This is a genomic window from Dyadobacter sp. CY323, from assembly GCF_021390245.1.
Classification (GTDB): Bacteria; Bacteroidota; Bacteroidia; order Cytophagales; family Spirosomataceae; genus Dyadobacter.
The window spans coordinates 57,672-115,342 of the sequence record NZ_JAJUXH010000011.1 but is presented as its reverse complement, the minus strand read 5'-3'; the positions used below and the strand labels follow the sequence as shown (position 1 = coordinate 115,342).

Sequence of the window (57,671 nt, the reverse complement as noted above, 5' to 3'; positions counted from 1 at the left end):
CTTTATCACATTTCACATTCCCCAAAGTTGAACACAATGAAAAAGCCTGAGAAACGGACCTGACCGAAGTTTAGAATTGGGTGGTTGAAGCGTAAAAGTACGGGGATGAAGTGTAGAAGGATTTTGTCGTTTTATAACTTTTTGAGAATGAAATGAAAATTTTATAAAATTTGCTCAAACTCCTTGTATTCAAATATTTACTTGGTTATTTTCAGTAAAAAGTTAAACCTGGAAGCTATCAGAATCTCTTGTACATCTGAAAGTTTCGCTGATCTGGCACATTTATTTATTGAGTGAGTGAAAAGCAATTCTAAAACAGACTAACCTCAACCAAAATATCAATATGGTAGCTTCATTAGGAAACAACGCAATCAATACTCTTAAGCCAGGCGCAGTCTTGACCGTAACGGGTGCTAAATCTGAAACGGATGCGCAAAGAGAGGTGGCAGCATTTCTACAATCAAGTAACAGGGATGACCTCGGTTATTTCCTGATCTCTAAAGATTATTTTTTATTGTATTTGAAGTCGGGAAGTTCGGTAAGTGGGGTTGCATAACGCTTTAATTTTTTTATAAACAATCATGGTACAGTCAGGTACTTTCAAATTACTTGGGCAAAAGCTCATCAACATAATCATTCACAGAGAGGACGTAGTGAAAATAGCGCCGATTAAGAAGGGACGTGGATGCATTATTTATCTTAAAAACAAAGTCCCATACGCGGTTAGTGAAACCGAAAGAGAAGTTTATAGCAAATTGGATTGGGTCGCATAGGCTGGGTCGCATAGACGATCACACGAAATTATCTGTTTCCGTGGAAAATGGAAGAAGGCGTCGGCGAAACCGGCGCCTTGTTTGTTTTATAGCTACATCAAATAATCGTGAATATTGCGGCTCGGCCGAACCCGGCCGGATATATCCACGTTATCCGGTTTCCACACCATAAATATTCAATGTCCAGAAAAACGTATTTCTTTTTAATCCTGATCTTAGGAAGTCTCACCGCACTCGGCCCTTTTTCAATTGATATGTACCTGCCGGGTTTTCCTGCGATCGCAAAAGACCTTCACACCACAGCTGCCAAAGTCTCACTTTCATTGTCCGGATTCTTTATCGGAATTTCGTTCGGCCAGCTTCTGTATGGTCCGTTACTCGACCGGTTTGGGCGTAAAAAGCCATTGTTTATCGGACTTAGTGTATATATCATCGCGTCAATCGGTTGCGCCGTCACTACAAGTATTGAAGGTTTGATCGTAATGCGGGTTATCCAGGCGATCGGAAGTTGTGCAGCTACGGTCGCCTCGGTGGCGATGGTGCGTGACCTGTTTCCGGTGAGCGAAAGCGCGAAAGTATTTTCACTCCTTCTCTTGGTAGTTGGCGTTTCCCCCATGATCGCGCCGACCGTTGGTGGATATGTTACTGCGGCATTTGGCTGGCATACTGTGTTTTGGATCCTGGCTGCAATGGGGGTAGCAATATTGGCTGCAACCGTGCTTTGGCTGCCGGACAGTTATAAGCCGGACAAAACCATGTCTTTGAAGCCCAAACCGATCATTGAGAATTTCATCGCAGTGGTGCGAAACCCGCAGTTTTTTACCTATTCATTAACCGGAGCCGTCGCGTTTTCCGGATTGTTTGCTTACGTTTCAGGGTCACCGCTGGTATTCATGGAAGTTTTTCACACGGATGAAAAAGTATATGGCTGGATTTTCGCTTTTCTATCGATCGGATTTATTGGTTCAAGTCAGCTTAATACCTTGTTTTTGAGGAAATACACAAGCGAGCAGGTGGTCAATATCGCATTGATCTGCCAGGTGATCATTGCGTTTACCTTTCTGGCCGCCGCGCTGAATGGACTGCTTACATTACCGACCACCATTGCTTTTCTGTTCTTTTTTCTTTGCTGCGTCGGCTACACGTTCCCGAATGCGGCTGCACTATCGCTGGCGCCATTTACGAAAAATGCAGGGAGTGCGTCGGCATTAATGGGCGCATTTCAAATGGGCGCGGGGACATTGATCTCGATCGCGATCAGTTTGTTTGAAGTCCCATCGGTTGTGCCCATGGTCGGTTCAATGGCGATTTCGGCTTCTGTTGCGCTGACGATCCTTTTGGTCGGCCGGCGGTTTATTACAGAAAAAGTGGAAGTGCAGGAAGGCGCAGACGCCGGAATGATACATTGATTTTAAGGTTTTATAATGAGTGATTATTTTAAAAAACTACTTGATTTACTGAAAGTTGAGCGGGAAGAAGACCGGCAGTCTTACATTCGGTTAACCGAAATGTCTTCCGTTTCCGAGCGACGCGCGAATGGATTGTCGTGGTACCCGATCGCGATCCGCGGGAATGAAATGACGCGTGGCGAATACCTGGCGGTGGAAGTGGAGCGGACGACGCATCAGGATATTCCCCACCAGCTCCGCTTTGGCGTACCCGCAGTTTTATTTAGTAATCACGATGCAAAAAATGACCGGGTCGAAGGGATCATTTCGCATCAAAGTGGTAACCGGCTGAAAATTACATTACGTACCGACGAACTTCCCGAATGGTCGCGTGATGGAAAACTTGGCATTGATCTGCTTTTCGACGACAACAGTTACGACGAAATGCAGAATGCATTGAAAGCTGCCTCTGCATTGTCGGACAATGAGAAAGACGGACTCTTGGTAAGTGTATTAACAGGTGAAAAAGCACCGACTTTTCATGAGCGTTTAGCACAACAGGAAAATCCAAAACTGAATGCTTCTCAAAACGAGGCACTCCATAAAATTTTGTCAGCCAACGAACTAGCCATTGTCCATGGCCCACCCGGGACCGGAAAAACAACCACAGTCGTTCAGGCGATCAAAGCATTAGCTCAAAGAGATCATAAGCCCATTCTCGTTGTTGCTCCGAGTAACACGGCGGTGGATCTGTTGAGTGAGAAGTTGAGTGAAGAAGGCTTAAATGTGGTCCGCGTGGGTAATCCGGTGCGGGTTTCGGAACGATTGATGTCGCTGACTCTCGATAGCAAAATGTCTGCACATCCAGGTATCAAAGAAGTGAAAGCTTTGAAAAAACAGGCATCGGAATACAAAAACATGGCGCATAAGTATAAACGCCAGTTTGGAAAAGCCGAGCGCGACCAGCGAAAAGCACTTTTCGACGAGGCGCACCGCATTATGAAGGATGTGGGACAAATGGAGCAATACGTGAGTGAAGACGTGCTCGGAAAAGCGCAGGTAATCACCGCGACGCTGGTGGGGTCCAATCATTATACCGTCAGAAACCTCAGTTACGGCACCGTTTTCATCGACGAGGCGGGCCAGGCGCTGGAGCCGGCTTGCTGGATCCCTATTTTGAAAGCTGAAAAAGTGGTACTTGCCGGCGATCATTTTCAACTCGCACCGACCATCAAATCCACCGAAGCTGCGAGGAGCGGGTTAAGTAAAACACTGCTCGAAAAATGCGCGGAGCTGCACCCCGAATCCGTTGTTTTGCTGGAAGAACAATACCGGATGAATGAGGCGATCATGGGTTTTTCTTCCAAAGAGTTTTATCAGAACAAACTAAAAGCGCATGCTTCGGTGGCAAACCGTACCTTATTCGAAGGAGATATGCCACTGACTTTTATAGACACGGCGGGTTGCGGATTTGATGAAAAACTGGAAGGTACCAGTTCCACAAACCCGGAGGAAGCGGCATTTTTGTTCAAGCATTTGACCCAATTGGTTACGGCATACACAGAGGCAAATCCCACAATCCCGAACAACCCGAACAATTTCCCAACCATCGCGGTCATTTCCCCATACAAACAGCAGATCGGCGTTCTGAAAGACCAGTTGCAGCATTCGCCGGTATTACAACCTTTTTTGGGTAAAATATCGGTCAATACCATCGACAGTTTTCAGGGCCAGGAACGCGACGTGGTTTACATTAGTATGACGCGCAGCAACCCGGAAGGCGAGATCGGGTTTTTATCCGACATCCGCAGAATGAACGTGGCGATGACCCGGGCGAAGAAAAAACTGGTCGTGATCGGCGACAGCGCCACACTTTCACAACTTCAGTTTTACTCGGATTTTATCACTTACGCCGAAAATCTGAATGCGTATCAGAGTGCCTGGGAGTTTGTGGAGAGTTAGTTTTTGCCCGAAGGTTTTGTTTTCAATGCAACCGCTTTATATTTAAATGCATCTTGAAGACAACTCACCTGACATTTATGCGCAAACGCTACGTTCTGTTCCTGCTTTTTTCTCTGATTTTTACCAGTCAGGCTTTTTCTCAAACCGGCGTAAAAGGGACCATTAAAACCACAAAAGGCGAGCCGCTACCATTTGCCGCGATCGTTGTAAAAGGCACGGAAATCAGTACTATTTCCAATGAGGAGGGGAAATATCAGCTCGATCTGAAGCCCGGTTATCATGAGGTGATCTTCCAATATCTGGGTTTTAAAACCGGGATGAAGGCTTTTACCATCGAGAACAAAATGGAAACGTTCGACCTCACAATGGAAGAGCAGGCGCTGAACCTGGGAGAGGTACGCATTGGCAGCAAAGACGAAGATCCGGCTTATACCATTATGCGGCGCGCGATCGCCAAGAGTCGCTACCATTTGTTGCAGGTAGATAGTTATGTAGCGAAAGCGTATTCCAAATCCTCCGTGGTGATTACCGACCTGCCGATGGAGTTTTTGTATAAAAAACAATTGAAGGAAGTTGAGCAGGAGACGAACTTCAAAAAAGGCGTTCCGATCTTGAATGAAAGTGTTACTGAAGTGACTTTTCGGCAGCCTAATTTTTACAAACAAAAGGTAATCGCCGCCCGGAACAGTCAGGATAAAGATTTTGCGAACCCGAATGCATATTTGCTCACCAGCTTTTATCAGCCCGAAGTGGTGAAAGCCGTTTCTCCATTGTCCCCGCGCGCATTTGCTTATTATAAGTTTGAGTATCAGGGAGCTTTTCGGGAGAATGGGATTGAGGTAAACAAAATAAAAGTGACGCCGAGATCTTATGGCGAGGGCGTTTACCGTGGTACTATTCACATTATCGAGGGAGAATGGAGCATTTACAGTCTGGATCTGCAGACGGTGAATACCGGTTTTACGATTGATATCAAACAGGTTTACAGCCCGGTTCAGGGAGTTTGGATGCCCATTAATCAGCAATTTCACGTCGCGGGAGGCATTTATGGGTTGAAAGGAAAAGGGGATTTTGTGATCTCACAGTCGTTTTCCAGCATTAAAATCAACCCGACATTCGCACCGGATATCGTGGTTGTGGATGGTAAACGGGAAAAAGAAGAGGCTAAGAAAGTGAAGCTTTCAAGCAGAGAAATCAAAACGCAGAAACTGGAAGAAGTCGTCAGCAAGCAAAAGGAGTTTTCGGCGAAGAACCTGCGTAAACTGATGAAAGAGTACGAAAAGCAGGATCTGAAAGCCAAAGAAGAAAAGGGAGAAGACATTGATCTGAACTTCACCAGGAACGATTCGACGGTTGTGGATACCATGGCGAGCAAACGCACGATGGCATTTTGGGATTCCATTCGAACCGTTCCGCTCACGACCGCCGAGGTGAAAAGTTATACCCGGCTCGACAGCATTATTGTTGTTCAGGAAAATAAGCCGCAAAATGAAGGCAGGCAGGCCAGCAAGTCGGATACTACCAAAAAGAATGGAAAGAGTGGGGGAGGTTTCTTCGGATTTTTCGGGGATGTATTCACCGGTCATAGTTTTGGGTTTGGTAAAAAAAGTCCGTGGCGCCTGGATTATGTAAGTCCGATTTACGGCGCCCAGGTGAACACGGTAGAAGGGATTGTACTGAATGGCGGCGGGTTGAAATTGCATTATGGTGGCGGTGGTAAAAAGGAAAATGGCGAGACAAGAAAACGTCAGGATCTGTCAATCAATGCGTTGACGCGATATTCATTCGCCAGGCAAAAGCTGCTCGGCACAGGCGGAATTGATTATGGCTGGAAACGGAACAAATTAAATCTGATCGGCGGAAGTACCGTTTCCCAATTCAACAGTGAAAATCCGATGCATCCATTATTGAATTCGTTCACCACATTATTTCTTGAACAAAACTTTGTTAAGGTTTACGAAAAGGATTTCATCCGTCTGGACTTTAAAACCGATCGTGAGAACGAGCATTTCGAGTTTAAAGCCAACATAGAATATGCCGACCGGCGTGCATTGCGCAATGTGCGTGACACAGAGCCATATAGCCTGATTGACTGGGACCGGCGGGTATACACGTCCAACATTCCATTAAATGCAGAGTTAACGGACGAAAGCGGGGCAGTTTCTTATGAAATGCAGCCTCACAACGCATTCACACTGGGCTTGGCTGGTTCATATAAACCTTGGCAGAAGTACAAGATCAAAAGCGGCAAAACGACCTTTTACGAGGACGATTCTCCCGAACTCTCTGTTAATTACCGAAAAGGCATCAACAAGGCGTTTGGGAGTAATGTCGATTATGATTTTGTTCAAATTGGCATTCAGCATGGTTTTGAAACCGGCGTGCGGAGCAAGTTGCGGTACAAACTGGCGGCCGGGAAATTCCTGAATGACCGTAACGTTCGTTTTCCGGACTTCCAGCATTTCGCGGGCAACCAGTTCTTCTTCCAGTTCGGCGACCCGGTTAGTACATTTCGGATGCTGGATTACTATAAATACAGTACATCCCAGGAGTTTTTCGAGGCGCACGTCCTGAGTGAGTTCCGCAAATTTTTATTAACCCAAATCACCTGGTTCCGGATCATGGGGATCAAGGAAAACTTTTTCCTGCATTACCTGGCAACGCCGGCCTCAGACAACTACACCGAGCTCGGCTACGGCCTCGACGTAGGAATCCGCTTCCCATTCCGCATTGAAGTTGTGAACAGCTTTGAAGGTTACAAGTACAAGCAAACCGCTTTCCGGATCGGGACTACGATGAATATTAATATTGGGAGGAATTGAGATTAGGTATAGATTAATAAAAAATCAACTTCTCAATGATCTCTTTTTTCGTTGCGGTTTCCGGAAGCTGGCTCGTGAGTCTACTAATTCGCAAGAATGCATTTTTTGCGAGGTATTTATAAATGCGTTTGAAATATTTATCTTTATCTCATTCAAATCTCTTACTAAAATATCCGATCCAAATGCAGACGAATCAGTCTGCATACTCCTTGTCAAACGTCACGGTTAATTAATCGTATCCAATATTTAACAGAGAGAAATGAAACAAATCCAAAAAATAGCCGTCATCGGTGGCGGTGGCCGCACGGGTCAATATATTGTAGATCAGTTGCTTGAAAAAGGATATCATATCCGATTACTCCTCCGGCACCCCGAATCTTTTCCATTTTCAAATCCACTTATTGAGATTATCAAAGGCGATGTACTGGATACAGAAGTGGTGACCATTTTACTGAATGGTTGCGACGCAGTAGTCAGTACAGTTGGACAGCGAAAAGGTGAGCCGCTTGTAGCCAGCGTTGCGACGGAAAACATACTTCATGGCATTGAAAATCAGTCCGGTAGTTCTACGTCTATTCGCTATATTCTTTTGGCTGGACTTAATATCGATACGCCGTTTGATCGGAAAAGTCCGGAAACGCAGAAAGCTACGCCCTTTATATCAACGCATCCCAAATAATTTCCGCCGGATGCATTGCCTTACGTCCCGTACCGTCGTGGATCTGATGGCGGCAGCTGGTCCCCGGGGCTGCGATGATCACTTCTTCGGGTTGCTGGCGAACCGCGGGGAAAAGTACCAGCTCGCCAATTTGCATCGAAATGTCATAATGCTCCTTTTCATATCCAAACGAACCGGCCATGCCGCAGCATCCCGACGGGATGAGCTGTACCGTATAGTTCTCGGGAAGCGAAAGCATTTTTTTAGTAGGTATCATGCTGGAAATGGCCTTTTGCTGGCAATGTCCATGCAATTTGATCAATCGTTTCTCTTTGGTAAACTGATCTTTCGAAATATTTTTCAATTCGATTTCCCGGGAGATGAATTCATCAAATTGCAAGGCATTCTGTGCCAGCTTTTTCGCTTCTTCCACCAGTTCATCACTCACCAGGTCCGGATATTCGTCACGGAAAGTGAGGATAGCCGAAGGTTCGATGCCTACCAGCGGCGAGTGGTGTGAAACGATATCTTTCAGCAAACGGATATTTTCTTCCGCGATTTTTTTTGCATCCTTCAAAAGACCCTTCGAAAGCTGGGGGCGACCAGACGGTGCGTGATCTGGAATAATGACTTCATAACCAAGTTTTTCAAGTGTCAAAACAGACTTTTTACCGATTTCAACATCATTGTAATTGGTAAATTCATCACAAAACAGATATACTTTCCGCTCGGACTTCAATGCTCCTTTCTTTCGCTGATCATACCACTTTTTCAATGTGGTGGTATGCAAAAGCGGCATCGTGCGATCCGGGTGAAATCCGACTACCGAGTTCGCAAGTCTGCGGAGTGGCGCATTTTTGAAGATCAGATTATAAGCCCAGGGAACGTAACTCGCAATCCCTGTCATTCTGGAAAAATTCCCAACCAGCCATGACCGCAGCGGGACGCCATGAACATCGTGATATTGCTGCAAGAACTCCATTTTAAGTTTCGCGACATCGACGTTGGACGGGCACTCACCTTTGCAGCCCTTGCAAGCCAGGCACAAATCGTACACTTCCTTTATTTCATGATTATCAAACCTGTTTTCCTTTGTCGAACGGGTCAGCATTTCACGCAGAATGTTGGCGCGGGCACGCGTGGTATCCTTTTCATTCCGCGTCGCCATGAAGCTCGGGCACATGGTACCCCCGCTCATTTGCGTCTTCCGGCAATCGCCCGACCCATTGCATTGCTCCGCGTGTTGGAGAATATCCTGGTCGTGGAAACGGAAATAAGTTTTAAACTCGGGCGTTTTCTGATCGGCTTCGTAGCGAAGAAATGTATCCATCGGCGCCGTATCCACGATTTTCCCCGGATTAAAGATGTTATGCGGGTCCCAGGTTTTCTTGATTTCTTTAAACAACCGGTAGTTGTGCTCGCCCACCATTTTGGGGATGAACTCGCCCCGCAACCTGCCGTCGCCATGTTCCCCGGAAAGCGAACCATCGTATTTTTTTACCAGATCGGCGATCTCTTCCGCAATCATCCTGAATTGGCGGTGGCCTTCTACGGTTTTAAGATTAATAATGGGCCTCAAATGCAGCTCGCCTGATCCGGCATGCGCATAATGTACCGCCGACATTCCGTGTTTTTTCAGGATCTCATTGAAATCGCGGATGTATTCCGGTTGGTCGTAAACGTCGATTGCCGTGTCTTCAATTACTGCTACCGCTTTTTCATCGCCGGGAATATTGGCCAGCAATCCCAGGCCCGCCTTTCTGAGGGTCCAGATTTTCTTGGTATCATCTCCAAAAAGCAAGGGATAATGGAAGCCGATCCCCGCCTCTTTTAATTCATTTTCAAGTGTGGCGGCCAGTGACTCAACTTCTTCTTTTGTTTCCCGCGAAAGGTCTACCACCAGGATCGCCGGGAACGTTCCGTCGGGTTTATTTTTTACAAAAAATGCATTTTTCTTTTGTTCTGCATTGGTTGTGGCGCATTCCAGAACGTATTCGTCGATCAGCTCCACTGCTTGCGGGCCGTATTTTAATGTTAGTACCGTTGCCCGTAATGCCTCGTCGATCGTGTCACAATGCACACAAACCAATCCCTGCGTTTTAGGAGGAAGCGGGACGAGATTTAATTTTATTTCGGTCAGAAAACAAAGTGTACCTTCCGAGCCGGCAATGAGGCTGCACATATTGAATGGCTTTCCTCCTTCATTTTCAGCATTAAAAGGCGCCGAATTGAGCAACATATCCAGCGCATAGCCGGTATTACGTCTTTCGACGGATGGTTTCGGGAAATTTCTTCTTATTTCCTTCTGATTTTCAGGAGAGTGCAGGATTTCATTCGTTTTCAAATAAATCCTGTCAAGCAAAGTAGCGCTGCCATTCAGCTTTGCCGCCCGGGATAGCAGATCTTGAAAATTTGACTCGTCCAGACTTTTAAATTCCGCGTCAGATCCATCGGCAAGAATGGCTTTTACTTCAAGAGTATGTTCTCTTGTGCTTCCGTAAACAATGGAGTTTGAGCCGCAGGAGTTGTTCCCAACCATTCCCCCGATCATCGCGCGGTTTGCAGTCGAAGTCTCGGGCCCGAAATATAATCCGTACGGTTTCAAAGCCATATTCAGCTCATCGCGCACGACGCCGGGCTGCACCCTCACCCATTTTTCCTCCGCATTGATTTCGAGGATCCTGGTGAAGTTTTTTGAAACGTCTACTACTATACCGTTACCTACCACCTGACCCGCCAGCGATGTTCCTGCTGTCCTCGGAATAAGTGAAATATGTTTTTCGGTCGCGTAAGAAATGAGGGTTTTGAGATCTTTTTCGGACTTCGGGATTGCCACGGCCAAAGGCATTTCGCGGTAAGCGGATGCATCCGTAGCATATAACGTCCTCATGGTGTTATCGTAAAACAAGTCACCTTCCAGATTTTTTGCGAGTGAATGGAGGTCGGTTTCTGATACTGGGGACAGCGATGTCATAATATAATTAACTGGAGAATTTCGAGATTCAAAGTTACAGACAACGCGAAAGGATTGCCAATAAAAAAGTGAGATAACTATGACTTGTTTTGACTGTCAGGGATTTGCATACGTGAATTGCACCATATAAGTATCCGCTTTTGTACTTCTCAAATATCCAATTTGAACTCTACCCTGAAACCTGGAAACAATATGAAATTAAATTGATTTTAATGTACCAATTTTAGTAACCTCATATTGCATTATATGGTTATTTTATATTATTTTGCGTAAGTCATCATGTTAAATTTCAACTTAATCTGTCATAAATTCAGTATAAAGCGCATTTGAACAGTTTTAGTGCCGTTTTTAGCCGAATTTTTTCAGAATGTTAAAATGATACAAAAATGGCGAGCATTGACCTAATAATATTATCTAACCTATGATGAATTTATCCAATCGTTCACTTCGTCAACATCATTTTCCGGACGCGCCGGTTGCCCGCGCGGGGAAAAGTCCGTCTATTCGCAAAATGGGACTGTTAACAGTTCTCTTTGCGATGCTTCAAGTCACATTTGTATTCGCGCAGGAAGTTAACGTCGCCGGAAAGGTGACAGACTCCAAATCGGAAGGCCTTCCCGGCGTAACGGTAACCGTAAAAGGAAGTACCCGTGGAACCAATACCGATGTCCAGGGAAACTACCAGATCACTGTTCCCGCTAATACCACATTGAGTTTCAGTGCCATTGGTTATGTTACTAAAGACATGCCTGTTGGAAACAATACAGTTTTGGATGTATCCCTTTCCGAGGATGTGAAAGCCCTGGAAGAAGTGGTGGTGGTGGGATATGGAACCGTAAAAAAGAAAGATGCAACCGGTGCGGTTTCGGCGCTGGGTTCCAAAGACTTCCAGAAAGGTATCGTAACGTCTCCCGAACAGCTGATGCAGGGCCGTGTGGCCGGTGTCCAGATCACCCAGCAAAGTGGTGAGCCTGGCGGTGGAATTAACGTGCGTATCCGTGGTACATCGTCCGTTCTTGGTGGAAACAACCCGTTATTTGTAATTGACGGTGTTCCTTTGAGCGGGGATAATACTTCATCAGGCGGTGATAACCAGGGTGTAGGTCGCCAGCCGGCCAAAAACCCGCTCAACTTCCTGAACCCGGATGATATTCAAAGCATGGACATACTGAAAGATGCTTCTGCAACCGCTATCTATGGTTCGAGGGGTGCCAATGGTGTTGTTCTGATCACTACCAAAAGAGGTAGAGGAAAAGGGACATTGGATTATGGCTATTCTTTCGGTATCAGCAACATTACCAAAAAGTATGATTTGTTGAATGCTCAGGAGTACAAGGCGGCAGGTGGACAAGATCAGGGCGCTGATACAGACTGGCAGGACGTTTTGTTCAGAACAGCTAAGACGCAACAGCATAACCTTTCCTATGGCGGCGGTGACGCTTCTGGTAACTATCGTTTCTCTTTGGGTTATTTGAATCAGGATGGTATTGTGCAGACGTCCAATGTAAAACGTTATAGTGTTGGTTTCTCCGGACAGAAAAAGTTCATCGGGGATAAACTGACAATCGGAAGCAACCTGAACTTTGCCAATACTCAAGATACAGGCGTTCCTATCTCTGAAAATATTGGTTTTGAAGGTGATTTGATGGGTAGTATCCTGAAAGCTAATCCAACCAGAGCCGTATTCTCTGCGCCGGGCGTGTACAATCAGGTTACCAATTCGGAGCCAAACCCGGCTGCGTTTGTCAATTTGTCCAGAGACAAAAACAATACACTTCGCGCACTGGGTAACATCAATGCTGAGCTTGAAATTATCAAAGGGTTGAAATTCAAAACTGTCCTTGGTTTTGATAAATCGATGTCTTCCAGAAAACAAGCTTATTCAAGAGATCTTTATGTAACTGGTATCCGTGACCTTGGCCGCGTTTACATCCGTGATGTAGAAACCAACAACCAACTTTGGGAAAACTACTTTACCTATGATAAAGAAATCGGCAACGTGTCATTAAATGCTTTACTGGGTTATTCTTACCAAAGCTTTGAGTACGGCACTAAAAACGTAACTGCTACCCGTTTTAGAACAAGTGATCTGGATCTAATGGTCAACAACCTGGGCGTTGCCGGGACAGTAACTCCGAAAGATGAAACCGCCGTCGCAACAGTAGGTTCTGTAATCCAGAATTCGAGCTATACCAAAGATGAGCTGCAATCCTATTTCGGTCGGGTTAATTTAGGTTTTGGTAGCAAGTATTTGTTTACCGGTACATTGCGTGTGGATGGATCTTCTAAATTCGGGGGGAACAACAAATACGGTTACTTCCCATCGGGAGCATTCAAATGGAAATTGGTTGAAGAAGAATTTATTCCCAAAACTGTATTTACCGATCTTTCGCTGCGTGTTGGTTATGGTGTTACAGGAAACCAGGCAATTCCTCACAATCTCTACGATAGGAGGGATCGCTACGGAGATTATACTATTAATGATACTGGTACAAACATATCCGGCGGTGGTTCAGGCGCAGTCGCGTATAATAATGCAGACCTTAAGTGGGAATCGACAGCAGCCTTTAATTTAGGATTGGATTTTTCAATTTTGAAGGGACGACTTGGCGGTACTATCGACGTTTACAGTAAAAGCACCAAGGATCTGTTATTCAAAGTTGTTTCTGCTCAGCCAGCGCCAAACCCGTTTACATACCGTAACCTGGATACCGATATTCAAAACCGAGGCATTGAGCTTGCTCTAAATGCTATAGTAGTGGATGGAAAGAAATTTTCGTGGGAAGTATTGGTAAATGCATCCTACAATAAAAATATGGTTAAGAATCTAACGGGTAGTTATCAAACTGGCGAAATTAACGGACAAGGGTTATCGGGTGCCTTCGCGCAACAATTGGAAGCGGGTCAGCCTTTATTTGCTTATTTTGTGCGGGAATTCGCTGGATTTGACGATAGCGGAAAACCTATATATCCGAATGGGGACATCCAGCAATTTGTAGGAAAAAGTCCATTGCCTAAGGTTAACGCGGGTTTAACAAATAACCTTAAATACGGAAATTTCGATTTAAGCGTTTTCTTCAACGGTGTATTTGGCAATTATATTTACTCCAACACGGCGAATGCTTTCTTTACCCAGGGGTCTTTTCAAAATGGCAGGAATGTTACTAAAAATGTTATTGGTAATGGCGAGGATCCGCTATTTGCTCCTGACGTCTCTACGCGGTTTTTGGAAAAAGGTGATTTTGTTAGATTGCAAAATTTTTCTCTGGGATATCGTGTCCCCATGAAGAGTAATAAAGTTCTGAGCAATGCCCGAGTTTTTGTTTCAGGACAAAATTTACTTACAATAACAAAATATAGTGGACAGGATCCGGAAGTAAGTACTAACAAGCAAATGAATGACATTCCATCTTTTGGAATTGATTACACTTCTTACCCACGGGCAAGAACTTGGACAGTCGGCTTTAATGTCTCATTTTAATAGTCTAAAATTGGTAAAATGAAAACTTACAAACTTTATAAGATATTTATTCTCTGTATAAGCATTTCGGTTTTGTCCGCTTGTACAGACCTTGTCAATGAGGAAAAGGATTCGGAGCTTAGTAAGGACGCGGATGGTGGCTTTGCTCCTATTAATGTCAAAGAAGCGTTAGCCTCTGCTTACAAGGATCTGTCGACGTACTCTGATCAGGCAGGTATTTATGCCCTGGGGGAGCATACTACTGCTGAAATGATCCCTCCGACGCGAGGTGTTGACTGGGGTGACAATGGGGTGTGGCGTACATTGGACGCCCATACATGGGATGCTTCCCACTCTTACATTCTGAGTGCATGGAATGCGTTGAACCAGAGAGCCTACCGTTCGACAGAGATTATTGCTTCCAATCCTACTGCGGCGCAGAAAGCGGAAGCTCAATTTCTTCGTGCTTACAATATGTATTGGGTAATGGATTATTGGGGTGCTGTACCTTTCAGGGAAGTAACCCAAACCGCTATCGAACTACCACGAGTCTTGACACGCTCAGAAGCATTCGACTATATCGTAAAAGATTTGGAAGAAGCACTTCCTGCATTACCAAAAGCAGGTCCTTCCGTAACAAATGGAACTGCCAGCAAAGCGGCTGCTAACTTCCTGCTTGCCAAACTGTATCTTAACAAAGCTGTTTACAAAAGTGCTGCTGCGGAAGGGCCTTATACTTTCGACAAGGCAGATATGGATAAAGTGGTGGCTTATGTAGATGCGATCACTGCCGATGGGTATGCGCTTGAAAAAGACTACTTCACTGCTTTCTCAGCCGCTGCTAAAACAGAACCTATCTTCGTAGTATTGGAAGGTACAGCTCAAAACCGCTGGTTCATGACACTTCACTACGATCAGAACCCATCGGGATGGAACGGCTTCGCTACCCTAGCTGATTTTTATGACACATTCGAGGCAAAAGATACACGTATCGGAGCTCCCGCGAAGAAAGACGGATCGCAATATTCAGGTATCGGAACCGGGTTTCTTATCGGACAACAGTTCAACGATAAAGGTGCTCAGATCGTAGATACCAGGACACAAAGACCGCTACAATTTACAAAAGATGTGCCTTTGGCTGGTGCCGCTACCGACAAAGGTATCCGCGTAATTAAATACCACCCGGCGAATTCAGGGAAGTACATTCTGATGCGTTATGCAGAAGCTTATTTGATGAAAGCTGAGGCATTGCTGAGAGGCGGAAATGCTGCCGGTGCACTTGCTCAGATAAATGGCCTCAGAACTGTGCGTGGTGCATCTGCCCTGGCTACTCTGAATGAAGAGAGCTTGTTCGCTGAAAACGGACGTGAACTTTACTGGGAAGGTGGAAAAAGAACTACCGAGGTGCGTTTTGGCAAATTTACGACGGGTGCCGGAACGGCTGTGAAAGATCCTCACACGGTACTTTATCCAATTCCTTCTGCCGCATTGGTTTCCAATGCAAACCTTGTTCAGAATCCCGGTTATTAATAAAATTAGTTGTATACTTTTTCAAAGATGTCCGATGTTTCGGGCATCTTTGTTTTTTATAGTATCTGAAATGATGTTGTTGCGGTTTAGTGTTTATTTATTGGTTTTAATGGCTTTTCTGGATTTCGGTTGTACCGGGAATAAAGGCTCGGAAGAGAACATAAAACAGATCCTCAGTGAACTTAAAGAAAACCAGACAAAGGTGATCATGCGCATTGACGGAAAGGAATTTTATCCGGCTCAAAGCCTATTCACGGGGCAAATGACCTTTACCGATCAGATGTTAAGCCTTGTTCTGGTGGATCAGTTTGAAGGAAGGACCATGCTGAATCTGGGTGGAGAAAAATGGTACCAGCAGCCGATCGTTAAGGAAGTTTCGACAAGCAATATGTTCAATGCAAGTCTGAAACTTGGCAAACTCATTGATAAAGAAAATCTGATCGGGGAAGGTTATATGATGACGGATGGGAAGATCGAGGCCGTTTCTTTTGCCAGGGACAGAATTGTTTTCAAAATCACAGGTAAGGTTGGGAAATACAGTGATTTTCAACAACCTGAAAAGTATCTTACCGCAGACGGATTAATCGTTTGCAAAATGCCTGCAATTACGTGGACAAGTATCACCGAGGACGAGATTTTCGGTTCCAATAAGCTAGATAAATGACAATCAGATTTACTTTTTTTGCCAGGGTTATCTTCAGTGTTATAACTGTTCTTTCGCTTTTTTCCTGCAATAAAGCCGACAACGAAGCTACTTTATTTGAAGAACTGGATGCCTCGGAAACCGGAATTGACTTTGTTAACAAGGTTGAAGACCGGGAAGACGTCAATATTTTTAATTACCGAAATTTCTACAATGGCGGCGGCGTGGCGATCGGCGACATTAATAATGACGGATTGCAGGATATTTTCTTCACTGCCAACATGGGCGACAGTAAGTTATACCTGAACAAAGGCAACTGGAAGTTTGAAGATATCACCTCAAAAGCCGGCGTCGCGGAATCTTCGAGATGGAGTACCGGAGTGGTAATGGTCGATGTGAATGGTGATAATCTGCTGGATATTTATGTGTGTAATGCGGGTTATCAGAAGTTTGTCAAAAAACAAGGTAATACGCTTTATATCAATAATGGCGACCTTACTTTTACCGAATCCGCTAAAAAATACGGTCTCGATGAGAGTGGATATACTACCCACGCCGCATTTCTGGACTACGATCTGGATGGAGATCTGGATTGCTACGTGCTGAACAACAGCTTTATTCCCGTTAACACCCTGAATTACGCAAATGACCGGAATTTGCGTGCAAAAGACTGGCCGGTTAAAGATTTTCTGAAAGGCGGAGGCGCCAAGCTGCTGCGCAACGATGGCGGGAAGTTTACCGATGTCAGTGAAGAGGCCGGTATTTATGGGAGTCTGATCGGGTTTGGGCTCGGGATTACAGTGGGGGATATCAACGGCGACCAGTATCCCGACATCTACATCAGCAACGATTTTTACGAAAAGGATTATTTATACATCAACCAAAAGGATGGGACCTTCTCGGAGGAACTGGAGAAGCGCATAAAACACACCAGTTTGGCGTCAATGGGCGCAGATATGGCCGACATTAACAATGATGGTTTTCCCGAACTTTTCGTCACTGACATGCTTCCCCGGGACGAATACCGCTACAAAACCACGACTTCTTTTGAAAACCATTATCTATTTAATCTCAAAAAAGAAAAAGGTTTTTACAACCAATACATGCAGAATAGTCTGCAGCTGAATAATCAGGATGGTACTTTCAGTGAGATTGCCAATTATTCCGGTGTTTCGGCGAGCGACTGGAGTTGGGGCGCATTGATGTTCGATGCGGACAATGATGGCAAAACGGATATTTATGTGAGCAACGGGATTTTTCACGACATTCTGGATCAGGACTTTATCGACTTTTTTGCTAATGAGGTCACCCAGAAAATGGTGATGTCGGGCGAAAAGCAAAACATGCAGAACATCATTGACCGGATGCCATCGACACCAATTGCCAACAATTTCTTTCATAATGAAGGTGATCTGCATTTTAAGGAACGTGCGCAGGAATTTGGTTTTGGTACAAAATCCTTTTCAAACGGTGCTGCCTACGCCGATCTTGACAATGATGGTGATCTGGATTTAGTAGTAAATAATGTCAATCAGCCTTGTTTTGTTTATAAGAATAAGTCTGATTTACAGAAGGATAAAAACCATTACATTAAATTCAAGCTGGTCGGGGAAGGTATGAATACCTATGCAATTGGCTCGAAAATAGAAGTTTATGCGGGTAATGAGGTTTTTAGCAAGCAACTCAATCCGGCTCGGGGCTTTCAGTCCAGTACGGAATACCCGATTACGATTGGTCTGGGAAAAATTAACGAAATCGACTCGATACACATTACCTGGCCAAACCGTAAAGTAACAAGTCAGCCACGCATTAAAGCAGATACCACGCTGAGCTTTTCCGCAAAGAATGCGACCAGGGAATTTGCTCCTGCTTTGCCAAAAAGCAACTTTCTGCTTTCCACGGCCACAGTTGGAGGTTTTGAGGCACATAAGGAAAACAAATACGAGGATTTTTATAATGAGCGCAACATCCCGGTTATGCTGTCCCGGGAAGGGCCGAAAGCAGCGATCGGGGATGTGAATGGGGATGGGAAAGACGATGTATTTATCTGCGGTGCCAAAGATCAGGGAAGTCAACTGTACCTGCAAAAAGGAAATGGGTTTGTGAAACCGGCGCAAAAGGCATTCTCGGATCTGGCTGGCTTTGAGGATACCGCGGCAACTTTTATCGATGCAGACGGTGACGGAGATCTGGATCTGGTAGTAGGCAGCGGTGGTAATGAAACATTGAAATCAAGTCCGGATTTGCCGACCAGACTTTACTTAAATGATGGAAAGGGGAATTTTGAGTTGAACCGGAAAGCGTTGCCGCCAAATGGGATGAACACCGCCGTAATCGTTGCCAATGATTACGATGGCGATGGCGATCTGGATTTGTTTGTAGGAAGCAGAAGTGTTCCAAAAGAATATGGTTCAAGTCCGAGAAGCTATTTATATCAAAACGACGGCGCCGGGACCTTTAAAGAAGTCGGCAAAAGCATTGCGCCACAGCTGACCGGATTGGGAATGGTAAGAGATGCTTTTTGGGCTGACGTGAATGGAGATAAAAGCAAAGAACTGATCGTTACGGGCGACTGGATGGCACCTTGTATTTTTAAATATAATGCAGGGAAATTTGAAAAAATGACATCCGGATTAGAAGCGTACCAAGGATTTTGGGGCTGTATGAAAGTGGCCGATATGGACGGTGACGGCGACCAGGACATTGTTTTAGGGAATATCGGAGAGAATTTCGCATTGAAAGCATCTGCGGATGCACCGTTAAAACTTTGGATCAACGATTTTAATAAGAATGGGACCATTGAAAAAGTGATCTCCAAAACAGTCGATACCAAAGATCTGCCGGTTTTGCTGAAACGGGAGCTGACAACACAGTTCCCATTTTTAAAGAAAAAGAGCATTAAGCATTCGGAATATGCGAAACTGAGCGTCCAGGATCTTTTCCCGGAGGATTTATTGAAAAATGCAGTTCATAAAACCGTTACTTACATCCGATCGGCGATTGCGGTGAATGATGGAAAAGGTCATTTTACAATAAAACCTTTGCCTGAAATGGCCCAGATTTCTTGTTTGAATGCAATTGAAAGCATTGATGTAAATAAAGACGGAAAGCCGGACCTGGTCGTGGGAGGGAATTTTTCATACTACATTCCGCAGTTCGGAAGTTTGGATGCTTGCCAGGGTAATGTGCTGATTAACAAAGGGAACCTGCAATTTGATGTATTACTGAGCAATCAAAGCGGGTATGCCGTCGATGGCGAGGTGAAGCAGATCAGCCCGATCGCCATTCAGGGAACGCCTTACCTCATTAATCTCATCAACAATGCGGCTCCAACATTGTTTAAAATCAATAAGTTATAAAAAGTCATATTATTTTGCCTGCAACTATTTCATTATTCTCCGATAAACTGATCCGGCTTTCTTTGCTTCTGATCCTTTGCTACGCCGGTTCTTCCTGTTCCCGGGAAAAGGATTTGCAGGAGTACCAGTTTGATTTGCTGACTTCCGAAAAAACGGGCATTGATTTCTCCAATACGTTGAAACCGACCAAAGATTTCAACATTTTCTACTACATGTATTTTTATAATGGGGGAGGTGTGGGAGCCGGGGATCTGAATAATGACGGATTGGTAGACCTTGTATTTTCGGCCAATCAGGAACCGAACAAGGTTTATCTGAATAAATCCGGAATGAAGTTCGAAGACATTACTGAAAAGTCACATTTCACGGGTGCAAAAGGCTGGTCAACCGGTATTTCGGTTGTGGATATCAATCAGGATGGGATGCTGGACATTTACATTAGTCAGGTTGGTAATTTCGACGCGATGAAAGGTCATAACCTGCTTTTTATTTGTCAGGAAATCACAAAAGACGGGATCCCGGTTTATGCTGAAAAATCGAAAGAATATGGTTTAGACCTGGTCGTTTTCGGTACGCAGGCGCTGTTTTTTGATTTTGACCTGGATGGTGATCTCGATATGTTCCAGCTCAATCACTCGGTGCACCAAAACGGTACTTTTGGCCGCAGATCGTTGTTCGACAATACGTTTCACCCGCTGGCAGGCGACAAGCTTTTCAGAAACGAGGCTGGTAAATACGAGGAAATCACGAAAACAGCGGGCATTCACAGTTCTGCAATTGGTTACGGATTGGGACTTGGAGTGGGCGACATCAATTTCGATGGCTACCCGGATATGTATATCGGAAATGACTTTCATGAAAATGATTACCTCTATATCAATCAAAAAAATGGCACATTCAGCGATCAGACGGATTCGTCGTTGATGCATACCAGCCAGTTTTCGATGGGTGTGGACATCGGCGATCTCAACAATGATATTTTCCCGGAAATCGTCTCGCTGGATATGTTGCCGTCGGATTATGAAATCCTCAAAAAATCGGAAGGGGAGGATGTTTACAGCATTTTTAAGTATAAGATCCGGCAAGGTTATAACTATCAGTTTGCCCGGAATAATCTTCAGTATAATAACGGGAATGGGACTTTTAGCGAGATCGGAATGTATTCGGGCGTGCACGCAACGGACTGGTCCTGGGCGGCGCTTTTTACCGATTTTGACAACGACGGTTTGAAGGATCTTTTCATTTCAAACGGCATCCCAAAAAGGATGAATGATACGGATTACATCAAGTTTGTGTCCGACGATGTGGTGCAGGAAAAGATCAAGAATAAGAATTTTGACGAAAACGATCCCGGCCTCGCAGATAAACTGCCGGAAATTAAACTACTCAACAAATTCTTCTCAAATCAGGGAGATCTGGCATTTAAAGATTTAAATGGAGGTATACATAATGATCAGGTTTCGTATTCAAATGGCTCGGTGTATGCGGATCTGGATAATGATGGCGATCTGGATATTGTGACAAATAATATCAATGAGAAAGCATTTGTATATGAAAACCTGAGTGAGAAAAAAGCTGCCAAAAGTGATTTTTCTAAACTCTATCTCAAAGGTGAAAAAGGGAATCTGAATGCAATCGGTACTAAATGCCTGGTTTTCAAAAAGGATAAGGTGCTGAGTTTTGAGAAATTTCCGGTCCGGGGTTTTCAGTCGAGTATGGAGATTCCGTTGCACCTAGGTTTGGGGCATAAGTCCGAGGTGGATTCAATGGTTGTAATCTGGCCGGACAATCGCTATCAGGTCCTGAAATCTTCGGAGCTAATAGATTCATTAGCATTAACATACACAGAAAATCTGCCTCTTTTTGATTACAATGCATTCAGGCAAAAACGGGAAGATAAAGGATATAAGTTTGAAGATATTGCTGCAAAACTGGGCTTGAATGTTCGCCACGAAGAGAATAATTTCATCGAATTCGACCGTAACTCGTTGATCCCGTTTGAAGTTACTGCCGACGGGCCGGCTCTCGCGATTGCGGATATTAACGGCGACGGACTGGAAGATGTGTTCGTAGGTTCTTCCAAGAAAATGCGGAATCACTTGTTTTTGCAAACGACGGCCGGAACGTTCCGGGAATCCATTCAACCGGCACTGGTTACAGACAGTACGTATGAGGAAATTGATGCGGAATGGGTGGATGTCAACAAAGATGGCTATCCGGACCTGGTGGTGGCGACGGGCGGAAATGAGTACAGCAACAACTCGGAGTACCAAATGCCGCGGATTTACCTCAACGATGGAAAAGGGAATCTGACTGCCAAAACGGATGCATTTTCAAACATTTATATGACTGCATCCTGCGTGGTACCTTTGGATTTTACCGGCGACGGCAATCCCGATCTTTTCATCGGCGGAAGAGCAGTTCCGCTCAATTATGGCGAAGTTCCGAAGTCTTATTTGTTGAAGAATGACGGGACGGGCAAGTTCACGGATGTGACGGAGCAATATGCAAAAGAAATCTCGTCGATTGGATATGTAAAAAGCGCGGAACTGACTGATCTGGATAGGGATGGCGACAATGATCTGTTGCTTGCATTGGAATGGGACGGCATTTGTATGTTGCAGAATAATGGGAAGTCGTTCACGAAAAAAATGCTGACCGATCAAAAAGGCTGGTGGAATTTTGCGATGCCTTATGATTTTGATGGCGACGGAGATCTCGATATTCTTGCCGGGAATCTCGGATTAAATAGCCGGCTGAAAGCAAATGCGGAGCAGCCGGTCAACATGTATATCAATGATTATGATGGGAATGGACGAAAAGAGCCACTGCTAACCTACTTTCTGAATGGGGAAGAAGTGCTTTTTCCAACCAAATTGGAAATGGAAAAACAGATTCCGGCGATCCGGAAGAGATACATTTATGCGACGCAATTTGCCCAAGCGAGTACCGCTGATATTGTTGGCGAAGATAAATTGAAGGATGCGCAAATACTGTCGGCGGACTATTTCCAAAACGCCATGCTGGTGAATGACGGCAAAGGTAATTTTAACCTGAAACCGCTCGGGTTCAAAGCACAATGGACTTCATTTTATGACGCGCAAATCATCGACGCAAATGGCGATAAGCTGCCTGACGTACTGATTATGGGCAATTTTTACAACTGTAACATTCAAATGGGAAGGTATGACGCGGATTTCGGTACAGTTCTGATCAATCAGGGAAACTGTAATTTCCTGCCGACTTCTATGAACGGATTGCAGGTAAAAGGCGAAGTGAAAAAGCTGAAAAAGATCAAGCTAAAAAGCGGCGAGGCCATTATCGCCGCCCGGAACGACGATAAGCTTGTCGTGATCAGCCGGCAGAAATAAGTTACAGTACGAAACTACATACTGTCCGTTTTCCCGCCATCCACGGGCAGATTTACTCCATTAATACTTCCGGCGGCGGGGCTGCAAAGAAACGCGACTGCGGCGCCGGTTTCATCAGCGGTTGTAAATCGCCTGATCGGAATGCTTTCTTTCATTTGCGCCGAAACTTCTTCGGGTGATTTGCCGGACATTTTGCTGCGCATATCCAGAACAGCATCCAGCCGGGACGTTTCGGTGAAGCCAGGCAGTACATTGTTACAGGTAATGCCATATTGCCCCAGTTCCAGCGACAGTGTTTTGGACCAGCTCGCCACAGCCCCGCGGATGGTATTTGAAACACCCAGATTAACGATCGGCTGCTTTACGGAAGTGCTGATGATGTTCACGATGCGGCCATATCCCGCTTTTTTCATGGATGGCACCACAGCCTGCGCAAGGATCTGATAGTTGATCACATGCATTTGAAAGGTTTTGAGAAACTGTTCGGTTTCCGCCTCGATAATAGGTCCGCCGCTCGGTCCGCCGGTGTTGTTGACGAGGATATGCACATCAGGGCAAAGCCGCAGGTAATTTTCGATCTCGTTTTTGACTTGCTGCGTGTCCGCAAAGTCGGCGACTACGTAGCGATGGAGCTGGCCGGCGGAAGTATCCAGTGTTTCCACTGCTTCGCGCAATTTTTCTTCATTTCGTGCCATTAGTGTGACGTTAGCCCCGAGCAATGCGAGTTCTACTGCGGATGCGAGGCCGATACCCTGCGTGCTGCCGCACACGAGGGCTGTTTTTCCGGTCAGGTTAAGGTTCATGAGTTTAACTTTTTATAATCAATGTAGGCTTATTATTTCGATATATCTTATTCAAACTTCGCTCATTTTTCGGCTATCTTTGCGATTTATTTTTCGGGGGTGACGCTAGTCGGGTGCCTAGCGGGCGTGCCGAGCAACGACTCCATTATCAATCCAAAGTCAAGATTCCAAATGTCTAAAAAAATCCAATCCGCGCTTATTTCAGTTTATTATAAGGACGGACTTGAACCACTGGTTCGCCTGTTGCACAATGAAGGTGTTAAACTTTATTCAACGGGCGGTACTCAGACTTTCATCGAAAATCTCAACATTCCGGTAACTGCTGCCGAAGAACTTACGGGTTACCCATCCATATTCGGTGGTCGCGTAAAAACCTTGCATCCTGCTATCATGGGCGGTATTTTGTACCGTCGCGATGATGAAGGCGATGTAGCCCAGGCTCAGCAATACAATATCCCTGCCATTGATATGGTGGTGGTTGATTTGTATCCTTTCGAGGAAACGGTTGCTTCAGGAGCCGGAGACGAAGATATTATTGAAAAAATAGACATTGGCGGTATTTCCCTGATCCGGGCCACTGCGAAGAATTTCAAGGATACATTCATTGTTTCGTCAAGAAGTCAATATGCCGAGGTAGTGGAATTGTTAACTGCAAAAGCGGGCGCCACAGACCTGGAAGACAGACGTTATTATGCGGGGCAGGCATTTTCCGTTTCTTCGCATTACGATGGCGCTATCAACCGGTTTTTTGCCGCAGGAAAGGAAAAAATGGAAAAAGATCTTTTCGATTTCACTGCGCTTGAATCACAAACGCTTCGTTATGGCGAAAATCCACATCAGAATGCGACTTACTACGGCGATCTGGAAGGTATTTTTGAAAAATTGCACGGAAAAGAATTGTCATATAACAACCTCGTGGACGTGGATGCGTGCGTAAACCTGATCGATGAGTTTGTCGGTGCCGACCCGACTTTCGCCATTATCAAACATACGAACGCGTGCGGGATCGCTACTGCGCCCACTGCAAAAGAAGCTTATGACAACGCATTGGCCTGTGATCCTGTTTCTGCTTTTGGCGGTGTGGTGATTACCAATGCAAAAGTGGATCTGGCCACGGCTGCTGAGCTGAATAAGCTTTTTATGGAAATTTTGATCGCTCCGGAATATGAGGAGGAAGCCTTACAGCTTTTGAAATCGAAGAAAAACCGGATCTTATTGAAACGCAATACAGTTGATCTTCCTCAAATCATGTTCAAAACGATCCTGAATGGCGTACTTGTTCAGGATAAGGATTTGTCAACAGAAGTTGCGTCCCAATTCACGACTGTGACCGAAAAAGCACCAACTGAAAGTGAGCTTACAGCATTGGAATTCGCATTGAAAGTTTGCAAACATACCAAGTCAAATACCATTGTACTGGCAAAAGAAAACCAGCTTCTGGCCAGTGGTACCGGACAGACTTCGCGCGTAGATGCATTGCGTCAGGCGATCGAGAAAGCAAATGCATTTGGTTTTGACCTGAAAGGCTCCGTAATGGCATCCGACGCATTTTTCCCCTTCCCCGATTGTGTAGAAATTGCCAAAGAAGCCGGCATCACAGCCGTAGTGCAGCCAGGAGGTTCCATTCGTGACAAAGATTCGATCGAATATTGCAATGCAAATGGCGTTTCGATGGTGACGACTGGCATTCGGCATTTTAAGCATTGATTTTTTAGGCCACGGATGCACGAATGTTCACGAAATCGAATCTGTGTGCATTCGTGCATCCGTGGCTATAACAGGCGTCCTATATTTTGAAAAACATCACCCCAGTCAAAAAGCAAATCTCCCAAACCGGGAGATTTCTTCTGATTGGGTTTTTTGTTTTAATAGCCAGCCTATTTTTCCTCTATCCCCAGATTTTCTATTGCGAGCTCGTCGCATTATCATCATTCCGATCTCCAAACGGGCAGGTATATTACAGTCCGGGGATCCCGAATGCGGGTCAGAATAAGATCAGAAAGACGATAGGCACCGCCGAAATGCGTGTGGATTCCTTTTATCAGGGTACAAAAGCGACTCCAACCTTCATCATTTGCAGCACTCAGGAACAGTACAAAAAATATTGCAGCAGTACGGAAGGTGCAGGATGTAGCATTGGTACCCCATGGGGAAGTTCGTATGTGATCCTGAATGCGCAGGGATTGAATGCGGATGTGATCAGTCACGAAATGAGCCACACCGAATTGCTGGCGAGACTAGGCTGGTGGAAAACGACGACTGAAATCCCGCAATGGTTCAACGAAGGCCTCGCATTGATGCTGGATCGCCGTTTTGTGAGCAACCGCGATCCGGTCGGCCGCTACCTGGACTACATGGACGAGTGGTCGTACTATACCGGCGGTGGCGAGCAGGTTCTCGAATTAAAAGATATTACATCGATCAAAGGATTTTTTAATGGCGGTCAGCGACATGTGATGCGGGCCTACATGTCGGCTGGAATGGAAGTTTCGTACTGGGCGGTGCTTTCGGGAAAAGAAGGGATAAACCAGCTGATTTCGGAAATGAAAACCGGCAAATCATTTGAAGAATCGTATCATAATTCAGAGCGTATCCGGGCGAGGCGATATTTTAAAAAACTGCCGACAAACCCGCTCCGCTTTCAGGATTCAAAGAAAATGGCCGAGTAAAACATCATCCCTATCTTCTTTCGGCTATATTTATGAACTACAACCTCCAAAAAACTGAAAGTAATCGCATTATAGCCAATCTGCTTTTGTACTATTTTCTGAAAATAATGTACCTTTCGATTTAAACAACAAACCTCATTCACTCATTTATTTCTAACTTGAAATGCAGCAGTTACAAACCCTGGATTACATTGTTTTCTTCTTCTATTTCATTCTCGTTTCCGGTTATGGCTATTGGATTTACCAGCGTAAAAGATCAAAAGTAGAATCTACAAAAGACTTTTTCCTGGCGGAAGGTTCACTCACCTGGTGGGCGATCGGGGCGTCGTTGATCGCTTCCAATATTTCTGCCGAGCAGTTTATCGGAATGTCGGGAAACGGGTTTTCAATGGGTTTGGGGATCTCGACCTATGAGTGGATGGCGGCCGCAACGCTCATAATCGTGGCGGTTTTTTTTATGCCTATTTATCTCAAGAACAAGATTTATACGATGCCCCAGTTTTTGAGTCAGCGTTATAATCCGACGGTGAGTCTGATCATGGCGGTTTTCTGGCTGGCACTATATATTTTGGTTAACCTTACTTCGATCCTTTATCTGGGAGCATTGGCGGTTTCAGGGATATCCGGCCTGGGTTTTCAGTTTTGTATGATCGCGCTCGCGGTTTTTGCCATCATCATTACCATTGGTGGAATGAAGGTGATTGGATTTACAGATGTCATCCAGGTTTTCTTCCTCGTGATCGGAGGTTTGGCTACCACTTATCTGGCAATCAATCTGGTATCCGACAGTGCCGGAATGCAGGGAATTGTGGATGGTTTTAAATTAATGCGGGACAATCACGACGATCACTTTCACATGATCTTTCCTAAAACCAGCCCATTTTACATGCAACTCCCCGGTTTGACGGTCTTGCTGGGAGGTATGTGGATTGTGAATCTTAACTATTGGGGCTGTAACCAATACATCACGCAACGTGCACTGGGAGCCGATCTGAAAACGGCGCGAAATGGGATCCTATTCGCCGCTTTTCTGAAACTTCTGATGCCGGTAATCGTGGTTTTGCCAGGTATCGCCGCATATGCATTGTACAGCAAAGGGATGTTCCAGGCGGAAATGCTGGGTGACGATGGCATGATCAATGCCGACAAAGCATATCCAGTGTTGTTAAACCTGCTTCCTGCCGGGTTGAAAGGTCTTTCATTTGCGGCACTCACAGCAGCGGTGGTAGCATCTCTGGCTGGTAAAGCAAACAGTATTTCGACCATTTTTACCCTCGATATTTTCAAAAATTACATTGGTAAAGACGCGGATGAAAAGACACTTGTACGGATTGGCCGGCTTGTAGTGGTTGTTTCAATGATCCTTGCGATTGTTGTTTCACCTTATATGGGGATCGATAAAAAAGGAGGGTTTCAGTTTATCCAGGAAATGACGGGCTTGCTTTCTCCGGGTATCTTCGCTTCATTTATCATGGGCTTCTTCTGGAAAAAAACCAACTCCGCAGGTGCGTTGTTCGCGATTGTGGGTGGTTTCCTGATCGCACTGGCGATGCATAACAACTATTTCCCATTCGCAGACTGGACGCAGGTGCCATTCCTGGATCGTATGGGAATTGTATTCCTGATCTGTGTGGCGGTAATGCTTGTATTAGGATTAGTTATGCCGGATGAAAAGAAAGGTCTGGAGATCGACTCATCCATGTTTATTCCTCATCGCACTTTTGTGATCGGTGCAGTGGTTGTGATTGCGATGATCACGTTTTTGTACGCGCATTTCTGGTAAGAATAAAAAAGGGTTAAAAAGGGCTCTATGGAGTGCTTTTTAACCCTTTTTTGTGTCTAATGCCGTTCTTTTATTAAGGTGCCCCGGGACGACGCAGGCCGCGTGCGATAATCAAAAAATATTTTTCTTATAGAGTGACTTTTGTTGAGGTGCGACGTCAAAAGTATAAACGCTATGTTTATGCAACTCTCTCATCTCGTCCGTATCCTGCGGTCACTCGTGCTTTTCAATTTTCTGTTTACATGGTTTTCTTGCTTCGGGCAGACTACTTACTTTCATCAAAATTTCAGCAAAACGACTTCGCTGATCAATCCGCAACCTGATACCAGCCAGTTCAGCCATATCATTCTGACCTCGCCGGTATTATCCTACCACAAGTTTCACAAAGGGTATATGGAGCTTGTGCGGACGCAGCAAGATTCTGCGTCGGGCGGGATCATCAGAATCCTGCGTGCCACCCCGTTTTTACCTAATCCCAAAACGCTCATTATCCGTATCAAACTGAGTGCGGAAGCGATACAATCCAACTCGGTCAATGCGATTTATTTATACGTCGGGGAAAACTTTGATCCGGTCAATAATTCGTTTCCGGGGAATGGGAACATGTTCGGCAGGTGTTCCATTAATTTTTTAGGGAATGCATTTAATGTCAAGGATTTAGAGAACCAGCTCGCAGGTGACTCCATTAAGCTCAAAAAAGTCGTCACACTTACCTGGGCGCTCAACAATTCAGACAAAGCATTCACTTATGACGTTTCAAATGGCACAACAGGCGAAACGGTGGAGCCCGGCAAGTACGACTTATGGATCGATGATAAACCCATAAATAAAGGAAGCAATGCATATCCGGGAAGCTCACCATACTCCGAAACAAAGCTTTCTAATTTCGAAATCAGGTTCCGAAATGGGCTGGGCAGGATCCGAATGTATGACATACTGATTACAGACGGTATTTCCGGGGAGGAATTATCCGGATCAATGGTCATGCCGAATCCTGTTACGATGAACTCATTTATTATTAACGACAAAAATATTGATCCGGCCACCCTGAAACTGGCTCACATCAGTGGAAAACAATTGCCATTCGAGTCCACATTGTTAGCCAATGATCGGGTCAAAATTGTTGTCCCGCAGACTTTGTCCCCGGGCATTTATCTCTTGTATTTCACCGACAGGTACAAAAAACGAAAATCAGTAAAGTTCTTAGTTCAGTAAAGCAAGGTATCGGAATGCCGATAAGTCAAATGTCATACCGATAAGTCGAAACCATTTCCCTGACACTGCTAATGGCAATAGTTTTGGGATTATTAACTTATAAAATTTTTAAAGACCATGAAGAAGTCACCCATGAAAAATGTAGCAAGTTATTTATTGTTTTTCTGCCTGATTGCAGGATTATTATCATGTAATAAAGACTCCGACGATCCAACTCCCGAAACTTCTGGCGGGGTGGAAGGATCCTGGAAAATCACCGCCATTCCGGTTGATCCCGCACAGAACGGGATTTCCGATCTGCTCGCATTCCTGGAAGCTGGTACAGGTGACAAATGCCTGTCAAGTACTGTCATTACATTTAAAGGCAATGGAACGATCGATGCAGTTGCACCGGCGGGTTGCACAGATTCAACTGAAGGCGTGCCCGATGATAACTCAACCTGGAAAGTGAATGGAAACAAAATTCAGCTGAAAGACGGGTCCGATATCAACGAGTTCGACCTTACAGTAAGCAAAACAGAGATGAGATGGTCTTACCAGGAAACAGAGGATAATGCGAACTATAAAGTGACATTTGTATTCAAAAGACAATAGTCTTTCGGAAGATTCTCCTGAAATTTTCAAAATTTCCAATCAAATAGCCGGGCTTTTGTCCGGCTATTTGCGTTATATTGCAATTATTTCCTAAAACCCAATAGTAAAAAATGACTACCCTTTCAGCACCTCGTTCGGATGCTTCCCACCTTTTTAGTGCACCAGTAATAGTCGCAGCGCTTGGTTACTTTGTTGACATTTATGATCTTCTCCTTTTCGGAATCGTGCGTTTGCCCAGTCTTGCATCACTTGGTTTATCGGACTCAGAAATTTCACTTACAGGTGCCAGTATCTTAAACTGGCAAATGACAGGATTGTTACTCGGCGGTATTTTATGGGGTGTTCTCGGCGATAAAAAAGGACGGTTATCCGTTTTATTCGGCTCGATCATCACTTATTCGCTGGCCAATATCGCCTGCGGTTTTGTGCAGGACGTTACTGTTTACAAGCTTTTACGTTTTATTGCCGGAATCGGTCTGGCCGGAGAGCTAGGTGCCGGGATTACCCTGGTCTCTGAGATTCTTCCAAAACACCTTCGGGCGATAGGAACCTCTCTCGTCGCTGGAATCGGCCTTTTGGGAGCCGTTGTCGCCTATTTTACCGTTGAGTATTTTGACTGGCGTTACGCGTATTTCATCGGCGGCGGTCTTGGGATTTCATTGTTGTTACTTCGTATCGGCGTCTTCGAATCAGGAATTTTTAAGGATATTAAAGATCAAAAAAGTGTAGAAAAAGGCAACTTTTTTGCATTATTTAATAATAAAGATCGTTTATCACGTTATCTGAAATGCATTGGGATTGGATTGCCTACCTGGTTTGTGATCGGCATATTGGCAACATTCAGCAACGAATTCGGACAAGCTTTGGGCATTGAGGAACAAGTCAAGCCGGGATTATCGATCATGTGGTGTTACGTCGGATTGTCAATTGGGGACCTGGCGAGCGGGTTTATCAGCCACTGGCTCGAATCCAGGAAAAAGGCTGTCTTTTACCTGATGATTTTTACGCTTGCGGCGAGTGTTATTTACTTATATGCAGGGATTAAAACCGCGGCGCATTTGTATGCGGTGGCAGCCATACTTGGATTTGGCATTGGATACTGGGCCATGTTCGTAACCATTGGTGCTGAGCAATTTGGAACAAATCTGAGAGCGACTGCGGCGACCACGGTACCCAATATGGTACGCGGAACAGTGGTGTTAATGACAACTTTATTTGCTAGTTTTAAAGATTCATTTTCGGTCGTTAATTCCGGCGCATTAGTGGGAGTAATTTGCTTTGCGATCGGACTTTTTTGCATACTCACCATCCCGGAAACACACGGCCGGGACCTGGATTTTCTGGAAGAATAATTCACAATCAAAATAAACATTAAATGGAAAGACGCGTAGCGCTGAAAAGCATGGCTTTGGCCATGGGCGCAATGGCGACCTTGCCGTCATGGGCATCGGGGTGGAGCAAAGGCAGTTTGCCGAAAGGTATTTTGCTTTCTGCAGACCAGTCAAAAAATCTGGCAGCGATGGTAGAAACCATTATTCCGAAGACTGATACGCCGGGAGCGGGAGAACTGGGAGTGAGCGATTTTGTCCAAAAAATGGTTAAGGATTGCTATGACAGCAAGGCTCAGGCAAATCTTGCGAGCGGCATTTCCAATCTGGACGAACAAAGCATTCAGAAATTTGGCAAATCGTTTGCGGATGCCGGAAAAGATCAGAGACTTTCGCTTTTAAAGGAAGCTGAAAAGAGCACGGACGCTGATCAAAAAGCGTTTTTCGGGTTGGTTAAAAACCTCACGATTCAGGGTTATATGTCGTCGGAATATGTGATGACCAACATTACTCATTATGAAATGATCCCTGCGCGCTACCACGGCTGCGTCCCGGTCTCTAAAAGCTAATGCATTTACATTACTATGGCGAATTTTAATATAGACAGTAGAAAAGCACGTACTTACGACGCCATTGTGATCGGCTCGGGAATAAGTGGCGGCTGGTCGGCAAAGGAGCTGACTGAGAAAGGATTGAAGACGCTTGTTCTTGAACGCGGCCGGGATGTTCAGCATATCAAAGATTACCCCACTACCAACATGATGCCGTGGGAATTTGAGCATCGCGAGCGGTTGCCGAAAGAAGTGACGGACGCAAATCCGATTGCGAGCAGGTGTTATAATTTTAAAGAATCGTCGGCGCACTTTTTCGTGAAGGATAATGAACATCCTTACGTGCAGGAAAAGCCTTTCGACTGGCTGCGGGGCTATCAGGTTGGGGGGAAATCGTTACTCTGGGCACGTCAGACGCAGCGTTGGAGCAAATACGATTTTGAAGGCCCGGCCCGTGATAAATTCGCAGTGGAGTGGCCGATCGGCTATGATGATATTGCTCCATGGTACAGCCACGTGGAGAAATTTGCAGGAATCACAGGAAACAAAGACGGACTGGATTCGCTTCCCGATGGAGAGTTTCTTGCGCCGCATGATATGAACTGCGTTGAAAAGTACTTCAAGGAACAAGTCGGGAAGCAGTATAAAGACCGTCACATTATCATTGGGAGAGCTGCACACATTACCGATCCGCAGCAGATACATCTGGACCAGGGACGTGCAAAGTGCCAGAACAGAACAATGTGCGAGCGGGGTTGCCCATTTGGCGGTTATTTTAGCAGCAATGCTTCTACCATTCCGTGGGCGATGAAAACCGGTAATTTGACATTACGTCCGCATTCGGTGGTACATTCCATTATTTACGATGACAAGAAGCAGAAAGCTTCCGGCGTCCGCGTGATCGATGCGAATACCAAACAAATGATTGAGTTTTATGCAGACATCATTTTTGTAAATGCGGCCGCATTGAATAGTAATCTGGTTTTACTCAATTCAACATCAAGCCGTTTTCCAAATGGCCTGGGCAATGATAGCGGCGTTTTAGGCAAGTATGTTGCTTTCCATAATTACCGGGCAAGCGTTTCGGGAGAATACGAAGGTTTTCTGGATTCTACAACGGACGGACGTCGTCCCAACAGCGGATATATTCCAAGGTTCCGAAATTTGTACAAGCAGGAAACAGACTTTTTGAGAGGATATGCGGCAGGGTTTGGTGCAAACCGGATGACCCATACCGACAGAAGTGACCTGGGGGAATCATTGAAAGCCAGCTTGCATAAACCTAAATACGGAAACTGGAGTGTCGGCTCCCATATGATGGGTGAGACGATACCTAAGGAGAGCAATTACGTTGCGCTCGACAAAGACCAGAAAGATGCCTGGGGAATCCCCATGCTCAAAATTTCCGTCGGTTACGACGATAATGACGAAAAAATGATCAAGGATTATGTGGAGCAGGTAAGTGAAATGTTTACAAATGCGGGTTTCAAAAATGTGAGATCGCATGATGGAAAACGTAATCCGGGGAATGACATTCACGAAATGGGCGGCGTTCGTATGGGTAAAGATCCTAAGACATCTATGCTCAACAACTGGAACCAACTGCACGCTTGCAAAAATGTATTCGTCACAGACGGTGCCGCAATGACTTCGACATCCACTCAAAATCCGTCGCTCACCTACATGGCACTTTCCGCGAGAGCGGTTGATTATGCTGTAAAGCAAATGAAGGCGAAGAATTTGTAGGGATAAATATCGTAAACAGTGCGAAAAGCCGAGCCGTCAGGTTTGGCTTTTCGCGTTTTGAAGGGTCTAGTAATTTCCCATTATTGTTCCCATTCGTCCCTCTGAAAGTCCGTGCGTAAAGCGTACAGTACCTATTTTTCTGCGATCTCCTGAAGATTAATTTTATCATTACTTATGTAGATGGTTTAGTAATTACCCATTACGACTCCCATTCTGCCCATTGAAAGATTATACATAAATCTGACCGTCACCAGATCTTCTCTTTTCTCAGATTTACTTCTCTTGATCCCGACAGTGAGACATGGAGTAATTGTAAGAAAGTGATATTCGAATGGCTTTTCATTTTCTCGTAGCGTTTCACCTTCCTTCATACCCTTTACAAGGATAAATGGTTTGTCGAACTGTTTCTCGATCACGAACCGAAGTGAATCGTAAGTTCGCGGGCCTTCTTTGAACTGAAAGATGTAGGAGTTCAAAGTCCGGGAATAGAGTGTTTGTTTCGGTTGACGTTCGTTGTAATAGTCGCCTCCTTCGAAATTCAACCCCAGGACCAATCTGGTTTGTAAATCGTTAATCTTATAATAAAAACCGGGCGGATGGTAGTCCAGATTGTGTTTTTCGACTGCTTTCTCAACAGTTGACGGAAATTGCCAAGTGCTGTTCAGAAATTCGAATGAAACCGGATCGCATTCGACCTCTGGATCTTTAAATATCCAACATGCAGTTAGTAGGAAAAGAGGGGCTAGGTATTTCATCAGTTTCCAGTTGTGGGATTGCCATTAATGTCATGTAGCAAGCCCTCATTATAAGCCATCCAGACCGCATTCAGTATTTCCTGTTTGTTACAATTGGCTGCAATAGAATGTCATGTCAAAGCTCCATGCTCAAATTGAACCTCTAAACGCTCATTTCGGCGTATTTCAAATCGTAGAGAATCATTGGCAAACACGCTCACGGGGAAGGCCAGGAGCGTTAGAAATACAAGAGTTTTCATGACTAATTCTGATGATGTTTAATACCAATCAAAATTCAGTCAAAGAGCTTCTTGTAAAAAGGTAGTTAACTCACCGAAAATAAGATGGTTAACTACCTTGTAAATGTGAGAGGGTTTGCTATGAGCGCCGTCGCGGCGGGTAGAGTATGGGAAACAAATCCCTCAGGGCGTCACGATGCTGTCTGGCGAACTGACCGAGCTTGTTACGGCCTTTCAGCATCAGCTTGTCGCCGATCCGGTATCGCATGTTGCTGATAGTCTGTATTTTACTATTGGTAATCGAAGCGATCTCTACATTTTCGCGGTCTTCGGATATCAGCAATAATACCTCCCACTCGCGGAAAGTTAGTTCGGACATCGGATGAGAAAGTAATGGGCTGGTTTGTTTGGATGGAAGTTGTTCAATCATTTGGTTTGGATTACATGTGAAACGCATTCATCAAATTTCACAGGACCATTGAGCAGAGTATAATTAGTAAGACAAATATAAACTCTGGCATACAAACTAAATTTATTAAGCGGTAGCTAACATTTTAACGGTAGCTTTGGGAAAACCTCCGGTATATCATTTAAGAAAGTTATTGTTTTTTTAAATCAAGACTAAGGGAATTCAAATGCAATAAAGTCTTTTAATTATTACATTAAAATCAAGACTCAATGCACGATCCTTTGCTTAACCAGGAAACAAAGCGCTCGAATCCATTTGTGTCACCGGTACACGAAGGGAAGAGCGGGCCATCTGAAATTGATTCTGCCAGTTTTCTCAAAACAACATTTCAGGAAAATCCTTCGAAAGGGTTAGAGCTGCTTTTTAAACGCTATTATAACCCATTATGCAGCCATGCAGTACGATTTGTTTATTCCAAGCAAATCGCGGAAGACCTGGTAAGTGAAGTCTTTTTTCAGTTCTACCGGACCCGGGCATACGAGAATATCACGTCTTCCTACACCAGCTATTTATTCCGGTCGGTGCGGAATGAATGCTACACGTATATGAAAAGAGAGTTCGGGAAAATGGATACGCTGGAAGTCTCGGAAGAGAATACATTTTCAACTTACCATCAGCAGCCGGATGCTGAAATCCATTATAACAACCTCTTTATCAAAGTAAATGAAGTGATCGCCCGCCTGCCGACACAATGCCAGAAGGTGTTCCTGCTGAGCCGGTTTGAAAACAAGAAATACCACGAAATAGCGGATGAGCTGCATATATCCCCTAAAACCGTGGAAGTACACATATCGAAAGCGCTGAAACACCTGCGTTCTGCACTTCACGGCGAATGGATGATCTCATTCGGTCTGACGGTTCTCAGCCTTATATAATGCCCTCCAAATTTTGACAAAAGCCTCTGATATTCCGAACATAAATTGAGATGAAAACAACTATATCGAAATACACCCTTTTCGAGTACCTGGCTGGTCGGGCCACGCCTCTGGAAAGACAGTTGATCGAAGACTGGATCGAAAACAAGGAAAATGCGGAAACGTTTCATCAATGGCTGATGGAATTTGAGATCAAAAGCCCGCAGTTCGTCCCGGACCAGGAAGCCGCGATCATGCATCTCATGCGCCGTCTTGATTCTGATTTTAACCCTACCGCAAAACCAGATGTTGCCGAAGCAGGCCCGAAAGCTTCATTTTTTACAGGAAATCGTTTTTGGCTGATCGCCGCTTCCGTTGCATTGCTGGTGAGCAGCGGCTGGTGGTTTCGGGATGCATTGCAATACAAATCTTACCAGACCGCGTACGGACAAACGACCAACATTTACCTGGAAGATGGAAGTAAAGTCGCATTGAATTCGAATTCAAAGCTCAAAATCCCGAGAATCGGTTTCAGTGGCAACGTCCGTGAAGTTCTGCTGGAAGGTGAAGCCGAGTTTTCTGTGAGCCATACCATTGATGATAAGCGATTTGTAGTAAAAACATCGGACGCGTTCCAGGTGGAGGTTTTGGGTACTACTTTCTCTGTTTTTGCGCGGCCACGCGGTACCAAAGTCGCATTGACGTCGGGCAGCGTACGGATCGGATATTCGAAAGACAACCTCAGGAAAGAAGTCATGATGGAGCCCGGAGATCTGGCTTTTTTAGATCAGGCGGGCGATGTTCAACTAGAGAAAAAGCAGGATGTCAAAACATTCGCGACGTGGAAGGAGCAGCGTTACATGTTTAATGCAACCTCGGTACGTGAGATCCTCGCGATGATCGAAGAGAATTTCGGGCAGAAGGTAACGCTTTCGGATTCCAACATTGCATCACGGACCATCACCGGAAATTTTAAAACAAAAAATGCAAATGAATTGATCAGGACGATCTCCGAAGTACTCGATATGAAAGTCGGGCAAAATGGTAATACTATCTATTTAACTAATGACTAATATCCTTAACCACTTCACTATGAATATAACGCTATCCGCTAAGCAATGGGTGGGAGCAGGGCTTGTACTTCTTGCACAACAGCCTCAAATCGCCCAATCTCAGGTTATTGCATTTGCGTCTCTACCAAGTCAGCACGCTTCCTTCAGACAGGAAATGAAGCTGAAAAATGTTCTCCTCGATCTGCAGAGGCATTATGGGGTAGAAATTGTTTTCGAAGACCGATTGGTTGGTTCTGTGAATGTAACTTCCACCGCACTCAATCTGAATGATTCGATTGAGAAAAACCTGGACATTATTCTTGCACAGAACGGTTTGAAATATAAAAAGACGAGGAAGAATACGTACGTCATTGTGGAAGGGAAAGTGAAAGAACAGGCACCGGCAAAGGAAGACCCCAAGGATTCGGCCGCATTACAAGATCAAACCGTTACTCCTGAAAACACATCGGAACCTGCGGTTTCACAACAAATGGTGGACAGAACTATAAAAGGTAAGGTTTCGGACGAATCGGGAATGGGGTTACCAGGCGTGAGCATCGTAGTGAAAGGCACCCAGCGCGGAACCTCGACAGGTGCAGGAGGAGACTTCACACTGGATGTGCCCGACGGGGGACAGCATGTACTGGTTTTAAGTTTTGTGGGGTATAAATCCCAGGAAGTGAGCGTCGGTAACCAGTCGGAGATTTCCGTAAATATGGCACCCGATGAGAATGCATTAGACGAGATCGTGGTGGTAGGATATGGAACTGTAAAGAAGTCTGACCTTACCGGGGCAGTCGGGACCATTAAAGGCGAAGTGTTGCAGGAACGTCCGGCATCGTCATTGAATCAGGGACTTTCGGGCCGCATCGCGGGTGTGAACGTATCTTCCAATTCGGGCCGGCCGGGTGGTCGGGCAAATATCCGAATCCGTGGAGCGAGCTCGATCAGTGTCTCAAATAACCCGCTTTATGTTATTGATGGGGTAATATTAAATGCCGTTGACCTTGGAAATGGCAGTACGCCCATTGATTATCTCAACCCGAATGACATTGCGTCCATTGAAGTTTTGAAAGATGCATCATCGACCGCAATCTATGGCGCCCGCGGAGCGAACGGGGTTATTTTAGTAACCACCAAACGCGGAACATCGGGAGGCGGGAAGATTACATATGATACCGATTTCAGTATCGGAGTTGCTCCAAGGAAGCTGCCGGTTTTAAATTCAAAAGAGTTTTTGGCAGTAGAAGAGCAGCTTTATGCAAATGCAGCCAAATATGATTCTGTCGGCTGGGAGACCGGTACAAAATATACGGACCCCAAACTAAAACGTACCAACCCTTTACTTTTTGATTCAAATGGTAACCCATTGTATGATACCGACTGGCAGAAGGAAGCATTTCAAAAAGCATTGACTCAAAATCATCAGCTAGGATTTACAGGTGGAAACGATAAAGGAAGTTACGGGGCTTTTTTGAACTACCGTAATGAAAATGGAATTGTCAAAGATTCGTGGCAAAAAAGGTTTGCGGGCCGTTTTGTATTTGACAGTCAGATTAAAAGCTGGCTCAAAGTAGGTGGTACGCTGGGTTATACGGACCAAAACGAAAAGCAGATCGATCAGCTCGGGGGCGGCGGTATTACTACAATGCGCCAGGTTTTGGAAGCATTACCTATTATTCCCGTGAAATATCCCGACGGAAGATGGGCCAGCAACCGGGACTATCCGGGAATGGAAGGTGGCGATAGTCCGCTCCGCGTCGCAGCGGAAAGACTTTTTTACATGAGAACACAAACCATGCTTGGCAATATGTTTGCCACCATCCGGCTGGCGGACGGTCTTGATCTCAGGTCGACGGTGGGAACAAATGTCATTAATCAGCGGGAGGATTACTTTGCCGCAGCCGGTCTTCAATACATTTCAAACAATGGCGATGCTTCGGTCACCAGCCGGCGGTTTAATTCCTGGCAGTTTGAAAATTACCTGACCTACTTTAAAGATTTTGGTAAAATTCACTCCATTAATGCGATGCTGGGTTTATCGTGGCAGCATGTGGACCGTTTTGAGAACCTGGCCAGAAGTCAGAATTTCACAGACACCTATTTTCAGTTCAACAACCTTGGCGCCGGCGCAACTGCACTTGCACCTACGTCGGGCGCATCGGCGTATGGGCTGAACTCCTATTTCGCGAGGCTGAACTACGGACTGATGGACAAATACCTGGTGACTTTTACGGGGCGTATCGATGGTTCGTCGAAGTTTGGGGAAGCAAACAGGTATGCATTTTTCCCGTCGGCGGCACTTGCATGGAGAGTTTCGGAAGAAGAATTTCTAAAAAGTGTTCCTGCTGTTTCAAACCTGAAAATCAGGGCGAGTTATGGTGCAACAGGTAACTCCGAAATCCCGGCTTATCGTGCATTGGCCGGTTTGCAAAGCTACGACGTGATCTTTGACGGCACCCGCAATATAGGGATCGGTGTCAACCGGATGTCGAATGAGAACCTGCAATGGGAAAAAACACAGCAGGTGGATTTTGGGGTAGAGCTCGGTTTGTTTTCAAACAGACTAAGCTTTGAACTCGATCTGTACAGAAGAAAAGTGAATAAGATGCTGCTGGATGCGCCGCTTCCCCTGAGCAGCGGATACGGGAGCATTTTTACCAATGTCGGAAGTATGGAGAACAAAGGAGTTGAGTTTGCGCTGAATTCAACGAACATCAAAGCAGGCGATTTTACATGGAGTACAACCTTTAATATTTCAGTAAATAAAAATAAGGTACTGGCACTTTCAGGAGGCAGCGACATTTTCTCCGGAAATACGATCGTGCGGGTCGGCAAGCCGGTAGGGTCGTTTTTCGGACGGGTGCACCAGGGTACCTGGTCTACGGCCGAGGCAGAGCAGGCGGCCAAGTACAATGCACTGCCGGGTGATGTCAAATACCAGGATCTCAATAACGATGGGACAATCAACGATAATGACCGGGCAATTATCGGAAAAGGTATTCCGGATGGTTTCGGGACGTTTTTGAATACATTCCAATACAAATCGTGGTCACTGACAGTCGACTTGCAATACATGTATGGAAATGATGTGCTAGACAGAAGTATCCATTCCGCCGAAGACAGACAAGGCATTGCAAATAGCTATAAAACGGTACTGAATGCCTGGACGGAAACCAATCAGAATACGCCGATCGCGCAGGTTCGGCCGATCAATGCCGGTTATGACACGAACAATGATAGTCATAAAGTAACGGATGCTTCTTTCATCCGCGGTCGGAACTTGTTGCTTGCCTATTCATTCCCGGCGACTGTGGTCTCTAAAATCAAACTTGACCGATTGAGGATTTATGGATCGGTGCAAAACTTCTTCGTGACAACTAAATACAAAGGCTACGACCCGGAAGTTTCCAATTCAGGATCTCCATTTGACCAGGGTTTTGGATTATATGATTATCCTAAACCAAGGGTATTTATGCTCGGCTTGAACATCGGTTTATAATATTCCAACTGACTTTTTATCTCAAGTAAAATGAATAAAATATCAAAAAAGATAGGCCTGCTCACCACTCTGATGAGCATATTCTGGGCAACAGGTTGCAGTGATTTTCTCGAGGAATCGGATCCCAGCAATTTCACGGTGGAAAATTATTTCACCCAGCCGGCTCACGGCAGAAGTTCTGTTAATGCAATTTATGCGCCGCTGCGCGATCCGCTGAGCAGTGGATTTGGCGGCGGGCCGTGGATGATGACCGAATTTGCTACCGGACTTGCCGCTACCGATTTGGGGCAGGCGGTAAACAGCTATTTTATAAAAGATTTAAGGAATACCTCGGATAACGGATACGGGCAGACTTACTGGACATCCTATTACCGGGGCATTTCAAATGCAAATCTTTCCATTGCCAAAATACCGGGTATTCCTGCCATTGATCCGGTAGAAGTGAAAAAACTGCTTGGCGAGGCGTATTTTCTGCGAGCGTTTTATTACTTCAATCTGGTCCGGATGTTCGGGAGCGTGCCTTTGGTAACGGAGCCTGTTAATCTTACATCTGAACAATTAAAGCCCAATCAGGCGACGCCGGAAGAAGTTTACAATCTCATTGTCGCCGACCTTACCACCGCTGAGGCATCCGGACTTCCGTGGACAGACGCGTCGGGCAAGGTGAGCCTAGGTGCTGTAAAATCGCTTTTGTCTCAGGTATACCTGACCATGGCGGGATTTCCCTTGCAAAAAGGGGCATCCCATTATGATCTGGCTGCAAAAAAGGCAGCCGAGGTTATTGATTCAAAGCAGTTCAAGCTCTTTTCTTCTTACAATGATTTTCATGATCCGGGTAAAAAGAATATAGAGGAAAATATCTTTATGATCCAGTTCAGGACACAGATCCTGCCTTCTAACTGGCAGGTATCCATTATTCCTTATAACAAGAATATTTCTCAGTATTCCGATGAAACAGGCGGGATTTATGCGACTGGTGATTTTATAAAATCGTATGATCCGGCTGATCTGCGTATTAAGGAAAAGCAGTTCTTTTTTACAAAATTCACAAATGAGACGGATCGTACCAAGGAAGTGGATTTAGGCGGCTACTTCATTTACAAACATTTTGATTTAACTGCACAAACCAGTTCGGCCAACAGTGATCTCAACTGGCCCGTAATTCGATATGCCGATGTATTGCTTACTTACGCCGAAGCAGCGAACGAAGTAGGCGGGCCAACCCCCAAAGTGCTGGAAGCCGTGAATGCGATCCGGGCGAGAGCGACGTTACCTGCATTGGCGGGTTTGACAAAAGACGCATTACGCGAGGCGATCTGGCGGGAACGCTGGTACGAGCTATGTTTTGAAAACATTACCTGGTTTGATATGGCGAGGTTGCGTAAAGCATTTAATGTGACTACCAAAAAGTTCGATAATTACGTCGGTCACCGATTTTCGTATGGTCCGACTCTGACTGACAGAGAGCTGCTGTTTCCAATCCCTACACCTGAAATGCGGAACAATACGAATTTGAGGCAAAACGCAGGGTATTAATGGATTATTAAATCCGCTCATTTTTTCTTGGGAAAATGGTTGGAGGTCGCTGATGATAAATCGGCGACCTCCATTTTTGCCTTTACTAACGTCGCTGGCACCAGTTTTTTACGCGTTCGGCAATCAACAAACGAACAGATTATGAAAAGGAAAATGAAAGTAATTTTTGCAGGCACCGCGATTGCAATGGGAGCGCTGCTTGCGGCTTGCAATTCGGGAGCTGAAAAAGAGGGGAAAGATCTGGCCCAGGCTGAAGAAAAGGCTTTGGAGGCTGTGGATGAGGCAAGGTCCGAAATTGCCGCCCCCTCCGATACCACGAAAGTCGCAGATGCAAAAGAGGAGTTATTGGAAGTAAATCAGGAACTGAATGAAAAGCAGAGCAAGTATCTTGAGTCACTAAAAAAGCAGGAAGTGAAGCTGCAGGAAAACATTACAAAAGTGGATGAAAAACTCCGGTCTGCGGATGGTAATTCGAAGAAACGGCTGACAGAAAAGAAAGATAAGCTGACAAAAGAACGGGACATGCTGCAGGCAAACATGCTCGAACTGACAAAGCCAATGGAAGATAAAAGGCTCGCAACCGTGCAAAAAGAAGTTCAGGAGCGCATAGTTGCGATTGAAAAGGTATTAAGTGAAAAATAATCACTGCAACGTTTAAATGAAAATGGCCGACGTAACCGGCCATTTTCATGTTATATCCTGTTCAGATCAGATAAAGCGATTGATCAGATTTTCCAGATATTCTTGTCTGCCCGATAGTGTAGCAGGTTCGCCTTTGCCGGCTGCCAGTTCAAACAGATCTTCCAGTTTCAGAGATCCTTTTTCAAATTCAGCGCCTTTGCCGCTGTCAAAGCTTGAATAACGATCGGTGCGGATTTTATCATATTCACCATTTGTGATGATTTTGTCCGCGACGATCAATGCTCTTGCAACGGTGTCGATTCCGCCGATATGGGCATGAAATACATCCTCCATATCGGTTGAGTTGCGGCGACGTTTTGCATCAAAGTTGATACCTCCGCCTTGTAGTCCGCCAGCCTTAAGAATAACCAAAAGCGCTTTTGTCCACTCTGCAATGTCATTCGGGAATTGGTCCGTATCCCAGCCATTCTGATAGTCCCCGCGGTTTGCGTCGATGGATCCCAGAATGCCTGCGTCAGCTGCAACCTGTAATTCATGCTCGAATGTATGTCCGGCCAATGTTGCGTGGTTTACTTCCAGGTTCAATGCAAAATCATTCAAAAGATCGTGCTGGCGAAGAAAACCGATTACGGTTGCCGCGTCGTAATCATATTGGTGTTTGGTAGGCTCGCAAGGTTTTGGCTCAATAAAGAATTTACCTTTGAAACCATTTGCACGTGCATAAGCAACGGACATTTTCAGCATTTGCGCGAAATGCTCCTGTTCACGTTTCATGTCCGTATTCAACAAGGTCATATACCCTTCACGTCCACCCCAGAACACATAATTCTCGCCACCTAATGCGATCGTCGCGTCCAGTGCCATTTTTACCTGGGCACCTGCATGGGTAACCACATCAAAATCCGGGTTTGTCGAAGCCCCGTTCATGTATCGGTGATGGCCGAACAGGTTCGCAGTTCCCCAAAGCAATTTTACACCGGATGCTTTTTGTTTTTCACCCAAATAAGCCGTCAGAGCCTGCAGACGTTTTTCGTTTGTCCGGACATCGTCCGCGTAATCCACCACATCTACATCGTGAAAGCAATAGTAGGGTGCGCCCAGCTTTGTGATGAGTTCAAATGCAGCATCGGCTTTGTCTTTTGCCCGGTCTACGGCATCCGCCTTTTTGTCCCAAGGATAAAAAAGAGTCGGTCCGCCAAATGGATCAAGGCCTGAGCCACAGAATGTATGCCAGTAAGCTATCGCAAACCGGAGGTGGTCTTTCATACTCTTGCCACCTACAATTCTGTTCTCGTCATACCAGCGATAAGCCAGGGGATTGTCTGTTTCAGGGCCTTCATATGCAATTTTCCCGACTCCTTTGAAATATTCTTGTTCTCCAAGTAAAATGCTCATTGTGTTTTTATTAAATCGTTTGGTAATAATTGAAGATGTGGTAGTAAGAATAATATTAAGTGTACCATTGACATTTCATGGTGCAATACTATTACTTTTTTTCGAAAAATTTGCAGTCTAACCAAAAAGAGGAGCAGAAATGTTTTCTGCTCCTCTTTCGTAAAGATTTTTTTCGGACCGATCAGAAAAATCTCGCGCGGCGGTCTTCAATTTTTGCGTTATCGCGGATCGCTTCGTTGACAAGGTAAGACATGCGGCCTTCGAGAGATTGTGTCAACTGCGTTTTGTATTGGGTGAAATCGGCGATTTTCGGAGCTTCTGTTTTATTAACAAGTTCCATGATGAATACGCCGTTTTCACCCGTGAACACACCTGTTTTCTGGCCTGGTTTCAAACCAAATACTTTTCCGAGTGCAATCGGGTCAAAACCTGCGCTGGTCAGGAATCCGGTTGCAAGTGAAATGTCATTTGCTGATTCAACCAATGCACCTGCACCGTATTTTTTAGCAATTGTTTCGAGATCTCCGGTGGCACCTTTCAGCTTTGCAGTGATCTGTTCCGATTTGATCTGGTTGCGAACTTTAGTTGTCAGCTCGTCGCGGAAGTCATCTACCTTCACATCTTTTGCATCCGATTTGCCAACCAGAACGGCTACGATATATTGTTCTTCGGTTTCAAAAACCTGAGACACCGAATTGATCTTCGTATCGTCTTTAAATGCCCAGCGAACGATCTCACGTCCATTCTGGATCGCATTCACATTCGTTGCGGACTCAGGAATGCGGTTTGCATTCGCAACAACCAATGCCTTATTTTTCTTAACTTCCTCGTTAAACTGTTCCTTCGTTTTGACAGAATTCGCGAACTCGTCTGCTTTTCTGTAAGCTTCATCACGTGTTGCCTGGCTTGGAGCAATCGTTTTTCCGATGGCCGCGATACGGTAAAGTGTATTCGATTTTGGATCGGTAACCTTAATGATATGGAAACCAAACTGACTTTCAACCAATCTTGGGATCAAACCGGCAGTATTCGTTGAAAAAACGGCTTCTTCAAATGGCTTAACCATAGCACCGTTGTTCTGGAAGTAACCCACATCACCACCGCGTTGAGCAGAACCCTGATCCGCACTTGAAGTAGCAGCTAATGCCTCGAAATTAGCACCGGCGCGGATTTGAGCCAGAATCGATTCTGCTTTTGCACGGGCGGCCGACTTGGACGAATCCGATTGGTTTTCAGCACTGATCAAAATGTGGCTTGCTCTCGCGGAAGCCACTGTATCAATCTTTGTTCCGCCGTATTTGTAAATCAAATACGTATTTCCTTCACGGTACGGGCCATAAACACCGCCCGCAACGAATGTCTTCACCGCTTCTTTCAACTGATCCGACATGGTAGCGAGGGACATGTTGATTGGTAATGGAATATCGGAATTCATGCTCGCAAAAGCAGAGTCGTTTTGTGCCGTTGCAAGTCCGCGTGCAAGTTCTTTAATCTCGCTGTACAAGGCCGCGCTATCGTCTTTGGCAGGCTGGATCGGGAAAGTCACGTATTCGATGGAACGCGTGTCTGTTCCTTTATATTCCTTTTTATGTGCGCTCAGGTATTGTTCAAGCTGAGAATCTGTAACCTTGATGGTTGTATCAACAACAGAGAAATAAGGTACATATAAGTAGCGAAGATCGGCTTTGGTATTCTGTGCTACATATTCTCTTTCAGCCTGTGCTTTTGGAATGTATGTGGAGAGTTTCAACATGTTTTCGTATTTGCTACGAGTACGTTCTTCTCTCAGGCTTTTCTCAAAGTTTTCCCATGATTTTTGTTGCTCAATAGGAAGGGTTTTGAGATTTTTTAAATAATTAACAACCGCATTTTTGTCAAAACGTCCGGTAGTAGGGTCCGAAAATGCTTGCAGGATCGAGGGGCTGATGTGGTTACCTTGCACCATATCGTACAATTCTTCGTCTGTAACGGTAAGTCCCAGACCCTCGAATTGTTTTTTATAGGCGATGTCCACTACAAACTGGTTCCAAGCCTGATCTCTCAGTGAAGCAAGTTCGTTTTCATTCAGACTGCGGCCTGATTGTGCCTCGTAATTTTGACGGAAACCATCAACCCGGCCTTGAAAATCTTTGATATTAATCTCCTTACCTGCGATTTCACCTACAACCTGATCGTTGCCGCCTCCTAAGAAAGAATTAGGCCCCATAAGGTCGCCTCCCACCATGAAAAGAATTAAACTGATAGCGATTACGGTGACAGCAACCCCGGATTTTTCTCTGATTTTGTTTATTAAAGCCATTTCTCGATTCAAATTAGTCCGCAAAATAAAATCTTTTCTTGATGGAATGCAAGGCCTTACGCGACAAATGCGGGAGGTTTACTCCATGTGTTTCAGATTAAATGCGTAAAGGATGAGCATGAAGACACTGAGGAATATTCCGGCAATGGAAGTAATTACACCGAGCCACCCACCGATCAGGAATAACGGGGCTAAAAATGCCACGCCGATTCCTGCCATATAAAGGTAGAAGCCCTTTTTTTGAAGATTCCACATCAGGTATGCCGCATACAGTGAAAAGGACTCGAAAATTAGCATGATGATCGCGCCGGTCGTGATCGTTTTCGCAGTAGTCTGCCCGATTACCGACTCAAACATTTTATCCATCGTTTTAGTATCGGCAGTCGTATTCTGGTCATCAAGATTTTCACGGACTGCTTCAAACGTTTCTCTGGTTTTGTCTGCCATGATGCCCGGGTTCCATAATCTTTCCGATTGTGTCCACAGTCCTGAAACAGAACTCATAAAAGTAAGAAAGCATAAAACGGTAAGGAACGTTGGGCGGTTAGCAATATCACTCATTCGGTAGGTAAATAAATCCAGCAGTCATTTCTGATGAAGAGTGTAAAATTTGCCGTTTTAGGCGAAAACACCAAAGGCATTTGAATATTCTTATGAGGCCGCCTACATTTGTTCTTTTAGTTTTTATCTCATTATAACAACACAAAAGCCACCGTTTATGAGTCTGCAAATCCTGACTGACCGTATTAAAGAAATTTTGGGTACCAATAGTGGCCTCAATGCCACTGCCCGGTTTGTTACCGAAGAAGGTACCGTATTTGTAGATGGAAAGTCGATCCCGAATTCGGTTTCCAACGACGACCTGGAAGCAGATGCTACCTTTGAAGTTTCGACTAAAAATGCACTTAAACTCATTGATGGAGAGATGAATGCGATGATGGCATTGATGACCGGAAAGCTGAAAATTGATGGTGATATGGGGGTTGCGATGAAAATCGCGGAAACATTCAAAGAGCGATAGTAGGCTTTTGGCGGGCTGGTCTTTTCTGATATGCAGGTTGAAGTTTTACTTAGAACGCCGCACATCAGAAATGGGAAAGCCAGACAAACCTACTGAAAGTGAGATAAGACGCAGGGATTTTATAAAAACCGGGGCTGTGGCTGCCGGAGGTTTTATGATCGTCCCGCGCCACGTGCTTGGCAAAGGCTTCATTCCGCCAAGTGATAAGCTGAATATTGCCGCGGTAGGGTGTGGCGGCAAAGGTGATGTGAATGTCAGGCAAGCTTATAATGGCGGGACGGATAACATCGTGGCACTTTGTGACGTGGACGACCGTCAGTCCGAAAAGTATAGAAAACAGTTCCCGAATGCACCTTATTACAAGGATTTCCGGAAAATGTTCGAAAAAGAGGCTAAGAATTTTGATGCTGTTCTCGTCACTACTCCCGACCACATGCATTTCCCCATTGCCATGGCCGCTATGGAACTTGGAAAGCATGTTTACTTGGAAAAGCCATTAACAAAAGATATCTGGGAGGCCCGTAACCTCACTGCCGCTGCAAAAAAATACAAAGTTGTCACCCAAATGGGAAACCAGGGCAGCAGCAGCGACGGAACCCGGCAGACCGAAGCATTGGTACAATCCGGCGTGCTAGGAGAAGTCCATACCATTGAAGTCTGGACGGATCGGCCGGTTTGGCCGCAGGGTGTAAAGTCGCCCAAAGACAAAGGTGAATCGCAGCCGGTCCCCGCTGGTGTGGACTGGGATTTATGGCTGGGTACTGCCCCCAAACGCGATTATCATGAAGCCTATATGCCATTCAGATGGCGGGGTTACTGGGATTTTGGTACAGGAGCATTGGGCGATATGGGGTGCCATTTTATAGATGTACCATTTCGGGCAATGAATCTCGGTTATCCGACTTCGGTAGAATGCAGTGTCGGTTCCGTTTATTCCGACTTTTTTCAACAATCCTTCTTAAATGATGTTGGCCCGCCATCAGCATCCATCCATTTAAAATTTGCTTCAAAAACACCTGGTAAAGAAATCAACTTCTCGTGGTATGATGGCGGAATGCGTCCGAGGTTGCCGGACGGTTGTGATTACAAAAGCGTGTTCGGGAGCATCGACGGCGGGATGCTTTTCATCGGTACAAAAGGGATTTTGAGTGCAGAAATGTTTGGAGAAAATCCGCGACTTTGGCCCGAAAAGAAATTTGAAAATGTAAGGATTGCAACCAAACCCCGTGCATTGGTAAAAGGAAGCTGGGAAGGACATCAGCAGCAATTTGTCCAGGCTTGCAAAAAAGGCTTTGGCACTTACACAAGTTCATCTTTCGACCAATCGGGGCCATTAACTGAAATTGTATTACTGGGAAACCTGGCAGTACGTTCCTACATGCATCGAGAAGCAAAGGCCGACGGAAAAGGCTTCAACTTCCCGGGCAGACAAAAACTGATCTTGGATGGCGCGAATATGAAGATCACAAACTTCGATGTAGCCAATCAGTTTGTAAAAAGGGAGTATCGGACGGGGTGGTAGCCGTCTGAAGACTTGATAAGTCTTAAAGACTTGCCAAGTCTGGCGTTCACAATTCCAATTCCCGCCGATACATCTGGATCGTATTTTCCAAACCAATATAAAGCGCATCGGCGATTAATGCGTGGCCGATCGAAACTTCGTCCAGCCAGGGAATGCTTTGTTTCAAAAAACGAAGATTATCCAGACTGAGATCGTGGCCTGCATTTAAGCCTAACCCAATTTCTTTGGCTTTTTCGGCGGCATATATAAAAGGCAACACTGCTTTTTGGCGGTTTTCAAAATACCCTGCCGCATAAGGTTCCGTGTAGAGCTCTACACGATCCGCGCCGCAGGCTTTTGCGCCTTCTACCATCCGCTCGTCGGCATCCACAAAAACGGAAACGCGGATCCCGGCAGATTTGAAAATGGATACCAGTTCCGTCAATTCACTCGCATTTCCTATCGTATCCCAGCCCGCATTTGAAGTAATCGCATGCAATGCGTCGGGTACGAGAGTTACCTGATCCGGTTTATTTGCCAAAACAAGCTCAACGAATTTTTTCTCAGATGGATTTCCTTCGATATTAAATTCAGTCGTCACGACTTGTTTCAAATCGAACACATCCTGATACCGGATATGCCGCTCATCGGGCCGTGGATGAACCGTAATTCCCTGCGCCCCAAACCGCTCGCAGTCCAAAGCGACTTTCAGAACATTAGGGTTGTCGCCTCCTCTGGAATTGCGGAGCGTTGCGATTTTGTTAATGTTGACGCTTAGTCGGGTCATAGTTTAATGAGTGAATCCGCCGTGGAGCGGAGTGAATGATTGAATGCTGCCTTGGAACGGAGAATGTCTGAATGTGTGAAGTGCAATTTGGATGATTCATTTACCTTTGCAGGCTTGTGAGCAAATTTAACAATCTCAGTCAAAAATCTGAGATTAATCATTCATTCCAAATTCAACATTAAAAATATGTCACTAAAAAGCCAGGTTGAGTCAGGTATTAAAGATGCAATGCGCGCCAAAGATCAGGATACATTGCGCGCGCTTCGTGCCATTAAATCACTGATCTTGCTCGAAGAAACAAAAGGTGGGGCAACCGGAGAACTATCTTCCGATGACGAACTCAAACTACTTACCAAAGCTGCCAAGCAACGCCGCGAATCAGCGGATATTTACAAAACCCAGAACCGTCCCGATCTTTTGGAAAAAGAGGAAGCCGAGCTTGCGGTAATCGAGCAGTTCCTTCCGAAGCAATTGACGGAGGATGAAGTGAAGGTGAAATTGCAGGAAATTATCGCAAGGGTTGGAGCATCAGGGTCGCAGGACATGGGCAAAGTAATGGGGGTAGCAACCAAAGAATTGGCAGGGCAGGCAGAAGGACGTGTTGTTTCTACATTGGTTAAGAGTTTGTTAGCATGAAATTATTGGATGTTCTCATCCTTCTTCCCCTTCTCTGGGGAGCATTGCATGGTTACCGCAAAGGCCTTTTGATTGAAATAATTGGAATTGCAGGTCTTGTGGTTGCCATGATTTTGGGGTTTAAATTTTTAGGGTTAGGTATGGAAGTCCTGACCCCTTATTTTAGTGACAGTGCAGCCAAAAGAATATTGCCATACGTCGGATTCTCGGCAATCTTTTTTCCCACTATCTTTTTATTAAATCAGTTCGGGTATGCAATCCGTCGCTCGCTGCGTTTTTCCATTCTCGGGACTTTCGATCGTTTTGCAGGGGCTATGGTCGGGATATTTACCTGGGTTTTTGGAATAAGCGTATTCTTCTGGCTGGTAAATATGATTGGTGTCAAAATCCCCGCGCACCGGACTGACGATACCTATCTTTATCCCATTGTAGTGCCCATCGCTCCAAATGTGATCACAAAAGCAATGACGCTAATGCCATCGGGCACTGACCTCATCCGTGAATGGAAAACCGAATATCTGGACGATTGAACTTTCGAAATCCGGGAAAGGTTAAGTTTTCATTATTGAGTTTCAGTACCTTTAAGGCTAAAATGGTTAAATACGATCTTAGTATTTGACAAAAAATAAAAATGACCGAGACACAGATTAAGCAGGACATCCGGAAACTGGATATTACCCAGATTAAGAACTGGATGGCCGACCGTGGGGAAAAGGCGTTCAGGGCGAAGCAGATTTATGAGTGGATCTGGAAGAAATCAGCCAACTCATTTGACGAAATGACCAATCTTTCGCTGGCTACCCGCCAGCTTATGAACGAGCATTTTGTGATTTATTCACTTGATGTCGCCAAGCAACAACAAAGCAATGATGGTACGGTCAAATCCGCATTCAGACTTTTTGATGGTAATCTGGTTGAAGGTGTGCTGATTCCGGCAGCCGACCGGATGACAGCCTGTGTGAGCAGCCAGGTAGGTTGTTCGCTGACCTGCAAATTTTGCGCAACCGGCTATATGGACCGCAAACGGAACCTCGAAGCCGGTGAAATATACGACCAGGTAGTCGCGATTGCACGTCAGGCGGAGGCGAGTTTCAAGGCACCTCTGACCAACATTGTGTATATGGGAATGGGCGAGCCGCTTCTGAATTACGCCAATGTTTTGAAATCCATAGAACATATAACTTCTCCCGAAGGCCTGAATATGTCCCCGAAACGCATTACAGTTTCGACAGCGGGCATTGCTAAAATGATCAAAAAACTCGGGGATGATGAAGTCCGTTTCCGTCTGGCGCTCTCATTGCACGCGGCAAACGATGTTAAACGGAACCAGATTATGCCGATCAATGAGTCTAACTCACTGGATAATCTTGCGGAAGCTTTGAATTACTTTTATAAAAAAACCGGGAACCGCATTACATTCGAGTACATTGTTTTTAACAATTTCAATGATACTTTGCAGGATGCCAAAGAACTCTGGGAGTTTACGAAACGGGTTCCGGCGCGGGTTAATATTATTGAGTACAATCCGATCGCAGAGGCAGATTTCACAAATACCGCGGCAGATAAGCTGGACAAGTTTGCCGGATTCCTTGAAGACAGAGGTGTTTCCGTACACGTGCGCCGAAGCAGGGGCAAAGATATCGATGCTGCGTGCGGTCAATTAGCAAATAAGGAAACGGTCTGAAAATTCGTCTTAACAATTTCTTAATATTTCATCGGTCAGGATTAAGTAGCTTTGCCCGATAAATAAAAACATACCTCTTTTATGTTTGGTCTTGAAACCGACATTTTTCTCCTCCTCGCTTTTAGTCTTTTAGCGGCCTGTGCATTCGAATTTGTTAACGGTTTTCACGATACTGCCAACGCGGTAGCAACTGTTATTTATACCAACTCATTAAAACCAAATGTGGCTGTAATCTGGTCCGGTTTTATGAATTTCTGCGGTGTGTTTTTCGGTGGCATCGCGGTCGCCATGGGCATTGTAAATCTGCTGCCGGTTGAGCTTTTGATCGATCAGAATGTCTACCACAGTGCGGCAATGGTCTTTTCATTGTTGTTCAGCGCCATTATATGGAACCTGGGTACCTGGTATTTCGGACTTCCGAGTTCGAGTTCACATACCTTAATAGGTTCCATTCTGGGAGTCGGGCTTGCATTTACATTCATGCCTGAAAACTCAAATGCTGCCGGTGTAAACTGGTCGAAGGCGGAAGAATTATTCATGTCGTTGCTGAGCTCTCCGATTTTCGGTTTTGCGATGGCGATCATCATCATGTTTGTGTTGAGAAGATCGCTTTCAAAACCGATCCGCGAAATTGTTTTCAGTGAACCTAAGAAGAATCAACCGCCGCCGATCTGGATACGCGCCATTTTGATCACAACCTGTACATTGGTCAGTTTTTTTCACGGATCTAATGACGGACAAAAAGGAGTAGGACTTGTGATGTTGATTTTGATCGGGATTGTACCGGCGCATTTTGCATTAGACAACAAAAAGGATCCCGAGTTAATGAAAGCCGATCTGATAGGAATTGAGCAGTCAATCAACAGAATTGATTCCACCAGATTATCTGTCACGGATCGTTTTCATCTGCAGACCATTAAAAACGAAATTGTCACGCTGAAAACGCAGATCAGTCATCCGCTGCCTGAACACCGTCTTCCGCTTGACCAGAGAATGGACGCGCGCCGCTCACTGCTTTTGATCAGCCGTAACACGAAAACGATCCTGGACAACGACCAGACGAACCTCAGCGCATCGGACAAAGCGTATCTTAAAATGCAGTCAGGAAGCGAGACGGGTATCAGACGATACACAGATTACGCACCCGATTGGGTAATTTTAATGATTTCGTTGTCACTTGGATTGGGAACAATGGTAGGCTGGAAACGAATTGTGGTCACGATTGGTGAAAAAATCGGAAAGCAACATCTTACTTATGCACAAGGTGCTTCTGCTGAATTGGTTGCGGCCAGTACAATCGGTGTTTCATCTTATATGGGACTTCCGGTGAGTACTACCCACGTACTTTCTTCGGGGATTGCAGGCTCGATGGTTGCGAGTAAAGGTGTGAAAAATTTGCAGGGCGGAACGATCCGGAACATCGTGATTGCCTGGGTGTTAACGTTGCCTGTAACGATGGTTTTGTCGGGAACACTCTATGTTTTCTTCCGCTGGATTTTATAGAAATCAATCGCATTCAAATGATAAAAAGCCGCTGGGAAACCTTGCGGCTTTTTGCATTTATAGTTCTTCATGCACTTTCTTGACTTCTCAATGGTTTTAATATCGTAAATTCCGGCCTGGATTTTAACATGAACGAAAAGCCAATATTCACCATAATGACAACTATTGAACAACAAGTGAACCGTTACGGATATGTTACCGAAGCGATCGCTGATGATATTGATTTGATTGAAGAAATTAACCGGTTAAAAAAGGAAAAGAATGCGGTGATCCTGGCACATTATTATGTCGATGCGGAAATTCAGGATTTGGCCGATTACATTGGCGACAGTCTGGGACTTTCGCAGCAGGCGGCTGCCACCGAGGCGGATATGATCATTTTCTGCGGGGTGCATTTCATGGGGGAAACAGCAAAAATCCTCAGTCCAAATAAGAAAGTCGTAATCCCGGACCTGAATGCAGGCTGCTCGCTCGCCGACTCGGCGCCGGCCGATAAATTCGCTGCATTTAAAGCACAATATCCGGACCATATCGTAATCAGTTATATCAATTGTTCCGCCGAAATAAAAGCATTAACGGACATCGTTTGTACTTCTTCGAACGCTTTGCAAATCGTTGAAAGTCTTCCGAAAGATCAGAAAATCATTTTTGCTCCTGACGCTAATCTGGGCAGGTATGTGGCGCACAAAACGGGTCGCGATATGGTACTGTGGGACGGTGCCTGCATAGTGCATATTGATATTTCGCGTGAGAAGCTGAAACAACTTCAGGACGAAAATCCGGACGCATTGCTGATCGCGCATCCAGAATGCAAAGAAGATATTCTCAGACAGGCAGATTACGTGAGCTCCACAACCGGACTTCTGAAATTCGTAAAAGAGTCTCCGAATACCAAGTTCATTGTGGCGACAGAAGCAGGGATTTTACACAAAATGAAACAATCGGTCCCGGACAAAAAGCTGATCCCGGCACCAGGCTCGGACAACAACACCTGCGCATGCTCCGAATGCCCATATATGAAGATGAATACGTTAGAAAAGGTGTACAATGCCCTTTATTATGAGCAACCTGAGATTTTTGTACCCGAAGATATCAGACTTAAAGCGTATGAATCTGTCGCACGCATGCTCGAACTGAGCAAAGGAATATGATTGGCTGCCGGCTATCGGCGATTAGCTATCAATACTAAGCCGACTGCCGAAAGCTGACCGCCGACTGCCGACAGGAAAAAAGAAAATTGCCTAAATTTAACCTGATAAAAATGCCCCAATTCGATTTTCTGATTATTGGTTCGGGAATTGCCGGACTGAGCTATGCTGCCAAACTTGCCCGGCATTTTGATCAATTGAACCAGGAAATTTCCATTGCCGTCATCACGAAAGTCCAGGCTGATGAAACCAATACCAAGTACGCCCAGGGCGGAATTGCAGTGGTTTGGGCCGAATCAGATTCGTTTGAGAAGCATATTCAGGATACGATGGACGCGGGTGACGAGGTCAATAAACGCAACATCGTCGAAATCGTAGTTCGCGAAGCGCCGGTACGGATCCAGGAACTGATCGATTACGGTACACGGTTCGACCGGGAAAAAGGCGGAGAGTATGATCTTGCCAAAGAAGGCGGGCATTCCGACCACCGGATTCTTCACTTTAAAGATATTACCGGCGCCGAAATCGAGCGGGCATTGCTCGAAGAAGTCAATCGTCATAAAAGCATTCAGATATTCACGCACTACTATGCGGTAGAGCTGATAACTCAACATCATTTGGGTGAAACGGTCTATCGTTATCAGGAAGATATCAAATGTTTTGGTGCATATGTCCTGAACCGTCAGACCGGCGAGGTCGAAAAGTTCCTAGCCAAAACCACCATGCTCGCAACGGGTGGAATCGGGAATATTTACCAAAGCACTACAAATCCTACCATTGCCACCGGCGATGGCATTGCAATGGCTTATCGCGCCAAAGGAATTTGCGATAATATGGAGTTTATTCAATTCCACCCGACCAGTTTTTATCAGCCTGGACAAAAGCCGTCTTTCCTGATTTCGGAAGCTGTGAGAGGTTTTGGCGGAATTCTGAAAAGAGCAGACGGAAGTACCTTCATGGAAAATTATGACTCGCGTTTATCACTGGCCCCGAGGGACATCGTTGCGCGTGCGATTGACTCTGAAATGAAAAAAAACGGGGTTGATCATGTGTATCTGGATGTGCGGCATTGTGATTACGACAAGTTTCTCGAACATTTTCCCAATATCACCGAGTACTGTCTCAAACAGGGAATCGACGTTCGCAGGGATATGATTCCGGTTGTTCCTGCACAGCATTATATGTGTGGTGGAATTCGGGTAAATGAGTGGGGAAAAACAAATATCGGCTTCCTGTATGCGGTCGGCGAATGCGCATGCACCGGTCTGCATGGCTCAAACAGGCTCGCCTCCAATTCTTTACTGGAGGCGGTAGTATTTGGTCACCGGGCGTACGAAAGCACAATCGCGGGTTTTGAGGATTCATGGACGCCGGGAAATATCCCGGAATGGGACGATTCGGGAACGACGCATCCCGAGGAACAGGTACTGGTAACAGAAATGACACGCGAGCTCAACAGCATTATGTCAAATTACGTAGGTATCGTGCGGACTGATCGCCGAATGAAGCGTGCCTATGACCGTCTTGAGTTGTTACACAAAGAACACGAACAACTTTACCGCGAATCCAAGGTTTCAGTGGCAATCTGCGAGCTGCGCAATATGATCTCGGTCTCTTATCTGATCATTAAAATGGCGATGGCCCGACGCGAAAATATCGGATTGCATTTCAACTCTGACCACCTTTAAGTGGTTAGAGTTGAGTTTAATCCAATTTACTTTCCGGCAACTACATTACGCTCCTTCCGCGTGACAGCCCTTTTCCAGATATTTTCTCCGATTTTTTCACCCAGATAAGTACCTTGTTCTACACCATCCCGGTAATGGATACCTCCATATACCCGGCTGATAGAAGCATCCCAGTAAGCATCTTTAAAAGATTTGAAGGACTTCACTCCATGACCATACTTCTTTTCGGTGGTATCGGTGAAAGCTACATTATCTCCCATTAAGTTTGTCAGAACAGTACCGCATGCCGCAGAAATGGTACTGTGACCACTCACATATTCCGGAAATGCCGGAGTTTCCAGGAATGGACGCCATTCGGGGGCCCAGTTATTATTGATGACCGTCTCTGGTCTGATCCGCACGCTTCTGTACTTTTCGTCCCAGCAGGATACAAAGGCATCGAAAATGGCCAATGCGCCGAGCGTGTAAGCTTCGGTTGCCTGCATTAGATTGTATTTTTTATCGGTTGTAACCGTTTTAATGATTGCCAGCCAATGTCCCGCCGGGGTCATTTTCTTATTTGCAAACATGGCATGTCCCACCACGTTCGTAACAAATGCATTATCGTCCCAAAAGTATGCTGTGGCTTTCTGATCGTCTGTCAGCGTATTTCCCGTGTTGTAAACTTCCATCGCCAGCTTCATAAATGGACTGTCTTTTGTTAGGTCGTATTTCGCCGGGGGCGGACATCTGAACTGGGTTACAGAATCCAGTGCGAACGTTCGGACGGTATTCCACATTGGCTCGCATGCATCGGCGTAAGCTGGTGGAGTTGGCACCCAGGTGCCGGGCGCATTTGTCACCGTATAGCGATATCCGCGAATTTCTTTATAGTGGTCTTTTGCCGAATAAGCGAGGACGTGTTTCGCCACGCTGTCACCATACGCAACAGAACGTTGGTACACTTCATCAGGAATTCCCATGTCCTGATATTTTGCAAAAAGGCCTTTTTCATAATCATCCCACATATTCCCCGAGAATGTAAGTGTGCGCCCAACGGTCGTAAATGCCTTAATACTGGACAATGCAAAACAGTATTCAAGTGTCGAATCGGGTTTAAGTGGTGAATTGAACTTAACAAGTTGTCCTCCAAGTGATTGATAGTCAGGGTAGCCAGGTGCCAATGCCTCATATGCGGCAAGAAACGCATAGCTATAAATACGGCTCGCAACCGGGGGTTTGAAAATGTCGTGGATAATGACATCGGTCAAATAAGTAGCAGTTTCATGGAACAGCTTTGGGTCGGCGGCTTTGGCATTATATTCTTCCTGGGAAAGGTCCTTTTTGCAGCTAAAAACGAAAGGGATCAGCAT

General features: G+C 45.3%; 39 protein-coding genes (1 of these 39 only partly in view). 30 read left to right on the top strand and 9 right to left on the bottom strand.

Annotated features, from left to right (window positions below; genetic code table 11):
- Positions 1 to 952: 952 nt before the first annotated feature.
- The 4 genes from LZG72_RS17190 (at position 953) to LZG72_RS17175 (ending at position 7,624) form a co-directional block, all read left to right on the top strand.
- Complete coding sequence (locus LZG72_RS17190; RefSeq protein WP_233875300.1) at positions 953 to 2,182, top strand: multidrug effflux MFS transporter; 1,230 nt, start codon at positions 953 to 955, stop codon at positions 2,180 to 2,182.
- Between the two features lie 15 nt (positions 2,183 to 2,197).
- Positions 2,198 to 4,123, top strand: coding sequence for an AAA domain-containing protein (locus LZG72_RS17185; RefSeq protein ID WP_233875298.1), 1,926 nt, complete (start codon positions 2,198 to 2,200; stop codon positions 4,121 to 4,123).
- 77 nt (positions 4,124 to 4,200) lie between these two features.
- Positions 4,201 to 6,945 (top strand): DUF5686 and carboxypeptidase regulatory-like domain-containing protein, encoded by a 2,745-nt coding sequence (locus LZG72_RS17180; protein ID WP_233875296.1) that lies wholly within the window; start codon positions 4,201 to 4,203, stop codon positions 6,943 to 6,945.
- 259 nt (positions 6,946 to 7,204) lie between these two features.
- Positions 7,205 to 7,624, top strand: a complete 420-nt coding sequence (locus tag LZG72_RS17175; protein WP_233875293.1) for an NAD(P)-dependent oxidoreductase — start codon at positions 7,205 to 7,207, stop codon at positions 7,622 to 7,624.
- Here LZG72_RS17175 and LZG72_RS17170 read toward each other — a convergent pair.
- Positions 7,602 to 10,577 carry an FAD-binding and (Fe-S)-binding domain-containing protein gene (locus tag LZG72_RS17170; RefSeq protein WP_233875290.1) on the bottom strand — a complete coding sequence of 992 codons (2,976 nt, stop codon included), beginning with the start codon at positions 10,575 to 10,577 and terminating at the stop codon, positions 7,602 to 7,604. The two genes, LZG72_RS17175 and LZG72_RS17170, sit on opposite strands and share 23 nt — an antisense overlap.
- Before the next feature lie 421 nt (positions 10,578 to 10,998).
- Between LZG72_RS17170 and LZG72_RS17165 the strand changes: the two genes are divergently transcribed.
- From LZG72_RS17165 to LZG72_RS17145, 5 genes are read left to right on the top strand one after another with little or no spacing between them, the layout of a single operon-like run.
- Positions 10,999 to 14,058 (top strand): TonB-dependent receptor, encoded by a 3,060-nt coding sequence (locus tag LZG72_RS17165; protein WP_233875287.1) that lies wholly within the window; start codon positions 10,999 to 11,001, stop codon positions 14,056 to 14,058.
- An 18-nt stretch (positions 14,059 to 14,076) separates the two neighbouring features.
- Positions 14,077 to 15,567, top strand: coding sequence for a RagB/SusD family nutrient uptake outer membrane protein (locus LZG72_RS17160; RefSeq protein ID WP_233875285.1), 1,491 nt, complete (start codon positions 14,077 to 14,079; stop codon positions 15,565 to 15,567).
- 34 nt (positions 15,568 to 15,601) lie between these two features.
- On the top strand, positions 15,602 to 16,231 hold the full coding sequence (locus LZG72_RS17155) for a hypothetical protein (RefSeq protein WP_233875282.1): 630 nt from the start codon (positions 15,602 to 15,604) through the stop codon (positions 16,229 to 16,231).
- Positions 16,228 to 19,569 carry a VCBS repeat-containing protein gene (locus LZG72_RS17150; protein ID WP_233875280.1) on the top strand — a complete coding sequence of 1,114 codons (3,342 nt, stop codon included), beginning with the start codon at positions 16,228 to 16,230 and terminating at the stop codon, positions 19,567 to 19,569. Before LZG72_RS17155 ends, LZG72_RS17150 begins: the two co-directional genes overlap by 4 nt.
- Before the next feature lie 14 nt (positions 19,570 to 19,583).
- Entirely contained in the window at positions 19,584 to 22,940 is a 3,357-nt protein-coding gene (locus tag LZG72_RS17145; RefSeq protein ID WP_233875277.1) for a VCBS repeat-containing protein, read from the top strand.
- Between the two features lie 14 nt (positions 22,941 to 22,954).
- Here LZG72_RS17145 and LZG72_RS17140 read toward each other — a convergent pair whose 3' ends face one another.
- Entirely contained in the window at positions 22,955 to 23,743 is a 789-nt protein-coding gene (locus LZG72_RS17140) for an SDR family oxidoreductase (protein ID WP_233875273.1), read from the bottom strand.
- A gap of 171 nt (positions 23,744 to 23,914) precedes the next feature.
- Here LZG72_RS17140 and purH point away from each other — a divergent pair, with 171 nt between their 5' ends.
- The 8 genes from purH (at position 23,915) to LZG72_RS17100 (ending at position 33,629) form a co-directional block, all read left to right on the top strand.
- Complete coding sequence (gene purH / locus LZG72_RS17135) at positions 23,915 to 25,450, top strand: bifunctional phosphoribosylaminoimidazolecarboxamide formyltransferase/IMP cyclohydrolase (RefSeq protein WP_233875271.1); 1,536 nt, start codon at positions 23,915 to 23,917, stop codon at positions 25,448 to 25,450.
- Positions 25,451 to 25,536: 86 nt separating this feature from the next.
- Complete coding sequence (locus LZG72_RS17130) at positions 25,537 to 26,412, top strand: hypothetical protein (protein WP_233875268.1); 876 nt, start codon at positions 25,537 to 25,539, stop codon at positions 26,410 to 26,412.
- 163 nt (positions 26,413 to 26,575) lie between these two features.
- A complete protein-coding gene (locus LZG72_RS17125; RefSeq protein WP_233875266.1) occupies positions 26,576 to 28,195 on the top strand; it encodes a sodium/sugar symporter in 1,620 nt (539 codons plus the stop codon).
- Between the two features lie 180 nt (positions 28,196 to 28,375).
- Positions 28,376 to 29,410: a T9SS type A sorting domain-containing protein gene (locus LZG72_RS17120; RefSeq protein ID WP_233875265.1), complete on the top strand. Its 1,035-nt coding sequence runs from the start codon at positions 28,376 to 28,378 to the stop codon at positions 29,408 to 29,410.
- A 117-nt stretch (positions 29,411 to 29,527) separates the two neighbouring features.
- Positions 29,528 to 30,004, top strand: a complete 477-nt coding sequence (locus tag LZG72_RS17115; protein ID WP_233875264.1) for a lipocalin family protein — start codon at positions 29,528 to 29,530, stop codon at positions 30,002 to 30,004.
- Between the two features lie 110 nt (positions 30,005 to 30,114).
- Positions 30,115 to 31,356 (top strand): MFS transporter, encoded by a 1,242-nt coding sequence (locus tag LZG72_RS17110; protein WP_233875263.1) that lies wholly within the window; start codon positions 30,115 to 30,117, stop codon positions 31,354 to 31,356.
- A 23-nt stretch (positions 31,357 to 31,379) separates the two neighbouring features.
- Complete coding sequence (locus tag LZG72_RS17105; RefSeq protein ID WP_233875262.1) at positions 31,380 to 31,901, top strand: gluconate 2-dehydrogenase subunit 3 family protein; 522 nt, start codon at positions 31,380 to 31,382, stop codon at positions 31,899 to 31,901.
- Positions 31,902 to 31,916: 15 nt separating this feature from the next.
- Positions 31,917 to 33,629, top strand: a complete 1,713-nt coding sequence (locus LZG72_RS17100) for a GMC oxidoreductase (RefSeq protein WP_233875261.1) — start codon at positions 31,917 to 31,919, stop codon at positions 33,627 to 33,629.
- Positions 33,630 to 33,814: 185 nt separating this feature from the next.
- Here the strand turns inward: LZG72_RS17100 and LZG72_RS17095 are convergent, their stop codons facing one another.
- Positions 33,815 to 34,384, bottom strand: a complete 570-nt coding sequence (locus LZG72_RS17095) for a hypothetical protein (protein WP_233875260.1) — start codon at positions 34,382 to 34,384, stop codon at positions 33,815 to 33,817.
- A gap of 357 nt (positions 34,385 to 34,741) precedes the next feature.
- Complete coding sequence (locus LZG72_RS17090) at positions 34,742 to 35,032, bottom strand: LuxR C-terminal-related transcriptional regulator (RefSeq protein ID WP_233875259.1); 291 nt, start codon at positions 35,030 to 35,032, stop codon at positions 34,742 to 34,744.
- 248 nt (positions 35,033 to 35,280) lie between these two features.
- Here LZG72_RS17090 and LZG72_RS17085 point away from each other — a divergent pair, with 248 nt between their 5' ends.
- From LZG72_RS17085 to LZG72_RS17065, 5 genes are all read left to right on the top strand, one after another.
- A complete protein-coding gene (locus tag LZG72_RS17085) occupies positions 35,281 to 35,946 on the top strand; it encodes an RNA polymerase sigma-70 factor (RefSeq protein ID WP_233875257.1) in 666 nt (221 codons plus the stop codon).
- Between the two features lie 50 nt (positions 35,947 to 35,996).
- The gene (locus LZG72_RS17080) at positions 35,997 to 36,998 is read left to right on the top strand and encodes a FecR family protein (RefSeq protein WP_233875255.1); all 1,002 of its coding nucleotides are present in this window, start codon (positions 35,997 to 35,999) and stop codon (positions 36,996 to 36,998) included.
- A 19-nt stretch (positions 36,999 to 37,017) separates the two neighbouring features.
- A complete protein-coding gene (locus LZG72_RS17075) occupies positions 37,018 to 40,479 on the top strand; it encodes a SusC/RagA family TonB-linked outer membrane protein (RefSeq protein ID WP_233875253.1) in 3,462 nt (1,153 codons plus the stop codon).
- Between the two features lie 30 nt (positions 40,480 to 40,509).
- The gene (locus tag LZG72_RS17070; protein WP_233875251.1) at positions 40,510 to 42,015 is read left to right on the top strand and encodes a RagB/SusD family nutrient uptake outer membrane protein; all 1,506 of its coding nucleotides are present in this window, start codon (positions 40,510 to 40,512) and stop codon (positions 42,013 to 42,015) included.
- A 141-nt stretch (positions 42,016 to 42,156) separates the two neighbouring features.
- Positions 42,157 to 42,657: a hypothetical protein gene (locus tag LZG72_RS17065; RefSeq protein ID WP_233875250.1), complete on the top strand. Its 501-nt coding sequence runs from the start codon at positions 42,157 to 42,159 to the stop codon at positions 42,655 to 42,657.
- 66 nt (positions 42,658 to 42,723) lie between these two features.
- On the opposite strand, the gene xylA is transcribed toward LZG72_RS17065, so the two are convergent.
- From xylA to LZG72_RS17050, 3 genes are all read right to left on the bottom strand, one after another.
- Entirely contained in the window at positions 42,724 to 44,052 is a 1,329-nt protein-coding gene (xylA, locus tag LZG72_RS17060) for a xylose isomerase (protein WP_233875249.1), read from the bottom strand.
- 181 nt (positions 44,053 to 44,233) lie between these two features.
- The gene (locus LZG72_RS17055) at positions 44,234 to 46,351 is read right to left on the bottom strand and encodes a SurA N-terminal domain-containing protein (RefSeq protein WP_233875248.1); all 2,118 of its coding nucleotides are present in this window, start codon (positions 46,349 to 46,351) and stop codon (positions 44,234 to 44,236) included.
- A 78-nt stretch (positions 46,352 to 46,429) separates the two neighbouring features.
- On the bottom strand, positions 46,430 to 46,912 hold the full coding sequence (locus tag LZG72_RS17050) for a hypothetical protein (protein WP_233875247.1): 483 nt from the start codon (positions 46,910 to 46,912) through the stop codon (positions 46,430 to 46,432).
- A gap of 157 nt (positions 46,913 to 47,069) precedes the next feature.
- On the opposite strand from LZG72_RS17050, the gene LZG72_RS17045 reads away from it, so the two are divergent.
- Together LZG72_RS17045 and LZG72_RS17040 are read left to right on the top strand one after the other, a co-directional pair.
- Entirely contained in the window at positions 47,070 to 47,372 is a 303-nt protein-coding gene (locus LZG72_RS17045) for an SCP2 sterol-binding domain-containing protein (RefSeq protein ID WP_233875246.1), read from the top strand.
- Positions 47,373 to 47,442: 70 nt separating this feature from the next.
- Positions 47,443 to 48,894 carry a Gfo/Idh/MocA family protein gene (locus tag LZG72_RS17040; protein WP_233875245.1) on the top strand — a complete coding sequence of 484 codons (1,452 nt, stop codon included), beginning with the start codon at positions 47,443 to 47,445 and terminating at the stop codon, positions 48,892 to 48,894.
- Between the two features lie 46 nt (positions 48,895 to 48,940).
- Here the strand turns inward: LZG72_RS17040 and LZG72_RS17035 are convergent, their stop codons facing one another.
- Complete coding sequence (locus tag LZG72_RS17035; protein WP_233875244.1) at positions 48,941 to 49,660, bottom strand: pyridoxine 5'-phosphate synthase; 720 nt, start codon at positions 49,658 to 49,660, stop codon at positions 48,941 to 48,943.
- Between the two features lie 186 nt (positions 49,661 to 49,846).
- Between LZG72_RS17035 and LZG72_RS17030 the strand changes: the two genes are divergently transcribed.
- The 6 genes from LZG72_RS17030 (at position 49,847) to nadB (ending at position 56,319) form a co-directional block, all read left to right on the top strand.
- On the top strand, positions 49,847 to 50,296 hold the full coding sequence (locus tag LZG72_RS17030; protein WP_233875243.1) for a GatB/YqeY domain-containing protein: 450 nt from the start codon (positions 49,847 to 49,849) through the stop codon (positions 50,294 to 50,296).
- Complete coding sequence (locus LZG72_RS17025) at positions 50,293 to 50,826, top strand: CvpA family protein (protein ID WP_233875242.1); 534 nt, start codon at positions 50,293 to 50,295, stop codon at positions 50,824 to 50,826. Before LZG72_RS17030 ends, LZG72_RS17025 begins: the two co-directional genes overlap by 4 nt.
- A 101-nt stretch (positions 50,827 to 50,927) precedes the next feature.
- Positions 50,928 to 51,980, top strand: a complete 1,053-nt coding sequence (gene rlmN, locus LZG72_RS17020; protein ID WP_233875241.1) for a 23S rRNA (adenine(2503)-C(2))-methyltransferase RlmN — start codon at positions 50,928 to 50,930, stop codon at positions 51,978 to 51,980.
- 81 nt (positions 51,981 to 52,061) lie between these two features.
- The gene (locus LZG72_RS17015) at positions 52,062 to 53,483 is read left to right on the top strand and encodes an inorganic phosphate transporter (RefSeq protein WP_233875240.1); all 1,422 of its coding nucleotides are present in this window, start codon (positions 52,062 to 52,064) and stop codon (positions 53,481 to 53,483) included.
- Between the two features lie 155 nt (positions 53,484 to 53,638).
- Complete coding sequence (gene nadA, locus LZG72_RS17010; RefSeq protein ID WP_233875239.1) at positions 53,639 to 54,634, top strand: quinolinate synthase NadA; 996 nt, start codon at positions 53,639 to 53,641, stop codon at positions 54,632 to 54,634.
- A gap of 110 nt (positions 54,635 to 54,744) precedes the next feature.
- Complete coding sequence (gene nadB, locus LZG72_RS17005; protein ID WP_233875238.1) at positions 54,745 to 56,319, top strand: L-aspartate oxidase; 1,575 nt, start codon at positions 54,745 to 54,747, stop codon at positions 56,317 to 56,319.
- Between the two features lie 26 nt (positions 56,320 to 56,345).
- Here the strand turns inward: nadB and LZG72_RS17000 are convergent, their stop codons facing one another.
- Positions 56,346 to 57,671, bottom strand: the 3' portion of a protein-coding gene (locus LZG72_RS17000; protein ID WP_233875237.1) for a vanadium-dependent haloperoxidase. 24 nt of this gene lie beyond the right edge of the window; only the last 1,326 of its 1,350 coding nucleotides appear in the window; the start codon falls outside the window, past its right edge; its stop codon occupies positions 56,346 to 56,348.

Excerpts from the sequence above, each read along its gene's own strand:
- LZG72_RS17190 (WP_233875300.1), top strand. The coding sequence starts at position 953 with ATGTCCAGAAAAACGTATTTCTTTTTAATCCTGATCTTAGGAAGTCTC.
- LZG72_RS17185 (WP_233875298.1), top strand. The coding sequence starts at position 2,198 with ATGAGTGATTATTTTAAAAAACTACTTGATTTACTGAAAGTTGAGCGG.
- LZG72_RS17180 (WP_233875296.1), top strand. The coding sequence starts at position 4,201 with ATGCGCAAACGCTACGTTCTGTTCCTGCTTTTTTCTCTGATTTTTACC.
- LZG72_RS17175 (WP_233875293.1), top strand. The coding sequence starts at position 7,205 with ATGAAACAAATCCAAAAAATAGCCGTCATCGGTGGCGGTGGCCGCACG.
- LZG72_RS17170 (WP_233875290.1), bottom strand. The coding sequence starts at position 10,577 with ATGACATCGCTGTCCCCAGTATCAGAAACCGACCTCCATTCACTCGCA.
- LZG72_RS17165 (WP_233875287.1), top strand. The coding sequence starts at position 10,999 with ATGATGAATTTATCCAATCGTTCACTTCGTCAACATCATTTTCCGGAC.
- LZG72_RS17160 (WP_233875285.1), top strand. The coding sequence starts at position 14,077 with ATGAAAACTTACAAACTTTATAAGATATTTATTCTCTGTATAAGCATT.
- LZG72_RS17155 (WP_233875282.1), top strand. The coding sequence starts at position 15,602 with ATGTTTCGGGCATCTTTGTTTTTTATAGTATCTGAAATGATGTTGTTG.
- LZG72_RS17150 (WP_233875280.1), top strand. The coding sequence starts at position 16,228 with ATGACAATCAGATTTACTTTTTTTGCCAGGGTTATCTTCAGTGTTATA.
- LZG72_RS17140 (WP_233875273.1), bottom strand. The coding sequence starts at position 23,743 with ATGAACCTTAACCTGACCGGAAAAACAGCCCTCGTGTGCGGCAGCACG.
- purH (WP_233875271.1), top strand. The coding sequence starts at position 23,915 with ATGTCTAAAAAAATCCAATCCGCGCTTATTTCAGTTTATTATAAGGAC.
- LZG72_RS17125 (WP_233875266.1), top strand. The coding sequence starts at position 26,576 with ATGCAGCAGTTACAAACCCTGGATTACATTGTTTTCTTCTTCTATTTC.
- LZG72_RS17120 (WP_233875265.1), top strand. The coding sequence starts at position 28,376 with ATGCAACTCTCTCATCTCGTCCGTATCCTGCGGTCACTCGTGCTTTTC.
- LZG72_RS17115 (WP_233875264.1), top strand. The coding sequence starts at position 29,528 with ATGAAGAAGTCACCCATGAAAAATGTAGCAAGTTATTTATTGTTTTTC.
- LZG72_RS17110 (WP_233875263.1), top strand. The coding sequence starts at position 30,115 with ATGACTACCCTTTCAGCACCTCGTTCGGATGCTTCCCACCTTTTTAGT.
- LZG72_RS17105 (WP_233875262.1), top strand. The coding sequence starts at position 31,380 with ATGGAAAGACGCGTAGCGCTGAAAAGCATGGCTTTGGCCATGGGCGCA.
- LZG72_RS17100 (WP_233875261.1), top strand. The coding sequence starts at position 31,917 with ATGGCGAATTTTAATATAGACAGTAGAAAAGCACGTACTTACGACGCC.
- LZG72_RS17095 (WP_233875260.1), bottom strand. The coding sequence starts at position 34,384 with ATGAAATACCTAGCCCCTCTTTTCCTACTAACTGCATGTTGGATATTT.
- LZG72_RS17090 (WP_233875259.1), bottom strand. The coding sequence starts at position 35,032 with ATGATTGAACAACTTCCATCCAAACAAACCAGCCCATTACTTTCTCAT.
- LZG72_RS17085 (WP_233875257.1), top strand. The coding sequence starts at position 35,281 with ATGCACGATCCTTTGCTTAACCAGGAAACAAAGCGCTCGAATCCATTT.
- LZG72_RS17080 (WP_233875255.1), top strand. The coding sequence starts at position 35,997 with ATGAAAACAACTATATCGAAATACACCCTTTTCGAGTACCTGGCTGGT.
- LZG72_RS17075 (WP_233875253.1), top strand. The coding sequence starts at position 37,018 with ATGAATATAACGCTATCCGCTAAGCAATGGGTGGGAGCAGGGCTTGTA.
- LZG72_RS17070 (WP_233875251.1), top strand. The coding sequence starts at position 40,510 with ATGAATAAAATATCAAAAAAGATAGGCCTGCTCACCACTCTGATGAGC.
- LZG72_RS17065 (WP_233875250.1), top strand. The coding sequence starts at position 42,157 with ATGAAAAGGAAAATGAAAGTAATTTTTGCAGGCACCGCGATTGCAATG.
- xylA (WP_233875249.1), bottom strand. The coding sequence starts at position 44,052 with ATGAGCATTTTACTTGGAGAACAAGAATATTTCAAAGGAGTCGGGAAA.
- LZG72_RS17055 (WP_233875248.1), bottom strand. The coding sequence starts at position 46,351 with ATGGCTTTAATAAACAAAATCAGAGAAAAATCCGGGGTTGCTGTCACC.
- LZG72_RS17050 (WP_233875247.1), bottom strand. The coding sequence starts at position 46,912 with ATGAGTGATATTGCTAACCGCCCAACGTTCCTTACCGTTTTATGCTTT.
- LZG72_RS17045 (WP_233875246.1), top strand. The coding sequence starts at position 47,070 with ATGAGTCTGCAAATCCTGACTGACCGTATTAAAGAAATTTTGGGTACC.
- LZG72_RS17040 (WP_233875245.1), top strand. The coding sequence starts at position 47,443 with ATGGGAAAGCCAGACAAACCTACTGAAAGTGAGATAAGACGCAGGGAT.
- LZG72_RS17035 (WP_233875244.1), bottom strand. The coding sequence starts at position 49,660 with ATGACCCGACTAAGCGTCAACATTAACAAAATCGCAACGCTCCGCAAT.
- LZG72_RS17030 (WP_233875243.1), top strand. The coding sequence starts at position 49,847 with ATGTCACTAAAAAGCCAGGTTGAGTCAGGTATTAAAGATGCAATGCGC.
- LZG72_RS17025 (WP_233875242.1), top strand. The coding sequence starts at position 50,293 with ATGAAATTATTGGATGTTCTCATCCTTCTTCCCCTTCTCTGGGGAGCA.
- rlmN (WP_233875241.1), top strand. The coding sequence starts at position 50,928 with ATGACCGAGACACAGATTAAGCAGGACATCCGGAAACTGGATATTACC.
- LZG72_RS17015 (WP_233875240.1), top strand. The coding sequence starts at position 52,062 with ATGTTTGGTCTTGAAACCGACATTTTTCTCCTCCTCGCTTTTAGTCTT.
- nadA (WP_233875239.1), top strand. The coding sequence starts at position 53,639 with ATGACAACTATTGAACAACAAGTGAACCGTTACGGATATGTTACCGAA.
- nadB (WP_233875238.1), top strand. The coding sequence starts at position 54,745 with ATGCCCCAATTCGATTTTCTGATTATTGGTTCGGGAATTGCCGGACTG.